The 55522-nt window shown below is 45.8% G+C and carries 63 protein-coding genes, 2 tRNA genes and 2 pseudogenes (2 of these 67 cut by a window edge); 50 read left to right on the top strand and 17 right to left on the bottom strand.

The features are described from left to right. The 4 genes and pseudogenes from FHW89_RS12285 to FHW89_RS12270 all read left to right on the top strand — a co-directional run. Positions 1 to 200: part of an RHS repeat domain-containing protein coding region (locus FHW89_RS12285; protein WP_172335319.1), annotated on the top strand (this coding region is incomplete at its 5' end). The annotated region extends 835 nt beyond the left edge of the window; the window shows 200 of its 1035 annotated nt. An 8-nt stretch (positions 201 to 208) separates the two neighbouring features. Then, positions 209 to 553: a hypothetical protein gene (locus tag FHW89_RS12280; protein ID WP_172335318.1), complete on the top strand. Its 345-nt coding sequence runs from the start codon at positions 209 to 211 to the stop codon at positions 551 to 553. 25 nt (positions 554 to 578) lie between these two features. Continuing rightward, positions 579 to 1400, top strand: a pseudogene (locus FHW89_RS12275) (RHS repeat-associated core domain-containing protein); the annotation flags it as partial. A gap of 4 nt (positions 1401 to 1404) precedes the next feature. Next, positions 1405 to 1884, top strand: coding sequence for a pentapeptide repeat-containing protein (locus FHW89_RS12270; protein ID WP_172335317.1), 480 nt, complete (start codon positions 1405 to 1407; stop codon positions 1882 to 1884). 520 nt (positions 1885 to 2404) lie between these two features. Here the strand turns inward: FHW89_RS12270 and FHW89_RS12265 are convergent. The 3 genes from FHW89_RS12265 to FHW89_RS12255 are packed head-to-tail and all read right to left on the bottom strand — an operon-like array spanning position 2405 to position 4706. Continuing rightward, positions 2405 to 2725, bottom strand: a complete 321-nt coding sequence (locus FHW89_RS12265) for a hypothetical protein (RefSeq protein ID WP_172335316.1) — start codon at positions 2723 to 2725, stop codon at positions 2405 to 2407. 23 nt (positions 2726 to 2748) lie between these two features. After that, on the bottom strand, positions 2749 to 4050 hold the full coding sequence (locus FHW89_RS12260) for a hypothetical protein (RefSeq protein WP_172335315.1): 1302 nt from the start codon (positions 4048 to 4050) through the stop codon (positions 2749 to 2751). A gap of 56 nt (positions 4051 to 4106) precedes the next feature. Then, positions 4107 to 4706 carry a Crp/Fnr family transcriptional regulator gene (locus FHW89_RS12255; protein WP_172335314.1) on the bottom strand — a complete coding sequence of 200 codons (600 nt, stop codon included), beginning with the start codon at positions 4704 to 4706 and terminating at the stop codon, positions 4107 to 4109. 207 nt (positions 4707 to 4913) lie between these two features. On the opposite strand from FHW89_RS12255, the gene FHW89_RS12250 reads away from it, so the two are divergent. From FHW89_RS12250 to FHW89_RS12180, 16 genes are all read left to right on the top strand, one after another. Further along, positions 4914 to 5834, top strand: a complete 921-nt coding sequence (locus FHW89_RS12250; protein WP_172335313.1) for an RteC domain-containing protein — start codon at positions 4914 to 4916, stop codon at positions 5832 to 5834. Continuing rightward, a complete protein-coding gene (locus tag FHW89_RS28975) occupies positions 5827 to 5955 on the top strand; it encodes a hypothetical protein (protein ID WP_256367785.1) in 129 nt (42 codons plus the stop codon). Before FHW89_RS12250 ends, FHW89_RS28975 begins: the two co-directional genes overlap by 8 nt. After that, on the top strand, positions 5940 to 6470 hold the full coding sequence (locus FHW89_RS12245; RefSeq protein ID WP_172335312.1) for a hypothetical protein: 531 nt from the start codon (positions 5940 to 5942) through the stop codon (positions 6468 to 6470). Before FHW89_RS28975 ends, FHW89_RS12245 begins: the two co-directional genes overlap by 16 nt. Positions 6471 to 6593: 123 nt before the next feature. Further along, a complete protein-coding gene (locus FHW89_RS12240; RefSeq protein ID WP_216650556.1) occupies positions 6594 to 6872 on the top strand; it encodes a DUF4134 domain-containing protein in 279 nt (92 codons plus the stop codon). Then, the gene (locus tag FHW89_RS12235) at positions 6869 to 7225 is read left to right on the top strand and encodes a DUF4133 domain-containing protein (protein ID WP_172335311.1); all 357 of its coding nucleotides are present in this window, start codon (positions 6869 to 6871) and stop codon (positions 7223 to 7225) included. Before FHW89_RS12240 ends, FHW89_RS12235 begins: the two co-directional genes overlap by 4 nt. Further along, positions 7188 to 9662, top strand: coding sequence for a TraG family conjugative transposon ATPase (locus FHW89_RS12230; protein WP_172335310.1), 2475 nt, complete (start codon positions 7188 to 7190; stop codon positions 9660 to 9662). Before FHW89_RS12235 ends, FHW89_RS12230 begins: the two co-directional genes overlap by 38 nt. Beyond that, entirely contained in the window at positions 9659 to 10039 is a 381-nt protein-coding gene (locus tag FHW89_RS12225) for a hypothetical protein (protein ID WP_172335309.1), read from the top strand. Before FHW89_RS12230 ends, FHW89_RS12225 begins: the two co-directional genes overlap by 4 nt. An 81-nt stretch (positions 10040 to 10120) precedes the next feature. Continuing rightward, positions 10121 to 10801, top strand: coding sequence for a conjugal transfer protein TraI (locus FHW89_RS12220; RefSeq protein ID WP_172335308.1), 681 nt, complete (start codon positions 10121 to 10123; stop codon positions 10799 to 10801). Further along, complete coding sequence (locus FHW89_RS12215) at positions 10788 to 11465, top strand: hypothetical protein (protein ID WP_172335307.1); 678 nt, start codon at positions 10788 to 10790, stop codon at positions 11463 to 11465. Before FHW89_RS12220 ends, FHW89_RS12215 begins: the two co-directional genes overlap by 14 nt. After that, positions 11452 to 12117 (top strand): TerB family tellurite resistance protein, encoded by a 666-nt coding sequence (locus FHW89_RS12210; protein ID WP_172335306.1) that lies wholly within the window; start codon positions 11452 to 11454, stop codon positions 12115 to 12117. The genes FHW89_RS12215 and FHW89_RS12210 overlap by 14 nt, the downstream gene beginning before the upstream one ends. After that, positions 12114 to 13328: a conjugative transposon protein TraJ gene (gene traJ, locus FHW89_RS12205; RefSeq protein ID WP_172335305.1), complete on the top strand. Its 1215-nt coding sequence runs from the start codon at positions 12114 to 12116 to the stop codon at positions 13326 to 13328. Before FHW89_RS12210 ends, traJ begins: the two co-directional genes overlap by 4 nt. A gap of 10 nt (positions 13329 to 13338) precedes the next feature. Next, positions 13339 to 13965: a conjugative transposon protein TraK gene (gene traK, locus FHW89_RS12200; protein ID WP_172335304.1), complete on the top strand. Its 627-nt coding sequence runs from the start codon at positions 13339 to 13341 to the stop codon at positions 13963 to 13965. Continuing rightward, positions 13962 to 14183: a hypothetical protein gene (locus tag FHW89_RS12195; RefSeq protein WP_216650557.1), complete on the top strand. Its 222-nt coding sequence runs from the start codon at positions 13962 to 13964 to the stop codon at positions 14181 to 14183. The genes traK and FHW89_RS12195 overlap by 4 nt, the downstream gene beginning before the upstream one ends. Positions 14184 to 14209: 26 nt before the next feature. Then, the gene (gene traM / locus FHW89_RS12190; protein WP_172335303.1) at positions 14210 to 15268 is read left to right on the top strand and encodes a conjugative transposon protein TraM; all 1059 of its coding nucleotides are present in this window, start codon (positions 14210 to 14212) and stop codon (positions 15266 to 15268) included. Between the two features lie 2 nt (positions 15269 to 15270). After that, a complete protein-coding gene (locus tag FHW89_RS12185) occupies positions 15271 to 16545 on the top strand; it encodes a hypothetical protein (protein ID WP_253952221.1) in 1275 nt (424 codons plus the stop codon). Between the two features lie 123 nt (positions 16546 to 16668). Then, on the top strand, positions 16669 to 16848 hold the full coding sequence (locus FHW89_RS12180) for a histone H1 (protein ID WP_172335302.1): 180 nt from the start codon (positions 16669 to 16671) through the stop codon (positions 16846 to 16848). 65 nt (positions 16849 to 16913) lie between these two features. Here the strand turns inward: FHW89_RS12180 and FHW89_RS12175 are convergent, their stop codons facing one another. Then, on the bottom strand, positions 16914 to 17363 hold the full coding sequence (locus tag FHW89_RS12175) for a hypothetical protein (protein ID WP_172335301.1): 450 nt from the start codon (positions 17361 to 17363) through the stop codon (positions 16914 to 16916). Between the two features lie 108 nt (positions 17364 to 17471). On the opposite strand from FHW89_RS12175, the gene FHW89_RS12170 reads away from it, so the two are divergent. The 9 genes and pseudogenes from FHW89_RS12170 to FHW89_RS28840 form a co-directional block, all read left to right on the top strand. Then, complete coding sequence (locus FHW89_RS12170; protein ID WP_172335300.1) at positions 17472 to 18065, top strand: UPF0758 domain-containing protein; 594 nt, start codon at positions 17472 to 17474, stop codon at positions 18063 to 18065. Further along, positions 18062 to 18517, top strand: coding sequence for a hypothetical protein (locus FHW89_RS12165; RefSeq protein WP_172335299.1), 456 nt, complete (start codon positions 18062 to 18064; stop codon positions 18515 to 18517). Before FHW89_RS12170 ends, FHW89_RS12165 begins: the two co-directional genes overlap by 4 nt. Positions 18518 to 18851: 334 nt before the next feature. After that, positions 18852 to 19376, top strand: a complete 525-nt coding sequence (locus FHW89_RS12160) for a hypothetical protein (RefSeq protein ID WP_172335298.1) — start codon at positions 18852 to 18854, stop codon at positions 19374 to 19376. Between the two features lie 73 nt (positions 19377 to 19449). Next, positions 19450 to 19575 (top strand): hypothetical protein, encoded by a 126-nt coding sequence (locus FHW89_RS28970; RefSeq protein ID WP_256367784.1) that lies wholly within the window; start codon positions 19450 to 19452, stop codon positions 19573 to 19575. Positions 19576 to 19578: 3 nt separating this feature from the next. Further along, positions 19579 to 19746: a hypothetical protein gene (locus tag FHW89_RS12155; protein WP_172335297.1), complete on the top strand. Its 168-nt coding sequence runs from the start codon at positions 19579 to 19581 to the stop codon at positions 19744 to 19746. Positions 19747 to 19750: 4 nt separating this feature from the next. Further along, complete coding sequence (locus tag FHW89_RS12150; RefSeq protein WP_172335296.1) at positions 19751 to 20530, top strand: DUF3560 domain-containing protein; 780 nt, start codon at positions 19751 to 19753, stop codon at positions 20528 to 20530. A gap of 309 nt (positions 20531 to 20839) precedes the next feature. Continuing rightward, positions 20840 to 21385 (top strand): hypothetical protein, encoded by a 546-nt coding sequence (locus FHW89_RS12145; protein WP_172335295.1) that lies wholly within the window; start codon positions 20840 to 20842, stop codon positions 21383 to 21385. Positions 21386 to 21581: 196 nt separating this feature from the next. Then, a complete protein-coding gene (locus FHW89_RS12140) occupies positions 21582 to 21734 on the top strand; it encodes a hypothetical protein (protein WP_172335294.1) in 153 nt (50 codons plus the stop codon). 3 nt (positions 21735 to 21737) lie between these two features. After that, positions 21738 to 22736: pseudogene (locus tag FHW89_RS28840) on the top strand (recombinase family protein); the annotation flags it as partial. A gap of 538 nt (positions 22737 to 23274) precedes the next feature. Here FHW89_RS28840 and FHW89_RS12130 read toward each other — a convergent pair. From FHW89_RS12130 to FHW89_RS12120, 3 genes are all read right to left on the bottom strand, one after another. After that, positions 23275 to 23359, bottom strand: a tRNA-Leu gene (locus FHW89_RS12130). A gap of 51 nt (positions 23360 to 23410) precedes the next feature. Further along, a tRNA-Gly gene (locus tag FHW89_RS12125) sits at positions 23411 to 23483 on the bottom strand. Between the two features lie 68 nt (positions 23484 to 23551). Beyond that, the gene (locus FHW89_RS12120) at positions 23552 to 24034 is read right to left on the bottom strand and encodes a regulatory protein RecX (protein ID WP_172335293.1); all 483 of its coding nucleotides are present in this window, start codon (positions 24032 to 24034) and stop codon (positions 23552 to 23554) included. Positions 24035 to 24093: 59 nt separating this feature from the next. Between FHW89_RS12120 and FHW89_RS12115 the strand changes: the two genes are divergently transcribed. After that, on the top strand, positions 24094 to 26556 hold the full coding sequence (locus FHW89_RS12115) for a bifunctional UDP-N-acetylmuramoyl-tripeptide:D-alanyl-D-alanine ligase/alanine racemase (protein WP_172335292.1): 2463 nt from the start codon (positions 24094 to 24096) through the stop codon (positions 26554 to 26556). 106 nt (positions 26557 to 26662) lie between these two features. Continuing rightward, positions 26663 to 27259: a DUF502 domain-containing protein gene (locus FHW89_RS12110; RefSeq protein WP_172335291.1), complete on the top strand. Its 597-nt coding sequence runs from the start codon at positions 26663 to 26665 to the stop codon at positions 27257 to 27259. 10 nt (positions 27260 to 27269) lie between these two features. Here the strand turns inward: FHW89_RS12110 and FHW89_RS12105 are convergent, their stop codons facing one another. Both FHW89_RS12105 and FHW89_RS12100 read right to left on the bottom strand, forming a co-directional pair. Continuing rightward, a complete protein-coding gene (locus FHW89_RS12105; protein ID WP_172335290.1) occupies positions 27270 to 28544 on the bottom strand; it encodes a TCR/Tet family MFS transporter in 1275 nt (424 codons plus the stop codon). 93 nt (positions 28545 to 28637) lie between these two features. Further along, entirely contained in the window at positions 28638 to 29900 is a 1263-nt protein-coding gene (locus tag FHW89_RS12100) for a TCR/Tet family MFS transporter (protein ID WP_172335289.1), read from the bottom strand. 389 nt (positions 29901 to 30289) lie between these two features. Here FHW89_RS12100 and FHW89_RS12095 point away from each other — a divergent pair, with 389 nt between their 5' ends. Beyond that, positions 30290 to 30499 (top strand): hypothetical protein, encoded by a 210-nt coding sequence (locus FHW89_RS12095; RefSeq protein ID WP_172335288.1) that lies wholly within the window; start codon positions 30290 to 30292, stop codon positions 30497 to 30499. Between the two features lie 43 nt (positions 30500 to 30542). On the opposite strand, the gene FHW89_RS12090 is transcribed toward FHW89_RS12095, so the two are convergent. Further along, entirely contained in the window at positions 30543 to 31250 is a 708-nt protein-coding gene (locus tag FHW89_RS12090; RefSeq protein WP_172335287.1) for a TIGR00730 family Rossman fold protein, read from the bottom strand. Between the two features lie 125 nt (positions 31251 to 31375). Continuing rightward, complete coding sequence (locus FHW89_RS12085; RefSeq protein WP_172335286.1) at positions 31376 to 32890, bottom strand: sodium:solute symporter; 1515 nt, start codon at positions 32888 to 32890, stop codon at positions 31376 to 31378. A 380-nt stretch (positions 32891 to 33270) separates the two neighbouring features. Here FHW89_RS12085 and FHW89_RS12080 point away from each other — a divergent pair, with 380 nt between their 5' ends. Next, positions 33271 to 34704 (top strand): glycoside hydrolase family 76 protein, encoded by a 1434-nt coding sequence (locus FHW89_RS12080; RefSeq protein WP_216650547.1) that lies wholly within the window; start codon positions 33271 to 33273, stop codon positions 34702 to 34704. Between the two features lie 340 nt (positions 34705 to 35044). Here the strand turns inward: FHW89_RS12080 and FHW89_RS12075 are convergent, their stop codons facing one another. Continuing rightward, positions 35045 to 35941, bottom strand: coding sequence for a DMT family transporter (locus FHW89_RS12075; RefSeq protein ID WP_172335285.1), 897 nt, complete (start codon positions 35939 to 35941; stop codon positions 35045 to 35047). Between the two features lie 101 nt (positions 35942 to 36042). Between FHW89_RS12075 and FHW89_RS12070 the strand changes: the two genes are divergently transcribed. The 3 genes from FHW89_RS12070 (at position 36043) to FHW89_RS12060 (ending at position 38288) form a co-directional block, all read left to right on the top strand. Further along, positions 36043 to 37455, top strand: a complete 1413-nt coding sequence (locus FHW89_RS12070; protein WP_172335284.1) for a PLP-dependent aminotransferase family protein — start codon at positions 36043 to 36045, stop codon at positions 37453 to 37455. A 77-nt stretch (positions 37456 to 37532) separates the two neighbouring features. After that, positions 37533 to 38078, top strand: coding sequence for a DUF2975 domain-containing protein (locus FHW89_RS12065; protein ID WP_172335283.1), 546 nt, complete (start codon positions 37533 to 37535; stop codon positions 38076 to 38078). A 3-nt stretch (positions 38079 to 38081) separates the two neighbouring features. Then, the gene (locus FHW89_RS12060; RefSeq protein ID WP_090464456.1) at positions 38082 to 38288 is read left to right on the top strand and encodes a helix-turn-helix transcriptional regulator; all 207 of its coding nucleotides are present in this window, start codon (positions 38082 to 38084) and stop codon (positions 38286 to 38288) included. A gap of 45 nt (positions 38289 to 38333) precedes the next feature. Here the strand turns inward: FHW89_RS12060 and FHW89_RS12055 are convergent, their stop codons facing one another. Beyond that, positions 38334 to 38537 carry a hypothetical protein gene (locus tag FHW89_RS12055; RefSeq protein WP_172335282.1) on the bottom strand — a complete coding sequence of 68 codons (204 nt, stop codon included), beginning with the start codon at positions 38535 to 38537 and terminating at the stop codon, positions 38334 to 38336. 257 nt (positions 38538 to 38794) lie between these two features. Between FHW89_RS12055 and FHW89_RS12050 the strand changes: the two genes are divergently transcribed. The 9 genes from FHW89_RS12050 (at position 38795) to FHW89_RS12010 (ending at position 45301) form a co-directional block, all read left to right on the top strand. After that, complete coding sequence (locus tag FHW89_RS12050) at positions 38795 to 39220, top strand: hypothetical protein (RefSeq protein WP_172335281.1); 426 nt, start codon at positions 38795 to 38797, stop codon at positions 39218 to 39220. A 137-nt stretch (positions 39221 to 39357) separates the two neighbouring features. After that, on the top strand, positions 39358 to 39984 hold the full coding sequence (locus tag FHW89_RS12045; protein WP_172335280.1) for a DJ-1/PfpI family protein: 627 nt from the start codon (positions 39358 to 39360) through the stop codon (positions 39982 to 39984). A gap of 207 nt (positions 39985 to 40191) precedes the next feature. Then, the gene (locus FHW89_RS12040; protein ID WP_172335279.1) at positions 40192 to 40719 is read left to right on the top strand and encodes a hypothetical protein; all 528 of its coding nucleotides are present in this window, start codon (positions 40192 to 40194) and stop codon (positions 40717 to 40719) included. A gap of 52 nt (positions 40720 to 40771) precedes the next feature. Then, positions 40772 to 41296 carry a hypothetical protein gene (locus FHW89_RS12035; protein WP_172335278.1) on the top strand — a complete coding sequence of 175 codons (525 nt, stop codon included), beginning with the start codon at positions 40772 to 40774 and terminating at the stop codon, positions 41294 to 41296. Beyond that, positions 41293 to 41451: a hypothetical protein gene (locus FHW89_RS12030; RefSeq protein WP_172335277.1), complete on the top strand. Its 159-nt coding sequence runs from the start codon at positions 41293 to 41295 to the stop codon at positions 41449 to 41451. The genes FHW89_RS12035 and FHW89_RS12030 overlap by 4 nt, the downstream gene beginning before the upstream one ends. Before the next feature lie 521 nt (positions 41452 to 41972). Beyond that, positions 41973 to 42995, top strand: a complete 1023-nt coding sequence (locus FHW89_RS12025) for a dienelactone hydrolase family protein (protein ID WP_172335276.1) — start codon at positions 41973 to 41975, stop codon at positions 42993 to 42995. Positions 42996 to 43044: 49 nt separating this feature from the next. Further along, positions 43045 to 43662 (top strand): recombination mediator RecR, encoded by a 618-nt coding sequence (recR, locus tag FHW89_RS12020; RefSeq protein WP_172335275.1) that lies wholly within the window; start codon positions 43045 to 43047, stop codon positions 43660 to 43662. 3 nt (positions 43663 to 43665) lie between these two features. After that, positions 43666 to 44499, top strand: coding sequence for a glycosyltransferase family 2 protein (locus FHW89_RS12015; RefSeq protein ID WP_172335274.1), 834 nt, complete (start codon positions 43666 to 43668; stop codon positions 44497 to 44499). Then, positions 44486 to 45301, top strand: a complete 816-nt coding sequence (locus FHW89_RS12010) for an SDR family oxidoreductase (protein WP_172335273.1) — start codon at positions 44486 to 44488, stop codon at positions 45299 to 45301. The genes FHW89_RS12015 and FHW89_RS12010 overlap by 14 nt, the downstream gene beginning before the upstream one ends. A 76-nt stretch (positions 45302 to 45377) precedes the next feature. Here the strand turns inward: FHW89_RS12010 and FHW89_RS12005 are convergent, their stop codons facing one another. Further along, entirely contained in the window at positions 45378 to 46325 is a 948-nt protein-coding gene (locus FHW89_RS12005; protein WP_172335272.1) for an ion channel, read from the bottom strand. A gap of 272 nt (positions 46326 to 46597) precedes the next feature. Between FHW89_RS12005 and trpD the strand changes: the two genes are divergently transcribed. From trpD to trpA, 3 genes are read left to right on the top strand one after another with little or no spacing between them, the layout of a single operon-like run. Next, positions 46598 to 47587, top strand: coding sequence for an anthranilate phosphoribosyltransferase (trpD, locus tag FHW89_RS12000; RefSeq protein ID WP_172335271.1), 990 nt, complete (start codon positions 46598 to 46600; stop codon positions 47585 to 47587). A 2-nt stretch (positions 47588 to 47589) separates the two neighbouring features. Then, positions 47590 to 49398, top strand: a complete 1809-nt coding sequence (trpB, locus tag FHW89_RS11995) for a tryptophan synthase subunit beta (protein WP_172335270.1) — start codon at positions 47590 to 47592, stop codon at positions 49396 to 49398. A 52-nt stretch (positions 49399 to 49450) separates the two neighbouring features. After that, positions 49451 to 50221, top strand: a complete 771-nt coding sequence (gene trpA / locus FHW89_RS11990; RefSeq protein WP_172335269.1) for a tryptophan synthase subunit alpha — start codon at positions 49451 to 49453, stop codon at positions 50219 to 50221. Positions 50222 to 50306: 85 nt separating this feature from the next. Here the strand turns inward: trpA and FHW89_RS11985 are convergent, their stop codons facing one another. Both FHW89_RS11985 and FHW89_RS11980 read right to left on the bottom strand, forming a co-directional pair. Next, a complete protein-coding gene (locus FHW89_RS11985; protein WP_172335268.1) occupies positions 50307 to 50927 on the bottom strand; it encodes an L-threonylcarbamoyladenylate synthase in 621 nt (206 codons plus the stop codon). 261 nt (positions 50928 to 51188) lie between these two features. Further along, positions 51189 to 51731, bottom strand: a complete 543-nt coding sequence (locus FHW89_RS11980) for a YceI family protein (RefSeq protein WP_172335267.1) — start codon at positions 51729 to 51731, stop codon at positions 51189 to 51191. A 164-nt stretch (positions 51732 to 51895) separates the two neighbouring features. On the opposite strand from FHW89_RS11980, the gene FHW89_RS11975 reads away from it, so the two are divergent. Further along, positions 51896 to 53536: an FMN-binding glutamate synthase family protein gene (locus tag FHW89_RS11975; RefSeq protein ID WP_172335266.1), complete on the top strand. Its 1641-nt coding sequence runs from the start codon at positions 51896 to 51898 to the stop codon at positions 53534 to 53536. A gap of 233 nt (positions 53537 to 53769) precedes the next feature. Here FHW89_RS11975 and mgtE read toward each other — a convergent pair whose 3' ends face one another. Then, on the bottom strand, positions 53770 to 55140 hold the full coding sequence (mgtE, locus tag FHW89_RS11970) for a magnesium transporter (protein WP_172335265.1): 1371 nt from the start codon (positions 55138 to 55140) through the stop codon (positions 53770 to 53772). A 201-nt stretch (positions 55141 to 55341) separates the two neighbouring features. On the opposite strand from mgtE, the gene ychF reads away from it, so the two are divergent. After that, a protein-coding gene (gene ychF, locus FHW89_RS11965; protein WP_172335264.1) for a redox-regulated ATPase YchF crosses the window boundary here: on the top strand, positions 55342 to 55522 show its 5' end (the start). It continues 923 nt past the right edge of the window; 181 of the gene's 1104 nt are visible here — the first part of the coding sequence; the start codon lies at positions 55342 to 55344; its stop codon lies off the right edge, out of view.

Genomic DNA, 55522 nt, shown 5'->3' with positions numbered 1-55522 from the left:
CACCATTAAATGATGGTGAGGGTTGGAAGTTTACTCAAGATGGGAAAGATGGATTCGTTTCTTTTACAGAAGGCAGTGGGAGGCATGGAAATACTCCATATTACAAGATTAACAGTGGCAGTGGAAAAATTAAAGTGGTTGATGATAGTTATAAACCTACAGCAAATGATAAATCGAAAATTGTAAATATAAATCAATAAAAACAGACATGAATTTGGCAAATGGTTATAATCTCTTGATCGATACATTGATTATGGTATCTCCGGATTTCGAAAAAATAACGAAAAAGGAAATAGAAGGTTACATTGAGGAATTGGAAGGCGATTACTATACATTTTTCGATCATATTAACCTTATACCCTTGCAGAATTTAGGTTTGTTAAATGATTTTCATATTGAACAAATAACGATTCTCAAACACATAATAAGTAACATACCTGCTCACTTGTGGAATAACGCCGATTTCAGGGATAATTCTATGTGGATGAAGGCAAGAGAGGTCGCTGATAATCTTTTGAGCTCATTAGGAGTTTCCAAAAGAATAATAGAATAATAGACCTTTCAGCCAATACGATTACGGTGCCAGGTTCTATGATCCGGTTATTGCAAGATGGACATCTATCGATCCCTTGGCGGAGAAAGGTAGAAGGTGGAGTCCTTATTCGTATGGCTTTGATGATCCAATTAGATTCATTGACCCCGATGGAATGTGGCCGGATTGGGGTGCTTGGGGAAGAGAGATTAAGCAAGGCTTTGTCAGCCACTACCAGGGAATAAAGAAAGTACTTACAACGAATCCGGTAACTACAATTAAAAATGCGGTTAACGGATATGTCAATAATGTTGCTGCTCACCCAGTAGAAGCATTAGCTAATGCTTCTACTGGCGGGCTTTACGGAAAAGCAAAGGAAAGCTACCAATTAATTAAAGCAATAGCTACGGACGACGCTAAAACAGGAGGCCCTATACTTGGTAATGCCGGAGCAAACGTTGTGGATCAGGCTGTTGGCATGGGTGTTGCAGGGGCTATTGGTAAAGGAGTAAGTGCGTTAAGAGGGGCTGCTCCTGCGGCAGAAGCTTTAAGTGTCGCTCCTAGAGCTCCCGTCACCGCTGAGGGAATTGCGAATGCTCTTGAAGGCTCAACAATGCAGACAACACAAGGGGTAGTGTCCTTACCTGTGGTACAAAGATATGTTAACATGCTAGATGCGGGAAGTGAAGCACCCGCAATAAAAGTTGCTGGTGATGTAATAGTTGAGGGTAATCATCGCTTCGTCGCAGGAAGAATTGTTGGTCAAGAGCCAGCGCAGGTACCCGGTAATCTTTCACCGAGCCAAGCACCTATGGTGAAACCAATTCAATCAACAAAAGTAGATCCGTTAGACTGGGGAAATAAATAAGACTATGAAAATACTATTTGCAACCGATGATGTGTTAGACGTACCCTACGATACACTAGTAGGAGCTAATTTGAATGGCCTAAACTTACATAGGGCCATATTTGAAGGTATGGACTTACATGATACCAGTTTTATAAGTAGTGATTTAAGAGGTGCTTTCATGGCTGGTGCTAATATGAATAATTGTGATTTTTCAAGGGCCAGCTTGATAACCGCTTACCTTATGAAGGCAAGTTTAAGAGGAGCCAATTTGCAGGGGGCCAAGGCTTTCTTTTGCAACTTTAACGACGCTGATCTAAGCGGAGCTAATCTGAATGATGTTGATATACATGATGCTGAATTTAGCGGTAGTAACTTACATGGGGCTATAATGACATGTCGACGCATTGAGTCAGCCAATCTCAAAGGAGCTACCTATAATCTCTCTACAATATGGCCGCTAGACTTCGATCCTATCAAAGCTGGATGCATTAAAGAGGAATAGAAATAGCAAAATACATTTACTAGGAGGATGCCACATGTAGTAAATGTGTTAAAGTAAGTAAGATCCCAACCACCGCGTTGGGCTTATACTTTTTATAAGCTATTTGTATCTTGACGTGTTGGATAAGGCCATCAATGGTATACATGATATGCTCTCTGTCTTTGTCAGCAAGCTGCTGGATAGATAGTACTTTATATAGGAGAGCTTGATCTATCTGCTTTGCCTGCAAGGTAACCTAATGACACACTCAGGTCATCAGCAATCTTACCAGCAACCTATGAACACCAGCTTTGATACCTAAATCGCTTTGTAATACCTTACGTTCTTTCCTGATCGAAGTTAAACGGCTGCCGAAAGTTATCATGATTGTAGCGTTTATGCCCCTAAAGGTAGCTTTGAGTAAACATACTGACTTAAATGATGGTATAAATATCCTATGGTTTGATATGGGTTGCCCTATTATTATCCTAAATGGCAATCAAAAAATTGAAAAGGTATTTCAAAATCTGCACGCTATTTTTTATCGGGGTCCTTGATAGGGTAACCAAAAGCGCTCGCTGTGAAAGACCATCTCCCGCCACTCCCAGAAACGCCAGGGTTTGACCGTAAAGGTGCGGTATAACCGGATGTCACCTGTGTTTTTTTCGGGGTGCTGGCAAAGGAAATAGCCGTATGAAATCATGCAGCTTTGGAATGACATTCCTTTGCCGCCCTCTTCGCTGTAAGTAAAACTGCCGTCTTTATTGCTGTAGCTATAGTTTTCTTCCAGGAAGAAACTGAAGAAAGGGAGGTTACTGCCGATGAGGATAAGGGCTAGGCTGATCAGGATGATTTTTTTCATGGGGATAGTATTAAGTGTCAGTGTTAATTACAGGGACCTTTGCTGAGCGGGGTGATACCGCCGTTTTTATTGAGGTTGGCCGCGTCTTGCAGGTTGTCCAGACCTTCGCCGAGACCGGCTGGTGTCATGGCATGTGGCTGAATGCCAGGCCCCAGGAGTCCTACAACCGTTGTCGGGTCGGGTAAGCTGATTTGCCCGGCCTGGCAGGCGTAAAACGCGAAACTGGTACAATTGAAGGTGACCAGGTCATAGGTAGGGGGAGGGTTGCTGACATAATTGACGATTTTGTTAAAGTTGTCCGCGGTTACGGTGTAGGTGATACTGACATTATAATCTAAGGCGTTGTTTAATGCGATTTTCGACGATGCATGTAATTTGTCCAGACCGGTTGCGTCAGGATAAAAACCAAAGACCTGGGTGACGCTGTTTTGGCCGTTGCTCTTGGTCATGCCGATGGCGGTATGGCCTACGCTGTTGGGGCCGATGTTGAAAGAGGTGCCGGGAAAGGGTTCCTGCACGTAAACGGTAATGGTCATGGTAGCGCCCTGGTCTGGGATGCTGCCGAAGCAAAGCATGAGGTTTTTGGGGTTGACGGCAGGGCCGCTCTCGCCCGGCAGGTTGGATACGACTGGGGCTGGGGGAAGGTTGGGGGCGCTGCCGCCGCCGATGCCCCCGGTGCTGGCGGGTACGCCGGCGCTGAAGCCGCCGGATGCGCCGCCGTCCAGTTCGTAGTTACAGACCTTTTCGGCGTAGACGGTAACCCCGCCATCGCCATCGGCATAAGCGTCCTGGTACCAGGTGCAATCTACGGCGAGCAGGTTGGTTTTGAGTTTGCCGGTGTCCTGCGGGGCCCTGGACCGGATGAGCCCGATAAGCTTACCGGCGGCGTAGACACCGCCATGGAGCAGTCGGTTATCCGGGCTATAGACAAAAATGCGCCCGGTGAATTGGTTGGCAGGCAGGTTGCCTTTCCGCTGGAGGGTCAGTCCATCGGGGATGATCTCCAGGATCTGCTCCCGGATTTGTTGGGTAGTGTCCCGGTAAAAGGCGGCTCTCCGGTATCCCTGCCGGATGCCCTGAAAGATGGGCTGCCCGCTGATGCCCGTCAGCCAGTAAGTTGTCCCGCCGTTTTCCCGGTATTCGGCGCCGTCCCAGTTTATAACTGTCAGGGAGCGATTTTGGGGCTGTCGCGCATACCATGCTTTGACGGCATCCAGGCTGAAATCTTTATTTACGGGATTAGGTATCGGTTGATCGGTTGTGGTCTTCCGGCAGGCGGTCAGGAGACTCAGCAGGATGGCGAGGAGGATGGCTTGCTGTTTCATGGCTGATGGTTTGATCCAAATCTCGGGAGCGTTGGTGCTTTATTTTTTGATTTGGATCAAATTCGTCTTCTCCCCCGGATCCGGCTGAGGGTCTCCTGGGTGATGCCCAGAAAGGAGGCAATTTGCCCCAGGGAGGCTTTTTCCAGGATACCCGGGTATTTCTCCAGCAGGAGCTGGTAACGTTCCGCGGGATCCTTCGTACGGAGCAGGATGGCGCGTTCTTCGGATTGGATATAATAGCGTTCGGTCACCAGGCGGCCATGGTAATTGTATTCCGGGAATTCGGCGTAGATCGTTTGCAGCTGGTCCCAGGTCATGGACAGGAGCACGCTGTCTTCCAGCAGTTCGATGTATTCGGCAGCAGGCCGCTGGGTATAAAAACTGTATACGGAGATCATCAGGTCGTGGGCGCCCATGAACCAGGTGGTATGTTCCCTGCCTTCCCGGTCAAGGAAAAAGGCCCGGGCGAATCCCTGACGGATAAAATAGATATGCCGGTTGATCTCCCCCTCCGCCAGCAGCCGGTGTTTTTTGGGGTAGGTCCTGCGGACAATGAAGTGCTCAAAACGCTGGCGTAAGGCGCCGGAGAGGGGGGCGATAAAGGTCAGGATCTGGAATAACAGCTCGGTATCTGAAAGCTCGTTCAATTCTTGCATACGATTTTGATTAGTGTCAAAACGTCTTTGGGTTACAGTAATTAACTTTGGATTAATGTTTTATATCTGCTAATTAATAATTTTTAATTCAGAATAGCAACTGTTCCGGGAATTATCTGATAAAGAGCCGGACCGGTTGATACGGTTAAACATCAAGCGGAGCCGGGATGACGATGGGTTTTCTGTGGGCTAAACGTGATGACCGGCATGGCAGCATTTACCTTTAACCAATATAAACCGATGATCAAATTTGCCGAAAACTTGTTGCGGAAGCTCCAGGAGGAGATCACGCGGATCAGCACGGCGGAAACCGCGGCGGCGCCAAAACTCAAACTGATTTTACAGGCGGTCCGTTCAGCTTTAAAACAGCTCCGGACTTATATCCAGGAACACCCTTTTCCGCGGGTGCAGGATGAGATCGATTTTTTTAAGCGGGTCAAACCACGATTTGACGCGCTACGAATCTATTACCTGGGAAAATACGATCTGGACATCCGTATGCCAGCCGGGGATACGGAAACTTTGAAGGCGTTTTACCGGGAAGAACTCCGGGTGGTACAGCGGTTTTTCCGGCATGTCGGTTTTTACCACCAGTATTATCGTTTGGGGACAACGGAACTGGATGGGCTTTATTTTGTCCGGGGCGCGGAAGCGCCCGGTGTGCTGCTGCCGGAATTGCCGGATCAGGATCCCGGGTTCTCCACGGCTTGCGATTACCTGTTTGCCAAGATCATCGCTTTTGAACGTTTACAGGAGGATCTGCTCCGGGCCCTCAGCACTTTGGATCCGGCACATTTGACAGGGATGGAAGCCGAGGCTGAATTGCCGGCCCTGAAATGGACAGGGGATAAAGTTAACCTCGTGGAGGTGATCTACGCGCTCTATTTTACCGGTCAGCTGAATCATGGTAATGCCGACCTGTCGCTGATCATCCGTTTTATGGAAAAGCATTTGGAAATCGACCTGTCCAGGGCCTACCGGGATTTTATCGATATCCGGAACCGGAAGGTCAGCAGCCCGAGCCGGTATATCGATCAGATGCGGGAATCCATTCACAAACGGGTAGATGATGATCTGGCCTTCAAAGTGCCCCGAAAGAATAATACAAAATCAGGTGGTTATGGATAAATCGTTCGCAAGTACCGGCTGGCTTGCGCATGCGGGCGCCGGGATCCGCCAATCTTTGCGCTACCAACCCGCGGTAATGGAACGGCGGGTGAAAAGCAAAATATTATGTTACACCAATTGACCTGGCAACCGTTTTTATGGGTTGCCCTGATCCTCGGCCTCACCTGGTATTTGCTGTTGCTGCCTTTCTGGTATAGGCGACAGCTTCGAACCTGGCTGGATCGTCATGAACAAAAGCCGCGCATCGAACCGCTCCGTAAGGATTGGGCAGAAGAACTGGAAGACGACCCGGAAGCGGATACCGGCTATAGCCTGATGGGCCGGCCGAAAATGCCGGAAGGGGTGTCCCGGCTGGGTATGAACGCCTTCAGTTTTGCCCGGCACCCGGATGTGGATAGCAGCCGGGAACAGCAGCAGAGCCTGATACCTGATGCCCTCGAGGAATTGAAAAGTATTTTTTTGACGCTGGAAAAAGAGCAGGGTACGAAAGATGATTTCATCTCCCTGTTTGGCCTGGTCAAAGCGAAATACGCCGCTATCCGCGATCCGGCTTCGAGACGGGCGCTCAGTGATTACATCCGCGAAAACGCCCTTTTTCCGATCTCGGATGAAGAATTAACCACCCTCTGGAATTAACCCTAATAATTTAACCCAATGAAGTTATTATGCAAAAGGCTATCTCTATGGTGGCGAAGCCGGATTAAGGCTTACCGGGAGCTACCTGCAGAAAAGAAACGTATAGCCTTTACCAAAGTATTAATGCTCATGGCCGGGCTGCTGACGATCAGTTACGGTTTTGCCCAGGATGGCAATGCCGGTATTACCTCAGCGACGACGCAGGTCAAAAGTTATTTTGACTCGGGCTGTAACCTGATGTACGCCATCGGGGCCGTGGTCGGTATCATCGGCGCGATCAGGGTCTTTAATAAATGGAATGCCGGTGAACCAGACACCAATAAAGTGGCGGCCGCCTGGTTTGGCTCCTGCGTGTTCCTGGTGGTCGTGGCTACGGTACTCAAATCTTTCTTTGGCTTATGAGTAGCTACCGGATCCACAAAGGGGTATCCAGGCCTATAGTTTTCCAGGGGCTGAAAGCGCAATACATCGCTTACCTGGCGGTCGGGCTGGTTCTTTTACTCATAGGTTTCGCCGCCGGATATATCTGTGGTCTGCGCTTGCGGGTCATCCTGCCGCTGATACTGGCTTTGGGTACCGCTTTGTTTGTCTGCGTATTCCGGCTCAGTCGCCGGTTCGGGGAACATGGGCTGTCCAAATACCTCGCGAAAAAGCGATTGCCCGGTTTTATTGCCTGCCGTTCGAGAAAACTATTCCTTCATCTAAAAACACGTCCTTATGAAAATCAACCTGGAGAAAATACTGCCGCTGACTAAAGTGGAAAGCGGGGCGATACTGTCAGCCCAGGGCGATATTACGATCGCCTATGAGGTCAGCCTGCCGGAAATTTTCACTTTATCCGACCGGGATTATGAAGCTTATCACCAGGCCTGGGTAAAAGCGATCCGCTTATTGCCGGCAGGGTGCGTATTGCATAAACAGGATTGGTGGCTGGAAAACGGGTTTAAAGCCGATTTTGAAAAAGCCGGAAAAGGTTTCCTGTCACGCGCCAGTGAACGTTTTTTTAACGAACGCGAATACCTGCAGCATCATTGCTATGTCTTTCTGACGCAAAAGCCCAAAGACCGTAAACTCAGTTCTTCGGCCTATAGCAATATGCTGCGTAAAAGTATCGTGCCGCGGCAAACGGTTGATCCGGTACTGTTCCCGGATTTTTTGGACCGTGCCGGGCAATTCGAGCGGGTATTGGCGGACAGCGGCTACCTGAAGTTGCTGCGTTTACCGGACGAGGAATTAGCCGGTACGCGGGAGCGGGCCGGGGTCATTGAACGTTATCTGATGCTGCAGGGCAGCGATGAACGGCCTTGCTTGCAGGATATCCATATCAGGGATGACATTCGGGTAGGCCGGAACCGCTGCGAACTGTATACCTTGTCCGATGTGGAGGACTTGCCGCCGCTGTGCGGAAGCCGTATTAATTATGATCAATATAGCACTGACCGCAGCAAATTCGGTATCGGCTTCGCTTCGCCCTTAGGGAGTTTATTACCTTGTAATCATATCCTCAACCAGTATATTTTCGTTGAAGACGGCCGGAAAACGATCAAACGCCTGGAGGCAAAAAAGTTGCGCCTGCAGTCCTTATCCGCTTATAGCCGTGAAAACGCCATAGCCCGGGACGCGGTCAATGATTTCCTGAACGAGGCCATTGCTGAACAGCGCTTACCCGTCAAGGCCCATGTCAATGTATTGGCCTGGTCGGATGATGAGGCCAAAGTACGCGATCTCAAAAATCGGATCGGTTCGGCCATGGCGCAGCTGGATGCAACGGTCAAACAGGAAACCGATGGCGCGGCACAGATCTGGTTTGCCGGTATGCCGGGTAACGAAGCGGATTTTCCGATGAATGATACTTTTGACACGTTTATCGAGCAGGCCGCCTGTTTCTTTAACCTCGAAACCAATTACCGGGACAGCCTTTCACCCTTTGGTATACGGCTGGGTGACCGTTTGACGGGTAAGCCGGTGCATGTGGATATTTCGGACGAGCCGATGAAGCTCGGTATAACCACGAACAGATCAAAGTTTATTTTGGGCCCCAGCGGCTCCGGAAAATCTTTTTTTACGAACCATTTGCTCCGTTCTTATCATGAACAGGGCGCCCATGTTGTGGTCATGGACATTGGCCACAGTTATCAGGGTTTATGCGAACTGGCGGGCGGTTTCTACTTTACCTATACGGAGAACGACCCGATCAGGTTTAATCCTTTTTATTTGGCCGAGGGTGATGTGCGCGATACCGAAAAAAAGGAAAGTATCAAAACCTTGCTGCTGGCGCTTTGGAAAAAGGATGATGAGCCTTATACACGCTCGGAATATGTCGCCATCTCCAATGCGCTGACGGGCTATGATGAACACCTTGACCGCTATCCGGATGTGTTTCCCTGTTTCAATACTTTTTATGAGTATCTGATGGAGCATTATTTGCAGGTACTGGAAGATGGTAAGGTGAAAGAAAAGGATTTTGATGTGGCGAATTTTCTGTATGTGCTGAACCCCTATTACCGCGGTGGTGAATTCGACTATTTGCTGAACGCCACCGAAAATCTGGATCTGCTGCACCAGCGCTTTATCGTTTTCGAGATAGACGCGGTAAAAGACCATCCCGTTCTTTTCCCGGTCGTCACCCTGGTCATCATGGAGATGATCATTTCCAAAATGCGCAAGTTGCCGGGTATGCGCAAGGTCGTGCTGATTGAAGAATGCTGGAAAGCTATCGCCAAGGAAGGCATGGCGGAATATATCCGGTATTTGTATAAAACGATGCGCAAGTTTTATGGGGAACCTATTACCGTAACACAGGAAGGAGAAGATATTATTTCTTCGCCTATTGTCAAGCAGGCGATCATCAATAACAGCGACTGCAAGATACTGCTCGACCAATCGAAGTACCAGAACAAGTTTGATGCGATACAGGAACTCCTGGGCCTCACCGAAAAGGAAAAGGTGCAGATCCTTTCCATGAACCGGGCCAATGATCCTACGCGCAGGTACAAGGAGGTATTTATCTCCCTGGGCGGCCAATACAGTAAAGTTTACCGCACGGAGGTCAGCCTGAGTGAATACCTGGCTTATACGACCGAGGAGAGCGAAAAAATAAAGGTCCGGGCTTACGCGAAAAAATACGGTAGCATTCAAAAAGGTATCGCGATGCTGGCCATGGAATTAACCCATAAAAACAAAGCAACATGAGGAGACACATCACCAGGTTTACCATGCTGTGCGGCATGTCTTTCCTGGCTGCCTGCCAAGGTGGAACCGCTGAAGCACAATCCTTTATTGACGGGATGTACCTGAACCACGCGCGAGGCATATATGCCATTGCCGATGATACGCTGATTTTTACCCATACCCTGGATAAGTACTATATCATTACCCGTCATACGGGCTATCAGCGCATCCGCGATGGCAAGCTGCTGCCGAAAATGCACAAGCTGGAACGGGTTGAAGGGGATTTTGACAGGCAAAGCAACCTGCTCCGGGAAACCACGGCGGGCCGCGTTTTTCGTTTTGATCCCGATAAAGGCATACTGATACTGAAACAGGCAGTTTACCGGAAACTTAACTAACAAAATTATTCACCACATACCAAAGTGTCGCATCCTGCGGCGCTAAAGGAGGCTATTGTGTTCAAACAAATTATCAAAATCATGAAAACCTATATGGTCATTTTGCCGCTATCGTCGGCTACTATACTGGTTTCCCTGCCCGAAGGAGCTGATGCGCAGTTTGTGGTCGGCTCGGTCATATCCTCGACGGTGGGCAGGGTGATCCGGGCCGTTGACCTGGAAGTGCAGCGGCTGCAGAACCAGACGATCTGGCTGCAAAATGCGCAAAAGGCGCTGGAAAACCAGCTTTCTAAATGGAAGCTAAACGAAATATCCGACTGGTCACAAAAACAGCAAGCGCTCTTTGACGGCTATTACCGGGAACTGTTGACGGTAAAGTCCGTCATCGCCTATTATGGACGGATCAGGGAGATGACGACGAAACAGGCGGCGCTGATCAGCGAATATGAACACGCCTGGGGCTTATTGAAAGCGGATCCGCATTTCTCAGCGGATGAACGGCAGTACATGCAAAAGGTGCATTCCGGGATTTTGCAGGAGAGTGTCAAAAACCTGGATGAGATCATGGTCGTCATCAATTCCTTTAAAACGCAGATGACCGACGCGAAACGCCTGGAACTGATCGATAAGGCGGCCGACCGGGTCGATACGAATTGCAGCGATCTGAAAGCTTTTAATAAACAGAACGCTTTGCTCAGCGTCCAGCGGGCCAAAGATGAAAACGAGGTGCTCACTTTAAAGACATATTATGGTTTGGAATGAGGGGAAAGGTGAAAGGCAAAAGCGGAAAGGTTTTTGGATTACTTGTTTGGGTGCCTGTTTCTTCACGCTTGGCGCGGTGTGCGCTCATGCGCAAACATTCGCTGAATGGTTTAGCCAAAAGAAAACACAGATCAGGTACCTGAAGCAGCAGATAGCCGCGCTGCAGCAATACGGTGGTATTGTTAAACAAGGTTACCGGATCGCGCAAGACGGCTGGGATGGTATTGGTCATGGGGTAAAAGGGGAGTTTGACCTGCATTCGGCATATTACAACTCCCTGAAAACGGTTAATCCGGCCATCAAAAACGATCCGAAAGCAGATAGTATTGTCACCCTTGCTGAGCTTATTCCGAGACAATTTGACCATCTGAACGGTTTATCGGGTTCGGATGCGGATACCAAAAGTTATATCGGTAGGGTCAAAACGGCGGTACTTACGGAAACCGACAAAGACCTGTCTGAATGGCAATTCGTAATGACCGATGGTCAAGCACAGTTAACCGATGATGAGCGCATCAAACGGTTGGATGGTATTGATGAGCGCATCCGGGAAAAACTGGTGTTCAGTACCTCATTCTGTAATGCCGTACGGATGTTCATCATTCAGCATCATAATTCATTAAACGATTTAGAAATAGTAAGGAGGCTTTATGGAATTAATTAAGTTTTTTATTCGCTCCCCCTTTAGGGGGCTGGGGGGCCTCTGCTTTTTGCTGTGCGCCTTCAGTTTTCCGCCTGCAAAAGCGCAAATCTCTACCGGGCAGGATATGCAGCAGTTGCTGTATGATATCGAAAAACTGACGCAGTTCAAAGCGATACTGTCGGACATGCAGCGGGGTTATACGATCCTGACGCAGGGCTATGAACAGGTCAAAACTATGGCGCAGGGTAATTTTAATTTGCACTCATTGTTTTTGAATGGCCTGATGCAGGTCAACCCTGAAGTGGCGAAATACGCGCGGGTGGCGGATATTATCGCGGATGAGGCGGACATCTTGTCGGAATATAAAAGCGCTTTCCGCGGGTTTCAGACCAGCGGCGGTTTTAATGCCGGTGAACTGGATTACCTGGCACGGGTGTATGCGCAACTGACCGGCGCGGCGCTCAACGATGTCAACGAACTGATCAATGTGATCACCGCCTCCAAATTACGGATGAGCGATGATGAGCGCCTGTCGGCGATCGACCGGATCTATGCTTCCGGTAATGATAAACGGAATTTCCTGCGGGACTTTAACCGGCGTACGCATATCCTGCTTTTGCAAAGGCAACGGGAACAGAACGAAGTCAATAACCTAAAATCCCTGTACCCATGAATAATCAATTCAAGAAAATAGGCAATAGCTCACCCTTTAGAGGGCTGGGGGGCTTCGTGTTGTTGTTACTGCCCTCTTTATGTTCTGCCCAGGATATGACTTCCAGCCTGAAAGGGATGCAGCCGGTATTGAATAAGGTCTATGACCAGATGATACCGCTTTGCAGCAATTTGATCGATGCAGGCAGGGGTATCGCGGGTTTCGCCGCGTTGTGGTATATCACATCCCGGGTGTGGCGGCATATCGCGCGGGCCGAGCCTGTTGATTTTTATCCGCTGTTGCGGCCCTTCGCGCTGGGCATGGCCATACTGCTGTTCCCGGCGGTCATCGCGCTGATGAATGGTGTGATGCAACCCGTCATTACAGCAACAAACGCGATGGTAGCCCATTCGGATAACAGCATTACGCTGCTGCTGAAGCAAAAGGAAGAGGCGATCAAACACAGTTCCACTTACCAGATGTATGTCGGCGATGAGGGCAGTGGGGACCGGGACAAATGGTACAAGTACACGCATCCTGATGATCCGAACGACCAGAACGAGGGGACTTTTTCATCCCTGGGGAATGACCTGAAATTTTGGATGGACAAACAAGCTTACAATTTTAAGAACAATATCAAGGAATGGATGAGCGAGGTATTGCAGGTGCTGTACGCGGCGGCGATCCTGTGTATCCAGGTGATCCGGACGTTCTACCTGATCGTACTGGCCATACTGGGGCCCCTGGTGTTCGGCTTCGCGGTGTTTGATGGTTTGCAGCATACGCTGACGCAATGGATCGCCCGCTATGTCAATATCTTTTTATGGCTGCCGATCGCGAATATTTTCGGCTCGATCATCGGGCAGGTGCAGCAGGAAATGATCAGGCTGGATATTTCGCAGATCCAAAGCAGCGGGGATACTTTTTTCAGCCAGACGGATTTGGCTTACCTGATCTTTTTGTGTATCGGGATCGTGGGTTATTTCTCGGTGCCGGGTGTGGCCAATTATGTGATCCATGCGCACGGCGGCAATGGGCTGCTGAACCAGGTAACGCGCATTACGCAGCGTGTGGTTAATACGACCATCAGCGCGGGGTATTCCGGTGCGGCGGTTTTGGGCGAACGTTCGGAGCAGGCACGCGGCAATATCCGTTATGCGCCTTCAGATTTTATGGAGGGTTACCGCGGTACGGGAAGTGATTATCAGCAAAAGAAATTGGAAGGGAAATAAAGGAGGGCTTATGTTCAAACATTTCAAAAATATAGACACTGCTTTTAAGCACATTAAGCGGTTCAGCTATTTGTTCCTGGCCGGCTGCGTGGTGCTGAGTGGGTTTATCGACTACCGCTGCTTCAAGCTGGCGGAACGGGCGCAGGACCGGGTGCATATCCTGTACAATGGGAAGGTGTTGCCGGCTTTCGCGTCGGATCGGAAGACGAATTTGCCGGTGGAGTTAAGGGATCATATCAAGACGTTTCATACGGACTTTTTTACGCTGGTGCCGGATGATAAGCAGATCACGGCGACGATCAATAAGGCTTTGTACCTGGCGGACGGAACGGCGAAAACAGCCTATGATAACTTGCGGGAGGCGGGTTATTACAATAACCTGGTCTCGGGGAATATCAACCAGCAGGTAATGGTGGATAGTATCGCGCTGGATATGGATAATTATCCTTATGGCTTTACCTGTTTCGCGACGGAGAAGCTGGTCAGGGCGACGAGTACGGCGGTAAGACGTTTGGTGACGAAGGGTAAGGTCAGCGACCTGCAAACGGAAACGGATAATAACCCGCACGGCTTTCTGATCCAGGGATGGCAGATCCTGCAAAATGAGGATGAAACGCGGAAAGGGAACCGGCCATGAGGTTGTTTAAGAAATGGCAGAAAGATCGAGGCGAACCAGTGGTTTGGTTGGTTGGGTTTTGTTCGGGCATTGAACGCAAAAAGCGTAAAGCAGCAGCTTTTTTAAGCCGCAATACGCAGTACTGGAACCGCACATCCTGGACCGTAGCGCTAGTATTGTTCATTTTGCTGTTCGGCGGTTGCTGCCTGTTGCTGATCTGGAAGGGATTTATTCATTGAGGACATATTAGTAAAGGAGGTTTTAAATGACAACACCAGAAAAAAGAAAATTAGTGATGCTCTTGGTTATGCCGGTATTCGTGCTTTTGTTTTCCGCTTTGGGCTTTTATGCTTTGGGCGGGGGAAGAGGGGTAGGGACGAGTAGCCACCAGGGTTTGAATACCCATTTGCCGGGTGCGCAATTGGGTAAAGCGGAGGCGGAGGATAAGCTGGGCTTGCTGGAAAAGGCCGCGAAGGACAGCGCTTCGGCGAGGTCACATTCCGCTGCGGGGGCTTTTGCTGCTTTAGGCTGGGATACGGCGAGGTTTAGTAAGGTTCAGTCAGGTTCAGCTGCGGCCAATGAGGTGAAGATCAGGGAAAGGCTGGCAGCCATTAATCAGGAGATCAATACACCAGCTGAACCTGCCGTTAAGTCGCCTTTGCGTGTTCCAGCCGACAACAGTCAAAGTGAGCAATTAGCCCATTTGGAAAAATTGCTGAAAGAGAAACAAAGTGAGGCGGCTGCGCCAGACCCGCAGATGAACCAATTGAGCACGATGCTGGATAAGATCAGGGAGATCCAGAACCCGGCTTTGGTACAGGAAAGGTTGAAGAAAGAAGGCGTTTATGTTCGGCCGGATAGTGCCTTTAAAGCGATACCGGCGGTGATCGATGGCAACCAGAAGGTACTGACGGGTGGCGTGGTGCGCTTGCGGTTGACGGATAGTGCATGGGTGGGGGGTATGTTGTTTGGCGCAGGGCAAGTGCTGGCGGGTTCCTGTACGGTGGTGAACCAGCGGCTCATGCTGGAAATCCGGAATATCCGTTTGGGGACTTCCATTGTGCCGGTGAACCTGACGGTGTTTTCACTGGACGGGATGCCGGGCATCGCGGCACCGGAGGCGGAAATCGGCGAAGCGGCAGGGCAGGGGACGACGGGCGCGGTGGACAATATGCAGTTCCTGTCGGCGGACTACTCGCTGGGCACCCAGGCAGCGACGGCGGGTATCTCGGCGGCGAAAAGCCTGCTGGGCAAAAAAGCGAAGCGTATCAAGGTAAAATTGCATGGCGGGCAGCAGGTGCTATTGCGCAGGAATAAGTCTTAGCTATGCAACTGGAAACGAGTCATGCCGGCGACATCATCGCGATGCTGGAGGAGGCACAGGATGTGGGTTATACTTATACGGTCTTTGTTTCCTGGCTGGATATGGTGGAACTGCAGCCGCAGCATTTTTTGTTTTTCGATACGCTGGGCTTTGCGCGGGAGCACCTGGAAGCGAAAGCCGCCAACTATCAGCCCCCGGGGCCGGGTCAGGGGTATAGCATCACGCTCCGGCCGGTCGAACAATTATTGGAAGAAATTAAACAAGCAAATTCATTTACAAACGAAAAAGCGATGAATTATAACAATCTGGAGAACTTAAAAGAGGAACTTTCCAAACTGGGTTTTGGAAAGAAGGTACAGGAAGACATGCAAAAGCAGATGGAAAAAGGCATGGCCGATTTTACCCTGCACGACCGGGTACAAGGCAATAAAGGACAGGTCGATCTTTTGCTGTATTTCCGGCAGTCAGGACAGTCCGAGAATTATTACCTGAATAAGTTTGATGTGCGCTTGCTGAACGGCAAGCCATTGGCGGAGGGCGAAAAGTATATGGTGGTTGATCCGGAAAAGAAACAGGAAGGCAAACCGGTGGTCAAATCCTTTGACCTGGCATCGGAGGCGATAAATTATTTCAAGACGGAGCATAACGATGCGCAACTGGCGGTGGGTAAAGATTGGGGGAATAAGACCGAACTGGCCCGGATGGAAAAAGGCAGTGTAAATTATATACACAAGGATTTTAACCGGACCTATAAGAACCCGGAGGTTAGCCAGACGTTTTTCGTAGAACGCGGTAAAGGCTTTACAGCGGAGCAGGCGGTCAACCTGATCCAGGGCCGCGCGGTGTTCCGTGACGACCTGATCAAGCTGGGTGGCGAACCCTATATGGCCTGGAACAAGCTGGATATGGATAGTCAGAAGGACAGATACCAGAACTTCCAGATGCTGCAATACCATGTGCCGACCTTTGGCTTTGATCTGAAAGAGACGCTGGGGAAATTTAACATCAAAGAGCTGGCTGATGAAAAGAAGATGGAGTCGTTAGTCAGGTCGTTTGAACAGGGTAACCGCCCGCTGGTAACGGTCATCAAAGATGGACAGGAGCGCCAATTGTTTGCGGAAATCCAGCCGCGTTACCGCCAGCTCAATTTCTTCCGCGAGGATGGCAGGCCGGAAAAACGCGAACAGTTCCTGAAGGAGCCGGAAAAAGAAAATAAACAGGAGGTCAGCAAGGATAAGGCGCAGGCCAAAGGCCAGGAGCAAGGTATGGCCATTTAGGTAGCTTTTTTATATTTGCCGGCTTATTTATTGAAATATCTATTAACTATATATCATTCATTAAATTTATGGTATGGAAACCGCCAAAGACGGCTTCTGTACCATAAAAAACAAATTAAAATCATGGAAAAATTAGCAGAATTGAAAGCCCTGGTGGAAACCGCTGAAAAAGAAGGCGCGGCTTTCTACGAAAAGAATAACAAAGCCGCGGGAACCCGTTTCCGCAATGTTTTGCAACAGATCAAGGTAGTAGCGACGGATATGCGTAAGGATGTGACCGAAAAGAAAAACGCGACGAAATAAATATCCATTCACGCTTAATTTGATTTGTGGAAAGCCCTGTCAGGCAACTGGCGGGGCTTTATCATTCAATATTCCCCGGGCTCGTTGCTGGGTGTATTAACCGGCCCGAAGCTATCTGGATCAAAAACTTCCAGCTTTTGCTTGTTCACGGTTACTTGCAAACGACCTTCGCTAATATCTTCCCAACCCAATTCGAAACAATAATAGCGCAGGCTATTCTCTGAGGGCTCGGCGCTTGTATAAAACATCCGGTTAAAGCCCTTTCGGTAAAGCGGTTCAAAATCAACGATCCATTGTTCCCGGTCACCTACGGCCTTTTTTAATAAAGCATAATTGCGTTTGATCGCCCTGATCACGGCTTTGTGCGCATCTTCATGCCCGGTTTCCGTTTCCTGCTTCAGCCGCTTGCGCGTGGCCCTTGCCCGGCAGATGTCATCACAGTATAGCTTATCGGTACGACCGTAGCTCATCACTTTACCGCAGTCCAGACAACGTTTTTGTTCTTGGTTTAACATGATTGTCAGATACTTAATGTTTATTAAACGAACGCCGTTCGGCTATAAATGATTGCATTCCGGCTAATTTTTTTTGTGTGGGTAGTTTTGGGTAAAGGAGAAACAACGATGGATATCGAAATTTTAGCGGAAGAAAAATTCTCATATAAGGACCGGCATTACAAAATTTCCATGAACCGGGCGGTCAACAAACGGCTGTACTTACGGCTGGCCTACACCGAGAACCGGACGGGAGAATGGACAACACATATCATGCAGGTTTTCCAGGGTAATATCGAAAACTTTATCCAGTGTCTGAATTCGGTCTTCCGTACGGCGGCTTTCCGGGCGGAACTGGAAGCCCAGGCCGGCCCGTTTGCACCGCCGGAAAACGTCAGGGGTATCAAAAGCTGGGTGCCGGAAGAACGGCCGCGGGAGAAGCTGATGGCGCAGGGCAGGGAGGCCATGAGTGACGGGGAACTGCTGGCGATGTTGATTGGCGCCGGACTGCCGGGCGTGACGGCGGTAGATCTGGCGAAAAAGGTATTGGGGATAGCGGGTAATGATCTGAAACGGTTGGCGGCCTTACAGGCGGAAGACCTGATGGCGATCCGGGGCATTGGACACGCGCGGACGCTATCGGTCATATCGGCGATGGAGCTAGCGGTCAGGCTGGCCGCGCGGGAGCAGCCGGTGCAATTCTTAAAACTGGTTAGTCCATGAATGTCTTCGATCAACTGCGATCCGGCCTCCTCACCTGGCGGCGGATAGGGCATGGTCTTTGGCCGATCCGCGACTGGCCGGACAGTGTGATCAAAAATTATGTTTCGATCTTGGGCGCACGGTGCGGGGATTGCCCTGCGCAACCAGCGATATTTCGTGTTGCTAACGGCCGTGATCTGTTGGTATTGATCCGCTATGTCCTTAACCTTTTGCGGCGCACTGATGAATGCGATGCTGATGATCCGGTTGTTTTAATGGAAACGATCCTCTTTGCGCTCATTGGCCTGGTTTACCCGGAGGAACCCGGCGAACGGACTATCGAAGGTCTATTAATGGATTTCCAGGCCAGCGGTTCCAGCCGCTCCGTTCCACTGCACCGCTTCACCGCTTTTTGGGAAACAGCGCTGCCGCGCTTATTTCCGCTATTGGTCAGGCTTTTTCAGCTTCCCTGATTTTCCCCCACTGGCTTTTTCGCATGCAAATTTCTGAACGGCGTTCAGCCCGGACAAGACCGGACCCTCCGGGTTTGCGAAAAAAAATCTTCCCTGGCCGCGGGGCGGCCGAGGTATTTTTTTCCGCAAAGTCTTGCCGGCTCTGCCCGCCGTGTTCAGGTCAGGGCGCTTACAAAAAGCCAGCGAGGCGTATGCCGAGCGGTTAATGGATAAGCAAAACAGTTATGGACATGCGGAAAAAAAGAGGACCTCCGGGTTGGACGGACGATAGAGACCGACGCCCCTCGCAAGGGTTTGAAATGGAATGAAGTAGTAAACATTTAAAAATTAAGTCATGGAAACTAAAGAAGTAAAAAACGGAGCTGAAACAGTTAACGTAAATACCAACACAGGTGTGGATAAGATGCGCCCAAGCATACCTGCAAAAGACGGCAAAAATGAACCCGCTAAAAATCAACCCACAGCCCAAGACCAACAACTGGCCTCTCCCGCGCAAGCGGTAGCATCAAGTGCCGGGCCGGGCAAAAAGGAACTTAAGGACGAACGTAAAGCCCAAAACGTACGTGGTTTGGATGATACCGTGAAACTGGTAGAAACGTTGGGCAAGAAGATTAGCCAAAAGAACAAGTTGACCAATACCATCAGCAATTTGGACAGCTTTATCGTTGCGCAAAATGATGATAAGGAAGACGTGGCAGGGGATAGCAAATTCCCACGATGCGAACTGGTAATTTCGGATGATGGCGGGGAAGAGTTTGTGACCAAGAACCCTTTTATCATCGCCCGTGTGGTGGATGTGGTGAAACAGCTTTGTATTGAAAAGCTGGCCGAGGTAGAAGCAACTATTGTTATTCCTTAATAAATGGCAATGCCCTGCGTATGAAGATACACAGGGCATTATTCAAATGGATGAACCATCAAAAACGATGACTATGTTAGAATTATTTATCGAATTAACCAACCAACTATTTTGGCATGGTTATGCACAGGAGCTGGCAAAAAATGACCCTGCAACATTTCAATTGGAACTGGCGGAATTTGTTAACCAATATCAATAAGCCATGGAAGACACCATTTTTTTGTTGGTTAAGGTGAAGATCAAACACGAGCATGTCAAGGTGCACAATGCCATCGCCGAATTGAACGAAAAGTCCCGTTGCACAATAAGGGATACCGAAAAGGTTAAGGTGATGGAAACGCAGATCATGGACTATAAACTAAAAAAGTAAAGCGATGAAACACGATTTTGAAGAACGCCGCCAAAGGCGGCTGGATAACGCACGTAACCGTGCCGCAAAAAGCCAGGCCGAATCGACACGGCTGTTTGAACGATCTGATCAAATGGCAAGCGCCATACCCATGGGGCAGCCGATTTTGGTCGGACATCATGCTGAAGGGCGCGACCGCCGCTACCGTCAAAGCATTCATGACACCATGGGTAAAAGTGTGGCCATGCAAAAAAAAGCGGAATACTATAACGATAAGGCGTACGGTATCGAAAACGATAACGCCATTTCGTCTGATGATCCGCAGGCCTTGCAAAAGTTACGGGAGAAGCTGAATAGTTTACAAGCTTTGCAAACTTTTATGAAAGCCGCCAATAAGTTGATCAGGAAAGGCGATAAGGAGGGATTTTTGAAGCTCGGGTTTGGCACGGAAAAGTTATGGGCGGAAGTAACTGCGGAAGGTCAATTTGGCGGTAAGGGGTTTCCTTCGTTTAGGATGACGAATAATGGTGCTAACATTCGCAGGATCGCTGAACGTATCAAAGGTTTAGAAAGGCAGGAGTCGAAGCCGGCAGTGGATAAAACGATCAATGGCATACGAATATTTGAGAACCGCGAGGCCAATCGTTTGCAGATCATTTTTGAAGGCAAGCCCGATGCCGAGATCAGGAAGCAGCTAAAAGGCTTTGGTTTCCGCTGGTCACCTTCGGAAAGTGCTTGGCAAAGGCATATCAGCGACCACGCTGCCTATACCGCCGAATGGATTGCAAACAAAATGCAGGGCTGATGGAAAAGCTAATCATTGGTTATGCGTTTGTATTTACGCTGAGCATCCGCAAACTGAACGGCAAAATTGATAAAGGGCATCGCATTACCGGTTTGGGCTAGGACTTTAAATTGGCTTTGTGGGACGTTTACCACACACTGAAAAAACGAAAGTCCGAAATATTGGAGATACGGGAAGTTAGGCCTTCCCGCATCGCTTTTGCATTCGATCAGGATCAGGTGTCCTTGAAACTTCGTTTAGCCGATCATCCGCCCGTTATGCCCGATAACCCCAATAAAGAATTAGAGCGATTACCAAAAAGAAATGAAGATGAAAACGATAGATCAGTTAACTAACGTCGAAAAAGCAAAGATCATTTTCGACCTGTTTAGAGACGAGATTCCTCCATTGTTAGACTATTTTGCACACATGGCGGGGAAAGTAGCCAGCGATAAAGAGGAACTAATTGAAAATTGGAACAATCCATTTATAAACTATCAGCAATGGCTAAGCCTTGCTGAGCAGGTAAGTGCAGGGATCAAACGTTACGGTAAGGGCCTGACAAAGAGCGGGAACGTATTTTCAGAGCAACTTTTTGGTGGTTACCCGGCCATTTTTAGTAACCATTGCGTGGAGCAGTACGGTTTGCGCTGTTCCAAATCTGAACGTTTCAGGCAAGCGGTGGCCTTGTTTTACCAACCGTTACAGACGGAATTAGCAAGCCAAAATCAATACTTGGTTTTGGAAGCGCATGGCGGTTTAGTTTACGCGGCCATTTGTACAGATGCAGATGGCAATAACCTCGTGTTCGATGACCGCAAGACGGCAGAAAAAGAAGCTGCAAACTGTCAGGCTGGTTTTGTCGTGGCAATCTAATCATGGACAAATAAGCCGCCCGAAACCCCGGGCGGCCTTGCGGGGCGCAAAGTGCCCTGTAGGAGTCCTTTTACGACAGACCTGTTTCCATCCTTAGTTTTTGCAATGGGTTTAACGCGCGCATCTTGCGTGCGCCCTGCGAACGGTTATGGTATTGTATCTGCAGTTTTGCGCTTTAGCGAAGGATGGAACTTATATGAAAGTTGAGAAAAGAGGAGTGACCCCGGAAATGGCGGTTAGAATTTTGGAAAAGCACGGCACAATTGTAACCTTAGAAGAAGCCAGAATAATTTTAGAATTTATGTATAAAATTGGTAAATTATCTGTAAATCAATACGTTAAAATTTAGGAAATGATGCGGATAGCGGATTTGTATATTAGGGTAAGTACCGAAGAACAAGCCGATAAAGGGTATTCACAACGAGATCAGGACGAGCGTTTGCACAAGTATTGTGAGATCAATGGAATTACGGTAAGGAAGGTAATCTACGAGGATCATTCGGCCAAAACGTTTAATCGGCCGCAATGGAACAAATATCTTACAGAAATCCGCAGGCAAAAAGGCACGGGTGTTAATCTGGTGCTCTTTACAAAATGGGACCGGTTTAGCCGTAATGCCGGGGATGCCTATCAAATGATCTCTACCCTGCTCAAATTAAGCATTGAACCACAGGCTGTTGAACAGCCGCTTGACCTCGAAATTCCTGAAAATAAAATTATGCTGGCCTTTTACCTGGCTGCCCCGGAGGTTGAAAATGATCGGCGGGCTTTGAATGTTAAACACGGCATGCGCCGGGCGAAGAAGGAGGGCAGGTATATGGGTGTTGCACCTGTTGGCTATGATAATAAGATGCGCGAAGATGGTTCGAAATATATTGCGCCTAATCCCGTTGAAGCGCCTTTTATGCAATGGATTTTTCAAACAATAGGTGATGGCGTATTTGCGCCTGATCAAATCCGCAAAATGGCCAATGCCCAGGGTTTTCCCATCAGTCGGATGAATTTCTATCGGGAGGTAAGAAACCCGGTGTACTGCGGGAAAATTGTCGTAAGCCAATTTAAAGACGAGGATGAACAATGGGTGCAAGGGTTGCATGAACCGCTCATTTCGGAAAGCTTGTTTTATAAAGTTCAAGATATACTTAATGGACGTAAGAGGGTGTTAAGGGTGCAAGCTGTGAAGGTTCACGAGGGCTTGCCCCTACAAGGCTTCCTGGAGTGTGCAACCTGTGAGCGTCAGCTAACCGGTAGCGCGTCTAAAGGTAGGAACGGCTTTTATTATTACTACCATGCACAACACGCCTATGGTTGCGGGTGCAGGTACAAAGCTGATGTACTTAACGAAGCTTTAGAGAAGGAATTAAAAAAGTTTATACCAATCGATGGCATGGCAGAGCTGTATCAGCTGGTCATAATAGATATTTATAAGGCACATAAGGGCAGCACGCGCGACGAACGCAAGGAGATTAATGAACAGATCGTTAAACTTCAAAGTAAATTAGCCAAAGCAAGGGAGATGGTTTTCGATGAAAAACTGGATGCGGAGGACTATGGAATAATGAAGAAAGATTGTGATGAAAAGATTAAAAGGCTGGAAATACAATTGATGGAGGCGAAGGTACAAAAATCGAACACTATCAGTATTGATAGAATGGTTTTAAAGGCCGTAGAGGTACTTTCTAAGCTGGAAATGCTCTATAAAGATGGCGATGTCTTGAAGAAAAGGGAGATAATTGGTTCGATATATCGAGAAAAACTGTGTTTTGACGGAACGGAATATCGAACCGGTAGATTGAATGATGTTGTTAGGCTTATCTTTCAGATTAACAAAAAGTTATGTGTAAATAAAAACGGGAAAGATCGATTGCCAAATCGTCTTTCCCGTCAAGTACTCAGAGCGGGAATCGAACCCGCACTCCGTTTACGGGAACAGGATTTTAAGTCCTGCGTGTCTACCAGTTCCACCATCTGAGCAGGTGTTAACCTTTTAAAAATAAAGCCCATCTTTTTGAAGGAAGGGCTTTGAGCGAAAGACGAGATTCGAACTCGCGACCCCGACCTTGGCAAGGTCGTGCTCTACCAACTGAGCTACTTTCGCGTTGGGAGTGCAAATATAGACAGAAAACCATATTCTGCAAATAGAAAAATTTATTTTTTTAAAGTTTTTTATAAGTCGTTGTTTTTCAAAACTTCAACTATAAGGTCGGCTTCATATCCGCGGCCCATAGCGTATTGTTGTAGTTTGTAACGGCGTTTAAACTCATTTTTTTCGGTTACCGATGTCGCTTTCTTTTCCAGCAAACGAGTCAACGAAGCCATATAATCGTCAAGATCAATAGTTAAGAGTGCCTTTTTGATAAGTACATCCGGAACACGTTTCAGTTTCAGGCCTTGTTTTATTTTGATTTTGCCCCAGGCTTTCTGGCTGAATTTACCTTTTACATAAGCTTTAGCAAAGCGGTCTTCATTCAAAAAGTTTCCTTCTATTAACCGGCTGATGGTTTGTTCAACAGCATCGGGCCAAAGGCCCCATTCATACAGCTTATCACGTACTTCCTGTTGCGAACGTTCCTGGTAGGCGCAAAAATGTTCGGCCTTGGCCAATGCTACTTCCGGGTTGCTTATCTTGATCTTTTTGGGCTCGTCCATTAATGTCAAAATTCGTTAAAAATTCTGCTATTGTTAGATAATATACTCAAATTCGTGGCATGCATAATAATCAATACACCATCACTGAGGTAAAGGTCATCATTAACGCCGAAGGTAATATTGTAAATGACAGTGTTATAAGTACCCTGCTTACCGATAGCCGCAGGATCAATAACGCGGCCGAAGGATTGTTTTTTGCATTGAGTGCCCGCCGCAACGGTCATGAATTTGTGGCCGAAGCTTATGCCGCTGGTGTGCGTAATTTTGTGGTTAAACATGGGCCCGAATTTAACCTGCCCGGGGCCAATTTTTTACGGGTTGATGATCCGCTGACTGCTTTACAGGCGCTGGCTGCTGCTCATAGGTGTCAGTTTAAGTTACAGGTAATAGGCATAACCGGGAGTAATGGCAAAACCATTGTAAAAGAGTGGCTGTACCAATTACTTACCGCCGATAAAAATATTGTACGTAATCCTAAAAGTTACAACTCACAAATTGGCGTGCCACTATCGGTATGGCAAATCAACGGTCGTAACGATCTGGGGATTTTTGAGGCGGGTATTTCCACGGTAAACGAGATGGAAAAACTCTGGGCCATGATCAGGCCACAGATAGGTGTGTTGACACATATTGGTTCGGCCCATGACGAGGGGTTTACCAACAGGCGCCAAAAAGTACTGGAGAAGCTGTTGCTGTTTAAAAAGAGCAAGCAGTTGATCTATCATTACGATGATCTGCTGGATTATCAGAAGGATATCCCGGTAAAAAATACTTTTACCTGGAGCCGCAAGTTCAAGGTGGCCGATCTGTATGTTTTCAGCGAAACCGTGATCTCCAAAAAGTATTACCTGAGGGCCTATTATCAAAAAAAAGAAATTGAATGCCTCATCCCGTTTTCAGATCAGGCTTCGGTAGAAAATGCCATTACCTGCTGGGCCGTTATGCTGGCCATGGGCTATAGTCCGGCCGAGGCTGATAGGCGCATTGAACGCCTTAACCCGGTAAGTATGCGCCTGGAGCTGAAAAACGGCATCAATAATTGTTCGGTTATTGACGATACCTATAACTCCGATCTGCAATCGCTGGAGATAGCGCTCAATTTCCTGGGGCAGCAAAACCAGCATCAGAAAAAAACACTTATCCTGTCGGATATTTTGCAATCGGGCTTGCAGCAGGATGTGCTGTACTGCCAGGTGGCCACGCTCATCGGTACCCAAAAAATAGATAGGTTTATTGGCGTTGGCCCGGCGCTAATGAACAACCAAACCTGCTTTGCACTGCCCGAACAGCATTTTTTTGCTGATACTACTGCATTGGTACAACAGCTCAAGGCGCTTAATTTTAAAGAAGAGACTATCCTTATCAAAGGTTCGCGTAGCTTTGAGTTTGAGCGTATCAGCAGTGCCCTTACGCAAAAGGCGCATGAAACCATCATGGAGATCAACCTGAATACGCTGTTGGGTAACCTCAATTTTTACCGCTCCAAATTAAAGCCGGGTGTAAAAGTGATGGCCATGGTCAAAGCGTTTTCGTACGGCAGCGGCACTTTTGAGGTGGCCAATATGCTGCAATACAACAAAGCCGACTACCTGGCCGTGGCTTATATTGACGAAGGCGTGGCCCTGCGTCAGGCAGGTATTAATCTGCCGTTGGTGGTACTTAATCCGGAGGCATCTGCATTTGATAAACTGGCCGAGCATAAACTGCAGCCCGTGATTTATAGTTTTGGTCTGCTGGATGATTTTGTATCCTATAGCCGTGATCACGGTCTGTCTGGCTATCCGGTACACCTGAAGATCGATACGGGCATGCACCGCCTGGGTTTTGAGGGCTTTGAGATAGATATGCTGTGCGATATGTTGGAGCAAAACCGGTATATCCGGGTCGAATCGGTATTTTCGCACCTGGTAGCCAGTGAGGCGCCGCAACATGATGAATTTAGCAAAACGCAGATCAAACGTTTTGAAAAGGCTTTTAAAGAGATCGAGAAAACATTGGGTTATAAGGTGATCAAACATATCTGCAATACCTCGGGCATTATCCGTTTCCCAGGTGCACACTATGATATGGTGCGATTGGGCATAGGCTTGTACGGTATAGATTCGTCGGTACAGGCTTCGGAGCAGGCTCTGCAGCCTGTTGCCCGCTTAAAAACCAGTGTGGCCCAGGTGAAAAAAATACCAGCAGGAGATACGATTAGTTATGGTCGCAGTGGAAGCTTGCCAAAAGATGGCAAAATAGCCACTGTACGTATTGGCTATGCCGATGGTTACTTACGCGCTTTTGGTAATGGCATTGGTAAAATGCTGGTAAAAGGTACGCTGGTGCCTACTGTTGGTAACATTACCATGGATATGTGTATGCTGGATGTAAGCGGCCTGGATGTAAGCGAAGGCGATGAGGTGATCATTTTTGATGATAAGCACCGCATTGAAGAACTGGCCAAACAAATAGGCACTATTCCGTACGAAATATTAACTAATGTTTCACAACGGGTAAAAAGAGTGTATTTTTATGAATAGAGTATCAAGTAGATAGTATCAAGTATCAAGATATCTTGCTTCTTCAATGTCAAAAGGAAAAAGTCGTGATACTTGATACTATCTACTTGATACTAAAAAAATAGATATGAACAGATTAGCGGGTGCGTTATTAAGGTATTTTGTAAAAGGGTTATTGGTAGTAGTACCTATAGGCGCCGCATTCTTTTTGATTTACTGGGCGGTGTCAACCATTGATAAAGCGCTGAATCTGAGTGATGTGTTGTGGGTTGATAAGGAGGGTAAGCACGTGTACATTCCCGGTTTGGGTATCCTGAACGTGGTGGTAGTGATCCTGATAGCAGGCATATTGGTAACCAATGTGATCACCGATCCTATAAAGCGATGGTTTAACCGCTGGCTTAACCGGTTGCCGCTTATCAAATTCCTGTATTCATCTATTAAAGATCTGACCGAAGCCATTGTAGGGGAGGAGAAGAAGTTTAACGAACCTGTTATTGTGGAGGTGAATGAATTTGGGTTAAAAAAAATAGGCTTCATTGTGCAAAAGGACCTGGAGACACTTGGTTTACCTGGCGAAGTTGCCGTTTACTTTCCATATTCTTACTCCTTTGCCGGGCAGGTGGTGATCATATCGGCCTCCAAAGTAAAACACCTCGACAAAAACGCTGCCGACATGATGAAATTCGTTATCTCAGGCGGAGTAAGCGGTTTGGATCATTAAGCTGAAAACCTTAGGCATTCGACTCTAAACTTTTTTCAAGGTTTTCTGCTTTCGGCTTTAAGCCTTGGGCTCTTTTAAAGCTTCTGATGGCTAAAAATGTGCTGATCAGCATTAGTAAAGCGCCCAGGATATAAGGCGCCCCCGGAAAATAGGTGGCTGTATTGCGATGGGTGAACAGGTGGAAAACCGAGCTCATTAATAAGGGGCCAATGATAACAGCCACACTGGTTAAACTGGTTAAGGAGCCCTGCAATTCGCCCTGTTCTTTGGGCGATACGGTACCGGTGATCAATCCCTGCAATGCCGGGCCGGATATGCCACCCAGGCAATAAGGTATCATATACAAATACATGAGCCAACCATGATTGGCAAAAGCTATCAGTGTTAAACCAAGCGTATAAAAAAGCAGGCCTGCCACAATGTTTTTTTCCTGCCCGAATTTAGGGATGGTATAGCGAATCAATCCGCCTTGTATGGCCACCAGCACTACGCCTATAAAAATACCCAGCGTTCCGATATTGGGCAGTGTCCAGTTAAATTTTTCGATCAGGAAAAAGGATAACACATATTCAACAGCTTTTTGGGCTACATATACCAGTGAAAATGATGCCACCAGACCAATAAGTGCCGGATATTTACCAAGGTTGCGTAAAGAACTGATAGGGTTTGATTTTTTCCACTCAAATCTTCTTCGATTTTTGACGGCCAATGACTCGGGCAGCACAAAATAGCCGTAAGCCGCGTTGATAAGCGCGAAAGCGGCTGCTGCCATAAAAGGGAATTTTACATTGAGCTCTCCCAGGTAAGCACCAAGCCCTATCCCGATGATAAAGCCCAGGCCTGATGCCGCACCCACCAGCCCGAAGTTGGCCGCCCGGTTTTTGCCGGTACTGATGTCGGCTATATAAGCGGTTGCGGTGGAGTTGCTGGCACCCGTGATACCCGCGATGGTACGCCCCACAAAAAGCCAGCCTATGGTAGGTGCAAAAGCCATAAAAATATAATCGATGCCAAAACCAAGTAGCGAGCTTAGCAGCACTGGTCGCCGGCCATACCTGTCGCTCAGGTTACCCAGTACCGATGAAAACAGGAATTGCATGGAAGCGTAGGTGAACGTTAAATAGCCATTGTACTGGGTAGCGGTACTTACGTCAATATGGCCCAATGTTTCCAGTAATTTGGGCATTACCGGTATAATGATCCCCAGACCAAGCACGTCTACAAATAAGGTAACAAATATAAATCCCAGCGCGGCCGAGTGCTTTTTTTTAGGTTTGTCGGTCATTAAAAGTATAAAGCATTAAAAGGGGGTAAAAGTTTTTGCACTGCGCATTTTACACTTTTACCCCGGGTATCTTATTTTAAAAATAGACAAATTTTATGGTATCGATTCTACTTTTAATTCCTCTTCCTCCACTGGTGTGGTTTTAACGTTCCTGAAGCTTCGTATTACCAGTACTGTGCTTAGCAGCATCAACACAGCCCCTGCCATAAAAGGTGCCCCGGCAAATTGTACGGGCGCGTTCTTGCTGGTGAAATAAGCAAACAGGGTGGTCATCATCGGTGGTCCAATGATGGTTGTAGCACTCATTAAACTGGTTAAGCCACCCTGCAGCTCTCCCTGTTCGTTGGGAGGCACTTCCTGGCTGATAATGCCCTGTAAAGCCGGACCTGCTATACCACCCAGGCAGTAAGGAACCAATATGGCAAACATCATCCAGCCTTTGGTGGCAAAGGCAAACAGGAACAAGCCGAGGCTATAAAGCAACAGGCCCATCCATATACTTTTTTGCTGACCAAACTTAGGAATGATGATCCGGATAAGCCAGCCCTGTACCAGTGCCGACATCACCCCAACAAAACCCAGTGAATAACCTACCCAAGCCTCGTTCCAGCTGAATTTCTCCATGGTGAAAAACGTCCATGTACTTTGTACAGCCTGGGCTGCAATGTATATCAATATCAACGATACTACCAGCCCGCTAATAGTTGGATATTTTCGTAATTGTATCAGTGAGCCCATAGGGTTGGCTCTTTTCCACTCAAATTCACGGCGATGATCCATTGACAGCGACTCCGGTAGAATGAAAAAGCCGTATAAGGCATTGATCAAAGCCAATACCGCAGCTGCTATAAAAGGCAGCTTGGTGCTGTATTGTCCCAGTATACCACCTAATACCGGACCTATGATAAAGCCCAGGCCAAAGGCTGCGCCAATGAGCCCGAAATTTTGCGCCCGCTTTTCAGGTGTGCTGATATCGGCAATATAAGCCGAGGCGGTAGTAAAACTGGCTCCGGTAATACCGGCAATGAGCCTGCCTACAAAGAGCCAGCCTATAGATGGTGCAAAAGCCAGGAAAGTATAATCGATACTAAAACCCAGTAATGATGCCAGCAACACCGGCCTGCGACCGTATTTGTCACTTAAATTACCCAGCAGCGGGGCACAGATAAATTGCATAATGGCATAAGCAAATGCCAGCCAGCCTCCATAACGCGAAGCATCGCTCAAATTACCGTGAATGAGATGCTGTATCAATTTAGGCAGTACAGGTATGATGATGCCAAAACCAATAATATCTATCAGCAGGGTAACAAAAATAAATCCTAAGGCGGCCTGGGGTTTAACTTTAGTGCTCATGAGTATATGTTTTTGCAAATTGTTTACAGGTCAAATTTACCACCGCATACCCAAAGCTGAAAGGGGCTATTACGACACATTGAGGGGTACATCGTGACATAATGTGATCTTCCGGATAATAAAATCAGTATAGGGGGAGCGGCTTAAAGATAGAAAAGACTCATTAAGGTACTATTTGTTACAAATGATTTTAAAAATAAATGTATTAGCCCCCTTTCCTGGTTAGGTAAATGTGTGCACAGTGATAAATAAATAGCTAATAAATAAAAAGCAGTATTAATTGTTGGATAATATTTGGAAATATTGTTCCTGAATCTTTAAACTAGGATAGTTTACTTATTTCCTGTTACATTTTTAATCACATAATATTTATTAAAAACTTCACAACTATGAAAAAATATGATACAAACAAACTTTCAAGAAAACAAATGAAAGGGGTTATGGGAGGGGTACTTCAGATGGATTGTTACTGTTTAACCAGTCACGGTGAACTGACTTCGACAGGATATGGCTGTGTAACTGTTGATGGTTGTACAGCAACGGCTGCTGAGGTGTGCTCATCTGGGCAAGCTAAGTGCTTTTCTGTAAACCCATCATAAATAAAAAGCCCCGGTTAACCGGGGCTTTTTATGTGCTTGAATATTAAAAGTTCGGTTTCAATACGTACTTGTTGTAGAAACGGGTAATGTGTTCTACGGCTTCTTCGGCGGTATCAACTACGCGGTACAGGTTCAGATCGTCGGGGTTGATGTTGTGCTGTTCGGCAAGCATTTTTTCTTCTACCCAGTTAAACAGGCCTTTCCAGTATTCCACCCCAACAAAAATGATGGGGAAACGGGCAATTTTACCGGTTTGTATCAGGGTGATGGCCTCAAATGATTCGTCCATAGTACCAAAACCGCCGGGCAAAATGATAAAGCCCTGCGAGTATTTCATGAACATCACCTTGCGGATAAAGAAATAATCAAACTCCAGAATCTTATCCCTGTCGATATATTTGTTATGAAACTGCTCAAACGGCAGTTCGATATTTAAACCTACCGATTTGCCACCCGCTTCATAAGCGCCTTTATTAGCAGCTTCCATAATACCTGGCCCGCCACCTGATATTACGCCGTAACCATGCTCGGTAAGCAGGCGGGCGGTATCCTCGGCCAGTTGATAATACCGGTTATCATTATGGGTGCGTGCCGATCCGAATATGGATACGCAAGGACCTATCTTAGCTAGTTTTTCAAAGCCGTCAACAAATTCGGCCATTATTTTAAATATCTGCCAGGAATCGGTAACCTTTATTTCCTGCCAGTTCTTGTTCTCAAACGCTTGTCTTATCTTTTCTTCGCCTGTCATTGTTTTTTATTATTAGTCCGGAAGATTGTTTCTTCTATTAGTCCAGAAGATTAATAACGTAAAAATATAATTATGTTTCGCTTTGCAGGATAAATTATTGTTCAAATTGTAGTGCGGTCACTCATTCACGCAGCTATTGGGCTTTTGGGTTTTCTCGGCTTTTTTTTCCTTTGCGGTTTTTCTACCGATGTGATCCAGAGTCCCACAAAAGTAATGAATCCGTTTACAATGATCAGTTCGTTACTGAAAACATAACCCTCTAAAAATTTGGCCGATTCGGTGCTTAAAAAATAGCATATCGCTGGTGATATCAAACAAATAAAAGGCACCAGCTTGTCGCGTACCTGCATATTGCTCATAAACAGGCCAAAGGAATATAAACCCAGCAGTGGCCCGTAGGTATAAGAAGCTACCGCGAATATGGCACTTACCACGGCATCATTATTAATAGCATTAAATATGATAATGGTCAAAAACATGAGCCCCGAAAAGGCGATGTGAACCCCATGCCTGATGCCCACCATTTTTTTGCTGTTAAGGTCGCCCTTTTTATTAAAGTTGAGGAAATCGACACAGAATGAGGTTGTTAATGCGGTGAGAGCCGAATCGGTAGTGGCAAAGGTGGCGGCAGTTAGGCCCAGCATAAACACCATGGCCGGTACTATACCCAGGTATTTGAGGGCGATAGTAGGGTACAGGTAGTCAGTTTTATCTACATGGATACCGTATTTGTTGGCATACAGCCATAGTAAAGCACCCACACTTAAAAAGAAAATATTGATCACTACAAATACCCCCGTAAAGCTGAACATGTTTTTCTGCGCCTCTTTGATGTTTTTAAGGCTCAGGTTCTTTTGCATCAAATCCTGGTCAAGTCCCGTCATACCTACGGTAATAAACAAACCACCCAGGAAAGCTTTGGTAAAATGGAGCTTGCTGCTCAGAAAATCATTAAAGAAAAATATCTTGGAATAGCTGCTGTCTTTAATAGCATTAGCAGCTTCAAAAATATTCATGTGCAGGCTCTGGCAAATAAAATAGATCGACAGAAATACCGAGAGCACCAGGAAAAAAGTTTGCAAACTATCGGTAATGATAATGGTTTTTAAGCCACCCTTAAACGTGTACGACCAAATAAGCAGCAAACAAATAAGCACTGTGACAGCAAAAGGGATATGATAACTATCAAAAATGAATTTTTGCAGAACGATAACTACCAGGTAAAGCCTGAATGCCGAGCCAATAACCCTGCTGATGAGGAATATGCCTGCCGCGGTTTTATAGCTCCAGGTACCCAGGGCGCCCTCAATATAACTGTAAATAGAGGTGAGTTTGAGCCGGTAATACAACGGCAGCAGCACGGTGGCAATAATGATAAAGCCAGCTGCATTACCCAATACAAACTGAAAGTAAGAGAACTGATCGCCGGATGGGGCACCAACTTTGCCCGGTACCGAAATAAAAGTAACACCACTCAAGGCTGTGCCGATCATCCCGAAAGCCACCAGGTACCACTTGGAATTGCGGTTGGCTACAAAAAAAGTATCGTTATCTGATGATTTTTTGGACGTGAGCCATGATATGATCAGCAATACCAAAAAATAACCAATAATGAATGAAAGTAGAATTCCGGGCGACATATGTTTGTTTTAAGTCTGTAAGACCGAAAGCCGGGGAAGTCCGTGTCTCGGTTTATTCCGAAAGTCGGAAACTTTTTTTACAAAAGATAATTTTGAATTCGGAATTCGGATGTTTGAATTCGGTTATTTTTGTTTGAACCGGGTTAAAACCTCCCTTGCCTCCCGTTCACTCGTTGCAAACGAGCGCAAGTAGATTGCAAACCGGCTCAGTCAGAAAAACATTCACTAAATCAATAATACACTAATTAAACAAAGGTTAACGTCGCGGTTAATAAACGGGTTAACGATTTTTTTATGAGGCTTAACCTCAGTTTAAGTATTGGTTCGCCTTATTATTGTTATCAATAATAACCAATTATTAAACCTTAATACCGAAATCTATGAATGTACAAAAAACTTTCTTTTTTGTGGTTTGGGGCGCGTGCGCCACTTTGCTAAGCTGTAGCAAAGCCAGGGTTATCCCTCCTGGTACAGCTAATACCGACGCGATCGGCAAGCAGCAACATGTCAACGTACTCAGCCTCGCCAACTCCAATGAATCTATTGCCGATCTGGCTTATTCGGCCTTTGACGCGGCCTGTTTTAACCCCAATACTAACCTGTATTACAGCACCACTAATAAGGATGGTATAGCTGCGATATGGACGCAGGCTATCTATTGGGATATGGCCATGGATGTGTATAACCGCACCCGGAAGCCTGCTCAGCTGGCCCGGGTAAACGCCATGTATCAGGGCGGCTTTAACCAGTACGATGGTTATAACTGGAACAATACCACCACCTGGTTTATCTACGATGATATGATGTGGTGGGTAATGGCTCTGGCCCGTGCTCATCAGCTTACCGGTAACCCTGCTTACCTGCAAAATGCCAAGGCTGGTTTCGATCGGGTTTGGGCTGGCTCTTATGATCCGGTTGATGGCGGCATGTTTTGGGATTTTAATCATAGCGGTAAAAATTCCTGCATCAATTTCCCAACCGTTATAGGGGCCATGCGCCTGTACAATATCACGCATGATAAAGCCTATTTAACCAAAGCGCAATCCATTTATACCTGGGCTAAAACCAACCTTACGGATGCCGGCACCGGCCAGGTTTATGATAATAAGATAGGCAGTAACCCTCCGGGTGGACAGGCTTATACTTATAATGCGGGCACTGCCATTGGCGCTGCTTATTTGCTGTACAAACAATCGCATAATGCCGCCTACCTGGCCGATGCCAAAAGATATGCCGATTACGTAAAAAATAACCTGTGTACCGATGGTATACTGCCTGCCGAAGGCGATTTTAACGAGCAGGGTGTCATGAAAGCCATATTTGCCGATTATATGATGCAATTGGTTAACGAAGGAGGTCAAACCCAATACCTGGACTGGATAAAACAAAACTTAACTACCGGCTGGCTCAACCGCGACAGGGCACGCAATCTTACTTACCGCAATTATGCGGTGACCTGTCCAACAGGTTATATCCAATCGTACGAGGCCAGCAGCCTGGTTACCTTTTTGCAGCTGTTCCCTAAAAACGTTTGCCTGTTTCCACCGGGAGTAACATTTTATGCCAATACCATGTATGGTGGCACCGCCACCAAGCCTATCCCGAAGGGCAGTTATACGTTAGCGCAATTGCAACAGTATGGTTTTGTAGATAACTGGGCATCATCTGCAAGCATACCTGATGGCTGGACGGTGACCATGTACAGCGATGATAATTTCCAGGGTACTTCCTGGCAGCTCAATGCCGATACCCCGCATTTTCCGAATCTTTCGCCCACGGCTAATGATGTAGTATCGTCGGTTAAAATACAATAACCTTTACTTATTAATCACAAGGCCCCCGTTGCAAAGCGGGGGCTTTTGTTTGATGATGGTTTTCAACCCGCGGTTGGTGCTATCATTGCACCATTAAGGCCTCATTTGTATTGTGGGGAGCGATGATAACACTGATCACGGCTGAATAGTGTAAAGAAAGAGAAATACCCCCTATGCGCGAAGCGGAGATAGGGGGCGAGCATAGTGATGTCGGGGTAAGTCGAATTATTATATTTACATACAACGGTATTTCATATCCAGCACATAGCCAAACTCATGTTTATCAGTAGCGGTAGATATATTTGGTTTTTTATAAATAATGCTTTTGTAGATTAATGAGTTACCTGGCAAATTTTTTTGAACCGGCGACACAAAGGATTACCCCAATGGTAACGCCCACCATACCCAGGCTCACCTTTTCGTGTAGCAAAGTGGCCGCCAGGGCTAAACCAAAAAATGGCTGTAATAGCTGTAGCTGTCCCACGGCGGCTATACCTCCCTGCGCCAGTCCGCGGTACCAGAACACGAAACCAATAAGCATGCTGAACAGGGAAACGTAAGCCAGCCCGGTCCATGCCGCTGTATCAACTCCGGCGAATGATTTGGGCAATAAAAAGAACATCGTAGGTATCACAAAAGGTAACGATAGCACCAGGGCCCAGCAGATCACCTGCCAGCCACCCAATATTTTGGAAAGTTTTGCCCCTTCGGCATAACCAAGTCCGCATAAGATGATGGATAACAGCATCAGGATATCGCCAACGGGCGATGCAGAAAGCCCCTGGATAACCGCGAAGCCTACCACAAACAAACTCCCCAATACCGAGAAGATCCAGAATACCGGCTGAGGTCGCTCACCGCCACGCAATACGCCAAATATGGCTGTAGTGAGCGGTAAAATCCCCAGGAATACGATGGAATGGGCCGAAGTGATATGCTGCAGGGCCAGGGCACTTAATAAAGGGAAGCCGATAACGCAGCCTATGGCTACAATAACCAACGAAAAAATATGCCCCCTCGCCGGGCGCTTCTCTTTAAAGATCAGTAGTACACAAAGAGCAAGCAGCCCCGCGATGGTGGCACGGGCAACTGTTAAAAATAAAGGATTAAAACCCAGTACAGCCACCCGTGTTGCAGGCATCGAACCGCTGAATATGAGTATACCGATGAATCCGTTGATCCAACCGCTGTTACTGTTTGCTGCTAATTTGTCGGGTAATGCTTTACTGCTGATCATGATATGATGGTTAATTATTATGGTTACAAAAATAAATAGCACATAATAAAGGTTACAGACTCAGTTTTGTGTATTTTGATGGATACAGTTATATTTACAGCATGAGCAAGGATTTTCTTTACAGTGAAATTGCAAACGGAATTGCGGCCCAGATCAGCAGTGGGGTTTTGCAGGCGGGCGACAAACTGCCTTCTGTACGCCTATTATGTAAGGAGCATGGCATCAGCATGAACACCGCCAAGCGGGTTTTTCTGGAGCTGGAAGCACAATCGCTGGTCGATTCCAAACCGCAATCGGGTTATTTTGTGAGCAGCTTGCCATATCTCAAGCTTCCGCTGCCCGAAGTAAGCCGTCCATCGGCCTTAGCTACTAATAGCGAACCTGACGAATTGATCAGCAAGGTATATGGCAATATGGGGAATAGCGGGCTCACGCTTTTTTCCATCAGCGCGCCATCTGGTGATCTGCTGCCGCTGGCCAAGCTGAAAAAGGAAATTGTACATGCCACGCGGGAGCTTAGGGAAGGTGGTACGGCCTACGAGCCCTTACAGGGTAATATAAAACTGCGCAGGATGATAGCCGTCCGTTCCCTGGCCTGGGGAGGGAACTTGCATGAAAATGACCTGGTTACTACCAGTGGCGCCATGAACGCGGTTTCCCTTTGCTTGATGGCCCTCACAAAACCGGGCGATACGGTTGCCGTGGAAAGTCCTTGTTATCCGGGCATTTTGCAACTGGCCATAAGCCTGGGCTGTAAAATACTGGAATTGCCAACACACCCGGTTACTGGCCTGGAGATTGAGGCCTTAAAACAGGCTATCCCCAAAATTGATATCTGTTTGCTGGTGCCCAACTTTAATACACCGCTGGGCAGCTGCATGCCCGATGAACATAAAAAAGAAGTTGTTGAGCTGTTGGCCAAACATCACATCCCGCTGATTGAGGACGACATCTATGGCGATCTATATTTCGGTACGCAGCGACCGAAATGTTGCAAAGCTTTTGACCAGGGAGGCAATGTTTTGTGGTGCGGCTCCGTATCCAAAACCCTTGCGCCGGGTTACCGGGTAGGCTGGGTAGCCCCGGGCAAATACAAGGAAAAATTACTCAAGCTAAAACTCATCCATTCCATATCCTCCTCATCTATTGTACAGGAAGCCGTAGGTAATTTTGTGACCACGGGCAAGTACGAAAATCACCTGCGCCAGCTTCGCCGCGTGATACAGGATAATTATCAGCGTTATATACCGGCCATAGCCCAGTACTTCCCGGAAGGCACCAAAACCAGCCGGCCACAGGGCGGGCTTTCGCTTTGGGTAGAATTCCCCAAAGGAATTGATACTGCCAAACTGTACGATCTGGCTATTAAACAAGGCATCAGCATTGCCCCCGGACGGATGTTTACCCTGCAGGATCAGTTTGAAAACTGTATGCGGCTCTGCATCGGCCTGCGTTGGACGAACGAGCTCCAATTTAAGCTAAAACAGCTGGGCAATTTGGCCAGGATGATTTGATATTTCAATAAAAAATTATTGATTATCAATAAATATTTATTTATAATTGTATTGCTGTTTTTAAAAATGAAACCGTTATGGAAATTACTACCAAACGAACGCTGACGGTATTGCTCGTACTGGCGTGGATAATATTTGTTGGTATATGTATTGAAGCCGGTGGCTTTATAGTAAACGCTTCTTTTGCACTGGTGAATCCGTCTGTGGTGAAACATCTTTGGCATGAGGCTGATCTATCGGCGCTCCTGGCGTATAATACCTGGTATTTTTTTGCTGCGATGCTGCTGATGAGCGTTGTTGCCATACTGAAAGCCTGGTTGTTTTACCTCATCATCAAAATACTGCACGATAAAAATTTCAATCTGGCGCGGCCTTTTAACGGGGTGCTGAGGCGCTTTATTTTTAATATAGCCTGTATCACCTTTATGATAGGCCTGTTCTCCTGGTGGGGCGTTAAATATACCAGTTGGCTAACCGGGCAGGGGGTAGCCATACCCGATATACAGGATTTGCGCCTGGGTGGGGCCGATGTGTGGCTGTTTATGAGTGTTACCCTTTTTGTGATAGGGCAGATATTTAAAAGAGGGGTAGAGATGCAGGCCGAAAACGAATTAACTATATAAGCCATGCCGATCATTGTAAATTTAGATGTGATGATGGCCAAACGGAAAATGTCGTTAAATGAGCTATCAGAAAAAGTTGATCTCACGTTGGCCAATCTTTCTATCCTCAAAACCGGCAAAGCCAAAGCCATCCGTTTCAGTACGCTCGAGGCCATTTGCCAGGCGCTCGACTGTCAGCCGGGAGATTTACTGGAGTATTCGAAAGAATGATTTCGCTCAATTGCCGGTGCACGCGTGCGCCAGGCAGGGAAATGTTTATTTATTTACTCCCCTCAAAATAGAATGATATTCTTCCTCAGGTTTAAGAATATGAGGTAATTCTTTACCTTGTTCCTCTGGTGCATTTTCAGCGTTCTGTGGAGATGATCCACTGTTATTGGTATCCTGGGGAGCATCTTGATTTAGTTTATCCTCTCCATCGTTAGGTGTAGGAACAGCATCTTGGTTTGTTGTGTTCATGAGTAAAAATTTAGTGGTTATATAACTGATTATTAAGTAATAAAGTTACTATGCCAACTGGAAACAAATCGCAATAACTAAGTATTTTTTTCATTCATTTTTGTGCGAATTAATTATGAAACCATCCGCATTTCCCACCCTTGCAGTAGCGGGATATTCAAAAGAATGAATTCAAGCATTTGCGATTTGGCATAATCTGATAACTTTGTTTTAACCTTTAGTATTCAGTATAAACAAGAACCATTATCACCATAAGCATGGAAAACATTATCAGTATAAAAACATTAAAAAACGCGGAATTGCTGCTGCGCATTACCATGAGCATCACCCTGCTGGTTGCCGGTATCAGTAAATTTTGCAGCCATGGTAATTTTCATAAATATTACCTCAAGCAGTTTACCAACCCCGGCCTGCGCATCAACCTGCCATCGTCCCTGTTTGATGTTTACCTGAGCCTGATCCCTTTTTTAGAAGTTGGCATAGGCATAGCGCTGATCGCATCCATCAAACGCCGCTTTTTTATTGTGGTATGGATCATCTATTTTATTTCCTTAGAAGTAGGCCACTACGTTTTAGAAGAATTCACCTCCGTCGACCTGCTTATCCCCATCATCCTGTTCGGCGTAGCGGCGTATATACTGCCAGGGTATGAGTTTGCTGGTGGGAAGGATAAGGTTGGGTAATTAGAGTTTCCTGAGGGGGGCATGTGTGTGATACCAGCGAAAGTAAACCCGACTGTGTCCATTAAATTTCACCAAACTGATGCTGAATTAAGTGTGTGCAGGTGTATATATTTACTTTAACAATAGAAGATTAATATATGCATATCGCTATTCTTACATTCGACGGATACAATGAGTTGGATTCATTTATCGCATTAGGTATTCTCAACCGTGTTAAGAAGCCAGGTTGGCGGGTTTCCATTGCCTGTCCAACGGCCAAAGTCCGCTCTATGAACGGGGTTCTAGTTGAATCGCAAGCCACACTGGAAGAAGCATGCCAGGCTGATGCCGTTATTTTTGGCAGCGGAAAGCAAACCCGCGAAATTGTTGAAGATCAGGAAGTCATGGCCCGCCTGAAATTTGATCCAACACGGCAATTATTAGCCGCTCAGTGCTCGGGAACGCTTATTTTGGCCAGGCTGGGCTTATTAAATGGTACACCTGCCTGTACCGATTTGAAAACCAAGCCATGGGTTGTGGCCGCTGGCATAGATGTTTTAAACCAGCCCTTTTTTGCCAATGGTAATATAGCCACCGTTGGTGGTTGCCTGGCCTCGCATTATCTCGCTGCATGGATCATCGCGCGATTAGCAGGCATCGAGGAAGCCAAAAATGCACTAAGCTATGTGCTGCCGGTTGGCGAAAAGGAAGAATACACGGAACGTGCCCTGCGTAATATAAGACCCTACTTACCGGAATTGGTAGCTGCCGAAGAATTAGATTAGGCAATCATCGGGTTTATCCTCCGAGCGCTGCCGCAAGCGTCCCCCCTTATGGCTATCATGCTAAGTTTATACTGTGCGTACGCACCACAAGCAGGACGCTTGTGGTAGCGGGGAGTGTGCCTATAACAAATTGAAATACAATCAAATGAAATTTGTTATTGATAATAAATAAAATTAGCTTTGATTAAACCTAATCCTTAAACTATTATGGCACTAACCTACGCCTCATTAGACGAAACCACCAGGCAGTATATGTTAACGGAGTTTCAATCTGACATTGATAACAACAATTGCTTTTTAAGTAAACGATTTAATGATTTCGGTAATACTTTTTATGTGGAAAAAATGCCGGATCACATTTTGAATGGTAATGATGATTCTTTGGCAGAAGAATTGAAAAATAACGATTGTTTTAAAAGTCACGAAGAAAGAAAAGCCGGAGCTGGCGTAACAATGGTTAAAGTGCCGATAACTGCATCTGTGACATTTGCAGAAGGTGAATTTAATAGATTTTATATTAGAGGCTTGTGTTTAAGAGCCTTAGAAGAGAACATGCGATTAGAAGTCTACAGGGCAAGAATTTCATCCAATCCCAGACCCGAATCAGAAGAGTTAATTGGCTCTCATGTTGATCCTAATGCTCTGCTACAAGATTTAAGGGATAATAAAGGTATTGATACAGCATTAGGACTACCCAGCGGACCAAATAGTGGTTTAAGCGTTAAATTAATATAATTTAATAGGTCTAATAATTAAAATTTCCTAATTGTTTGTTCTATAACTGGATATGGACAGCTATTCATTTTATAAAAGTTTATACGATAGAGAATTAACTAGACGAATTAATTTAGATAATGCTATTAGTTTACCTATAACGGTTTTGACGATTATAGTTGCCTCAAATTCATATGCCCTAAAAGACCAAAGCATTATCTATAATGTTACTGATTTTAAACCGAGGCACTTAATATTGGTAGTATTACTTATTGTTCTTTTTATGGCAATATTTTATATAATGAGATCATTCAATAATCTATTTAAAGGATTTGCTTATAAAAACTTTGCTTATGTATCCGATATCGTTAAATATGAAAAACAGATTGAAGAATATAACAATACTGTAACTAATGAAAGAAAGATTGATTTTAGTCAAATAATAATTCTAAAATTAGCAGGACTAACCGATGACCATATTATTTTCAACGATAAAAGGAGTAAAGACCTACAGAAAGCAAGGACATATTTAATTGTATCTTTAATTTTGACAGCATTAAATTTTATACCATTAATAATTAATTACATAAGATTATGAGTTATCCAGATGAAAACGAGGCTCCAGACCCTCAACCAACAATACCTCAATTTCCCACCGATAGGATTGAGTTAACAACACCCCCACCAGAAATCCCACAATTTCCAACCGACCGAATTGAGAAGGGTGAAAGCTCTGATCAAGTTAAAGAATAATAAGGGTTGAAAAAGCTTACTTTATAAATTGATTAGGAAGTTATTATTAATCAACTATAAAGTAGGCTTATTTTGATAAAAATACCCCACGCTACCGGAAGTGTCTTGCTTGTGGCTAAATCTACTTCATTTCCCCATCTCACAAAAATTTCGTATCTTTATACAAACACCAGCCCGGTTACCCTTCAAAAAGGATAACCGGGCTGTTTGGTTAAGAACAAAACAAGACCAAAAACCGACCGTTCGGTATGTGGTTATTTGACATCCAATATTTTAATACTTTTTAAAGTTTTCAAAACGCATCAAAAATTTGTTAAAAAGTGTTAAAATGGCGTTAAAATTTAGTTAAAATGGCCAAAAAGCAAACGTTTTTACCCCTGTTTTAACTAAAAAAGTGTTAAAATCCAGGGTTTAAAAAGTCCCCGGGCACCAATTTTAACGATTTTGATTTATTGACTTTTGTCAAACTCAACACTGCTCCGCCACCAGATATTTGCGACAAGTGATAGATTGAAAATTCAATGAAAAATATAGTACTTGTTTTATGCCTGCTGGTAGGCGCCCAAATAGCCCTTGCGCAAACCGTCAAAGTTGGCACTACCACCCGTGATTTTGCCGATAACAGCCGGAGCAATTGGCTGGGTACGGGTCCGCGGCCGTTGCATACGGTGATCTGGTACCCGGCGGGTAGTGGGGGTGTAGCGGAGCAAGTTGATGATCCACAGCAGTTTGCATCGCCAGTAGGCGTATACCGTAATGCTGGTATCGCGGGTAAACGTAAATATCCGCTCATCATGATCTCGCATGGTGCGCAGGGCAACCCGGTGCAGATGCGTTGGTTGGGCTATTACCTGGCTGCCAGGGGTTTTATAGCGGTCGTGGTGGCCCATAACGGTACCAACCTGGAAGAGCGCCGCACAACAGAAAACGACCGCACCCTGTCTGACTTTTGCATGTGGGAGCGTCCCCGGGATATCTCGGTAGTGCTGGATAAGATCCTTGTAGACAGTGAGTTCAAAACACGGATAGATACCAGTAGAATAGCTGTAGCCGGCTTTTCGCTGGGCGGGGCCACGGCCATCTGGCTGGCAGGGCCAATATTCAATATGGACAGCCTGGTAAAAAGCGAACCCCAACCGCCTGCCCAGATCCGTGCAGCCATTGATAGGCTCATCGCCTTGTCTAAAACCGATCCGGTGATGATCCAATCGGCTAAACACCAGGGCGATTCCTTCCGTGACGGGCGTATCAAGGCTGTTTTCGCGCTGGGGCCAGCGATCGGGCATGCGTTTAGCCGGGAGAGTCTGCAAAGTATAACCGTGCCTGTACAAATTGTAGTAGGGGTTGCCGACCTGATAGCTCCCAAAGAGTTGAATGCGGAATACTATACAGAAAATATTCCCACAGCCAAAAAACTCATCGTTTTGCCCGGCGAGCGTGGGCATTACACCAAACCACAGCTGGCCCATGAACGCCCGGCCGAATTACAGGAGGTTAGCGAGATAGCCTATCAATTTTTTATGAGCACTTTAAAGCTAAATTGAGGGTGTGCCTGGTTTTTCTGAATTGCGGGTTATTCCTTAACTTCGTGCTATGAATTTTTCGTCCAAATTGCTGGAGAATGCCGTAGCGGAGTTTGCCAAACTGCCGGGAGTAGGACAAAAAACCGCCCTGCGCCTAGTGCTGCATTTGTTGAATCAGGATAAGCAAGAGGTAGAGCAGTTTAGCAAGGCTATCAGTAAATTACGCAACGAGATACAGTTTTGCAGTGTGTGCCATAATATTTCCGATCAATCGGTATGTGAGATCTGCTCATCACACAAGCGCGACCATAGCCTGATATGCGTGGTAGAAGATACCCGCGATGTGATGGCTATTGAAAACACCAACCAGTACAATGGCGTATACCATGTGCTGGGCGGTTTGATATCGCCTATGGACGGCATCGGGCCATCTGATCTGCAAGTGGATACTTTAGTGGAACGGTTGAAGGCAAATGAGACCAAAGAGATCATTTTTGCCCTTAGTGCAACCATGGAAGGCGACACAACTTTGTTCTATCTTCATAAAAGAGTAAAAAGTTTCAATATTACTATCTCGACCATTGCCCGTGGCATAGCTTTTGGAGGTGAGTTGGAGTACGTTGATGAGATTACCTTAGGGCGATCCATTGCTACACGTGTTCCGTATGAAAACTCACTGACAAAGTAAAAAATGAAACTATCGGTTATCATTGTTAATTATAATACCTGCAACATGCTTCGCCTGGCGCTTAACTCTGTTGTTAGAGCTGCTCAAGATGTTACGAATGAGGTTTTTGTGGTTGACAATGGTTCGACAGACCGGTCGTTAGCTATGATTCAGGAAGAGTTTCCGGAGGTAAGGGTTATTGCGAATGCCAAAAATGAGGGTATAGCCAGAGCTTATAATCATGCCTTGAAACTGGTTTCGGGAGAGTATGTTTTAATGGTCAATGCGGATACTATTGCAGGCAAAAAGACCATTGAGAAAGCCTTGGAATTTATGGATATGCATGCCGATTCAGGCGGACTTGGCGTACGCATGATTACGCCCGAAGGCCGTTTCCTGAAAGAGTCAAAGCATGGTTTTACCAGGCCCTGGGGCATATTTTTTAAAGTGACCGGGCTGGCCAAATATTTTTCAAAATCGCGCCTTACCGATGTGCAGCGTAAAGATTGGGTAGAAGAGTTTCAAACCTCCGAAACTGATGTGCTGAATGGTGCTTTTATGCTGTACCGCAAAGAAGCCCTTGACCTGGTTGGCTTACTTGATGAGCGTTTCCATCTGTACGGATATGATATCGATCTGTCATACAGGGTAAGGCTTACCGGGTTTAAAAATTACTATTTTCCAAAAACATATATCATCAACTTTAATACAAGGGCTAATGCAAAATTAAGCTTTGCTTACATCAGGGAATTTTATGGTGCTATGATTATATTCGCCACAAAATACTTGTTTAAGGTGCCCGAAATAAAAGTGGAGGGCTTACCGCGGCTTTACCCTCCATCATATGAAGTTGAATAATAAAATCGTTATCATCACCGGCGCCTCATCGGGCATTGGTAAATCATTGGCTATTGAATGTGCTAAACGCGGTGCAAATGTAGTATTGGCCGCTCGTCAATACGTTACCCTTTGCGAAATAGCACAGGATCTGGAAAAACAATATAACATTAAAGCCCTTGCCGTGCAATGTGATGTAGCTATCGAGCAAGATTGCGAGCACCTGGTAAGGCAAACAGTAACCACTTTTGGTAAAATTGATGTGCTGATCAACAACGCGGGTATCTCCATGCGGGCGTTGTTCCAGGATGCCGACGTTGAGGTATTAAAGACTGTAATGGACGTTAATTTCTGGGGAACAGTATATTGTACCAAATACGCCTTACCTGAGATTTTGAAAACCCAAGGCAGTGTGGTTGGGGTATCGTCCATAGCAGGTTATAAGGGTTTGCCTGGCCGCACGGGCTATTCGGCTTCTAAATTCGCTATGAATGGTTTCCTGGACTCCATCAGGGTAGAAAATTTAAAAACTGGCGTACATGTGCTAACCGCTTGTCCGGGCTTTACTACATCAAACATCCGTAACACCGCCCTTGCGAAAGATGGCAGTCAGCAGGGCGAAAGCTCTATGGACGAAAATAAAATGATGCCCAGCGAAGAAGTAGCCCGGATCATAGCCGATGGTATCGAAAACCGCTCACGCACGCTCATCATGACAGGGCAGGGGAAACTTACCGTATTGCTCAGTAAGTTTGTACCATCATTTTTAGATAAAATGGCGTATAAAGTATTTTCGAAGGAGAAAAATCCGTTGCTGAGATAGATTATTGGTTCATTAGCTCATTTGTTCATTGGTCTGGATTTACTCATTTATATCAATGAACTAATAAACAAATGAACTAATGAACCACCTTCTCAAAATCATTGATCTTATCCAAATGCAATACAACCCGCCCATCCTCATCACGGTCAAAGGTTGGTCTGAATTTGGCATCCCATACCATATCTTTATAGGTATAGGTAGTACGGGAGTGAACGGTTTGTGAAAAGGTATCATCAAATATTCTTAGTAGTACCGAAAAAACTACCTGGGCTTTCTCAAAATCTTCCCGTGAAAAATCCTTCAGTGGGCTATCCTCATCAATAGGATGTACTACCGTCCAGTTAATAGATAATATGCTTACTGCTTTACGTTCCAGTATCAGGGGATAAAATTTGCGCTCTGTTTTGCCATTTACTTCTTCATTATAGGAGAAATTTACTTCTATATGGAGATCGATCAGTACGTTATGCCTGGAGTTGGCCAGCCTGAACATAAGGCCGGTTTTATCGCCCTTATAGGGCGCCACAAGTATGTTTTCGCTGTATTTGATCTTGGCGGTAGGTTTTGAAAAACGCCCATAAAGTAAGCCTGTAGCCAAAGCGAATGCCAGTAAACCCATCATGGATTCAAGAGCAGCTACACAATTGGCTGCCATCCCTTGCGGACTAATATGTCCGTAACCAACAGTTGATATGGTTTGTGCCGAAAAAAAGAAGGCATCCATAAAATGATCAAAAAAAGTGCTGCCGCTTTTGCCGTCAAGACTATCTGGCCCAAGGGCAACATATATGCTGGCAAAGGTGAGGTTGGCCACCATGTAACCGCTTAAAACAACCAGCCAGAATTTTGTCCAGCTCATGTTGATGAGGGTTTGATAGCTGTTGAGCCGGTTAAAAAAGGGGAGGCCGGTTCGTTTTACATTGATGGATCCATCTTTATTAATTACCGGCTGACTTTTTATAACTGGCTGTGTGCCAAAGCCAAGATCATCTTCCGGGTTTACTTTTCGATTATTGTGGTTCATTTTTGAGTGTAAGCTTTTCGGCTTTTGCGTAAATTTATCATTCTGTTTGCTTTTAGTAAAAACAATTTCCATATTTGTGGCACAAATGAAAATGATAGTATTAAACAATAACTGGTGGTGGCTTAACGATTAATCGTAAGGCAATTCCGTTTTTTGTTTTTTAACATAATATTCAGAAGGGTTGCCATAAGGTAACCCTTTTTTGTTGCCCTCATTTTTGAGGGATGAATAGAAAAAATTAATCATAAAAATCCCTGTAGGGAATAGGGCTTATGAAACAGATATTAAATCATCTTTTTGAACACAAAACCTTTACCAGGGAAGCATCAAAGAATATTTTGATGAACATTGCCCAGGGGCAATACAATAACTCGCAAATGGCCGCATTTATGACGGCGTATTGCATGCGCAGCATTACCGTTGAGGAGTTGGAAGGCTTCCGTGATGCGATGCTGGAACTTTGTTTGCCTATCGATCTGGAAACCGGTCAGCTGATAGATCTTTGCGGTACCGGAGGCGATGGTAAGGATACGTTCAATATATCAACCCTGGCATCATTTGTAGTAGCTGGTGCAGGGTATAAAGTGGCCAAACATGGTAATTATGGTGTATCATCGGGCTGCGGCTCATCCAACGTAATCGAGTACCTGGGTTATCAATTTACCAATGATGCCGATAAGCTGAAAACTAGCATCGATAAAGCTAATATTTGTTTTTTACATGCGCCGCTGTTTCACCCGGCTATGAAAACAGTAGCCCCTATACGCAGGGAATTGGGCGTAAAAACGTTTTTCAATATGTTGGGGCCGCTGGTTAACCCGGCCAAGCCCGATAACCAGTTGGTTGGCGTATTCAACCTGGAACTGGCCCGGGTTTATGCCTATCTGTATCAAAAATCTACAACCCAATATACGATAGTGAACGCGCTGGAAGGCTATGATGAGGTATCACTTACCTGTGATTTCAAGACCTTTTCGGCCGAAGGCGAAAAGATCAATACGGTTGAAAGCCTGGGTTTTGAAAAGTTAGATCCTAAGGAGATAACCGGTGGCGACACGGTGGCTGCTTCGGCAAAAATATTTACTGATGTGCTTAGCGGTCAGGGTACATTTGCTCAAAATAACGTGGTGCTATCAAACGCTGCGCTGGCCATTAAAACCATCGGCCCTGAAAAAAGCTTTGCCGATTGTTATTATGAAGCGGAAGAGGCCCTGGTTGGTGGCAAGGCTCTGAACAGTTTTAACGCTTTATTACAGAATTAACGATGAAGATTAAAGTTTGTGGACTGAAGTATCCTGATAACATTGAAGCAGTAGCCGCTTTAAAGCCAGACTATATGGGTTTTATTTGCTACGATCGTACGCCCCGTTATATTGATACTTTATCTGCCGATGCGCTGGCAACAATCCCTGCATCCATCCACAAAACCGGGGTTTTTGTAAACGAAACCGCCGAAGTTATTAGCCAACTGATTGATCAATATGGATTTGACACCATACAACTGCACGGTGATGAAAATGCGGAGTTTGCAGCAGCTTTTAAAGGTAGGGTAACTGTTATAAAAGCCTTTGGCGTTGATAACGACTTTGATTTTGACAAACTGAATGCTTATGCCAGTTATGTAGATTATTTCCTGTTCGACACCAAAACCTCCATCTATGGCGGATCAGGTAAGACCTTTAATTGGCGTATCCTGGATAAATATACCCTGAATATCCCTTTCTTTTTATCGGGTGGGATAAGCCTTGATAATATAGGGGAATTGAAAAATATAACACATCCGCAATTTTACGCGGTTGATTTGAACAGCCAGTTTGAAGACGAGCCTGGCTTGAAAAATATCCCGAAGTTGGAAAAAGCATTTGATATCATCAAAAACAGAACATTACAAATGAAATACGGAGTTAACGAACATGGCTACTATGGTGATTTTGGAGGTGCATACATTCCCGAAATGCTGTATCCGAATGTTGAAGAACTAAGACAGCAATACCTCAACATCATTAATGATCCGGATTTTAAAGCGGAATTTAATGATCTGCTGAAAAATTATGTGGGCAGGCCCTCACCGTTGTACCATGCGAAACGGTATTCGGAAAAATATGGCGCTAACATATTTTTTAAACGAGAGGACCTGAACCATACCGGTTCACATAAGATCAATAACGCCATAGGGCAAATACTACTGGCCAAACGCCTGGGGAAAAAACGTATTATAGCCGAAACCGGCGCGGGCCAGCATGGTGTGGCAACCGCTACCGTTTGCGCCCTCATGGGTATTGAATGTGTGGTGTATATGGGTGAAATTGATATGGCCCGCCAGGCTCCCAACGTATCCCGTATGAAAATGCTGGGCGCTACCGTAAGGCCCGCATCATCGGGTAGCAAAACACTCAAAGATGCCACCAACGAGGCCCTGCGCGACTGGATAGCCAACCCCGTTGATACTCATTATATCATTGGTTCGGTAGTTGGTCCCTATCCATATCCCGACATGGTAGCCCGTTTTCAATCGATCATATCCGAAGAAACTAAAAAACAGCTGGTAGAACATACCGGTAAGGAATTACCCGAATACGTACTGGCCTGCGTCGGTGGCGGCAGTAATGCTATGGGTATGTTCTATCACTTTTTAGATGATGAGCAGGTTAAACTGGTAGCAGTAGAAGCTGCTGGTAAAGGTGTTGATAGCGGCCATTCGGCGGCTACTACTTTCCTGGGTAATGAAGGCGTGCTGCATGGCAGCCGTACCATATTGATGCAAACCCCCGACGGACAGGTGGTTGAACCATACTCCATTTCGGCAGGACTGGATTATCCGGGAATTGGCCCGCAGCACGCGCATCTGTATAAGATTAACCGTGCTCAATATGTGAGCGTTACCGATGACGAGGCTATGAAAGCCGGTTTGCTTTGCTCACAAATGGAGGGCATTATCCCGGCCATCGAGTCGTCACACGCCCTGGCACAGCTGGAAAAAATGAAGTTTAACCCAACAGACAATGTTGTGATCTGCCTTTCGGGTCGTGGCGATAAGGATCTCGATACATTTATTAAATATTTCGGTTATTAATTAGTTCATGGTTAATACCATGAACAGTGAACCATTAACTATAAGCTATACAATGAACCGATTAAACCAACTTTTTGCAGCTAAGAAAGAAAATCTGTTATCAATATATTATACCGCGGGTTACCCCGCTTTGAACACTACGGTTGATATTGCCGAAGCCTTGGAAAAGGCCGGGGCCGATTTCCTGGAAGTAGGTTTTCCGTACTCCGATCCGGTAGCTGACGGGCCGACTATTCAGCATAGTTCAGAGCAGGCGCTGATCAACGGTATGACACTCGATCATCTGTTTGAAGAGTTAACTGAGCTGCGTAAAAGAGTTACCATACCTATACTGCTCATGGGTTACTTTAACCCGATAGTACAATATGGCATCGAGCGTTTTTGCAAAAAAGCAGCCGAATTGGGGGTAGATGGCGTTATTGTACCCGATTTGCCCATGTACGAATACGAAGCTCTGTATTCGACACATTTTATCAATAATAACCTGAGCAATATATTCCTGGTTACACCCCAAACATCACCAGATAGAATCCGGAAAATTGATGAGTTGAGTAATAGCTTTATTTACCTGCTGTCGTCATCGTCTATAACTGGTGGTAGCCTGCAGCTTACCAATAGCATTGAGGATTATTACAAGCGCATTAAGGCCATGGAACTTAAAAATCCAACTATTATTGGTTTTGGTATATCAGACAATGCAACCTTCAAAAAAGCCTGCGAATACGCCAATGGCGCCATTGTAGGCAGTAAGTTTGTAAAGCTACTGGCCGAAGATGACTATATGAAAAAGATACCAGCATTTATACAGAATATAAGACCATAGAGTGATCAAGGATTTTTGGATAAAATAGTAAGGATTTTCTTTTCATGCTTTTATCCTTGATCTAAGAATCCTTGTTCCCCAAAAACTACAAATATAATTCCAGATCCCCTTTACCTTCACGGATGATCTCGAAATCGCCTTCGGTACAGTCAACTACGGTTGATGCGATGTTATCCCCGTAACCGCCATCGATCACGATATCAACAAGGTCCTCATATTTTTCATGAATCAGTTCCGGGTCGGTGGAGTATTCTATAATATCGTCATCATCCCTGATAGAGGTAGAGAGAATAGGGTTACCCAAAACCCTCACAATTTCGCGTGCAATCTCATTATCTGGCACCCTGATACCCACCGTTTTTTTGTTGGAACTCAATAGCTTGGGCACCATGTGGCTGGCATTGAATATAAAAGTAAATGGCCCGGGCAAAGCTTTTTTCAGCACCCTGAAGGTGGTATTATCAATAGGTTTGATATAATCTGATATATGGCTCAAATCATAGCATATAAACGAGAAATTAGCCTTTTCGGGTTTGATGTTCCTGATTTTGCAAATAGCCTCAATGGCTTTGTGATTGGTGATATCACAACCCAAACCGTAAACTGTATCTGTTGGGTAAATAATGAGGCCGCCCTTGCGTAATACTTCAGCCACCTGTTCAATGGCTTTAGGGTTTGGATTTTCGGGATATATTTTAATAAGCATGATATACAGACAAATATACCTATAAGTTAGTTTTAATGCGCATGGAAAAGCGCCTGTTACCCAGAGCCTATTGAAGGATTGTACGTAGAGACTTTTTTCAACGATATAAACAAATAAAAAAAGTCACTTGCCTTTGGCAAGTGACTTTCTCATCATCATTAGTATATTTTAATCTGCCAGCGTGTTTCAATAAACCGGGTTGCCGCCTGGGCAACAACACCGGCTTTTAAATGTTAAAACACAGCAACAGCATTAAAACAATTAAGCCTGTTTGGTTAACTGTAAGTTGATCAGTAATTTAATGTCTTCACCAACCACAACCGAACCTGCTTCGGTTACGCCATCCCAGGTTAAACCAAATTCTTTACGGTTTATTTTACCGGTGATTTCGAAACCAGCTTTGGTGTTGCCATAAAAATCGGCAGCTGAGCCACCAAATTCAGCGCTAAGTGTTACTGGCTTGGTTACGTTTTTTATGGTCAAATCCCCTTTTAATTCGTACTCATCATCGTCGGTTTTAGTTAATGAGGTTGATTTGAAGCTGATTTTTGGATATTTTTCAGCGTCAAAAAATTCGCCGCCTTTTAAGTGCTCGTCACGTTGAGTTTGGTTGGTATCAATACTGTCAATGTCAAGCGTAAAATCCACTTCGGCATTGTCAAAATCATCTCCTTCGGTAATTACTTCACCGCCAAAGCTTTTGAAAAAACCGCTTACGGTTGATATAACTAAGTGTTTTACTTTAAATTGTACTTCTGAATGCATAGGGTCGATAACCCATTTTGTTGCTGTTTCTGTTGCCATGATTTTTTTTATTTGTTTTGTTGAGTCAAAGATAATAATAAAATACATGTTTAAACATGTATTTTTATTTCATTACAATTCACCGACAATCAAGTACAAGTTTAACCATACAATTGCGCTAATGTTTAACTTTAACAGTTATTTTTATATTAAATAATCTATCTATGAAGAAGCTTTTCATTACCTCGTTCATTATCATATTCGCCGCGCTCATCGGGTGGACAATCCTTTGGAAACCCGCAGCATGGTCATTTGTAATCATGGTACCTATATATGCTATAGGCTTTTATGACCTGGCCCAAAAAAAGCACAGCATCGTACGCAACTACCCGGTGTTTGGTCACCTGCGTTTCCTGATGGAAGATCTGCGCCCTAAAATATATCAATACTTTATTGAGAGCGATACCAATGGCACACCCTTTAACCGTCAAAACCGCAGCGTGATATACCAGCGCGCCAAAAAGGTTGATGATACCCGTCCCTTTGGTACCGAACTGGATGTGTATGAAGATGGCTACGAGTGGCTTAATCACAGTATAGCGGCGATTGATCATCACAAGCTTGATCTGTCGCCAAGGGTAAAGGTAGGTGGGCCCGATTGTAAGCAGCCTTATATGGCCAGTGTTTATAATATATCGGCCATGAGTTTTGGTTCGTTGAGCGAGAACGCAATCCTGGCCCTGAACGGTGGCGCCAAGTTGGGCAACTTTGCCCATAATACAGGCGAGGGTGGTTTGAGCGATTATCACCTTAAACCCGGCGGTGATATTATCTGGCAAATTGGTACCGGCTATTTCAGCTGTCGCCATCCGGATGGTACTATTGATTATGATGCCTTTGCCCAGCGCGCTGTGTTGCCGCAGGTAAAAATGATCGAGATCAAACTGTCGCAGGGAGCCAAACCCGGTCATGGCGGGATACTGCCTGCAGCTAAAGTTACCCCCGAAATTGCCAGGATCAGGCTGGTGGAAATGGGGCAGGATGTAGTATCGCCGCCTTACCATACTGCTTTTAATGACCCTATTGGCTTAACCCAGTTTGTCAAAAAACTACGTGAGCTATCGGGTGGTAAACCTATCGGCTTTAAATTGTGCGTGGGGCATAAGAGTGAGTTCCTGGCGATATGTAAAGCCATGGTGAAAACAGGCATCTATCCCGATTTTATTACCGTGGATGGGGGCGAAGGCGGCACAGGCGCCGCTCCGCTGGAATTCTCTAACTCCGTTGGTATGCCCCTGCGCGAGGCCCTGGCCTTTATTTACGATGCGCTGACCGGTTTCGACATAAAAAAATATATCAAGATCATTGCTTCAGGTAAGGTGGCTACCGGGTTCGATCTGGTGAAGAATTTTGCCCTTGGTGCCGATATGTGTAACAGTGCCCGCGGAATGATGTTTGCCCTGGGCTGCATACAAGCGCTGGAATGTAATATGAACACTTGCCCAACCGGTGTAGCCACGCAGGATAAAAGCCTGATGCGCGGTTTGGTGGTTGACGATAAAAAGGTGCGTGTGGCCAATTTTCATAACCAAACGGTTAGTAGTGCAATACAAATGATAGGTGCGGCAGGCCTGGTAAAACCTTGCGACCTGCACCGCATGTTCATTTATCGCCGCATCAACCATAGCCAAATACAAACGTACGGCGAATTGTTCCCTTACATCCCTAAAGGCAGCCTGCTCAATACACCTTATCCATCAAGCTTTGAACTGGATATGGCTATCAGCAACGAGGATAGCTTTGTGCCCGATTATAGTAATGTAACCAATATTGATTATAGCAATGTGAACTCGTATATGAATTAAACCGCTGATTTGGTGAGGGGGATTACGTTGATTGCGCTGATAAATTTTGTTGATTTGTCATCCTGAGAAACGAAGGGGCTATTCTAAACTATGCAAAGTTCAATAATAGATTTTTCACTACGTTCAAGAAACAGTTCCTCGTTCCTCAGGATGACAGCCTTTTGATATAAATATAAAATTCACGCAGTCGCTCGGCTCCAGCCGAGCGACTGCGGAGAATAATTAATCAGCTATTATAGCATCACACCCTTCATGATCATCACGGCGATGGTAAAGTAAATGATGAGGCCGGTAACGTCAACCAGGGTGGCTACAAATGGGGCAGAGGATGTGGCAGGGTCAGCGCCCAATCTTTTCAGAACCAACGGCAGCATGGAGCCGGCCAGTGATCCCCACAGTACCACACCAACCAGTGCGCAGCCTACAGTTAGGCCTACCAATATCCAATGCGGACCGTAAATGGGCGAAAACATCGTCCAGATGTAAATACGCATAAAGCCTATAATACCCAGTGTAGCGCCCAGCATAAGGCCCGATACCAGTTCCCGGCGCATTACGCGCCACCAATCGGCAACGGTAACTTCGCCCAGAGCCATGGCTTGTATAATTAAGGTAGATGCCTGCGAACCGCTGTTACCACCGCTTGATATAATGAGCGGGATAAACAGGGCCAGTACAACAGCTTTTTCAATTGATTTTTCAAAAAATCCCATGGCGGTTGCAGTCAGCATTTCGCCCAGGAATAAAATTATCAGCCAGCCAACCCGCTTTTTTACCAGCAGGAACAGGTTAATGTCCAGGTAAGGTTCATCTAATGCTTCGGTACCACCAATTTTCTGGATATCCTCGGTATACTCTTCGTTGGCTATCCACAAAATATCGTCGACAGTTACAATACCCAATAATATATTTTCATTGTCAACCACAGGCAGCGCCACGCGGTTATTCATCCTGAATATATTGATGGCTTCTTCCTGCGGATCACTGGCGCTGAGGGATATCAGGCGCCCGTCCATCAGGTCGCTTACCTTGGTTTCGGGTTTAACCAATAATATTTCCCGTATCCTGATGTCGTCGAGCAGTACCCCGTTTTCATCTATCACATAAATCACATCAATAGTTTCGGAGTTTTTACCGTAACGGCGTATGTGTGATAGTACCCGGGTAACATCCCAGTTTTTCTTAACGGCAATATAATCGGGGGTCATCAAACGCCCAACGCTTTCTTCTTCGTAACCTAATAAGGATAAAGCTTCTTTGCGGTCATCAGGCGAGAGGTGCAGGATGAGTGTTTTAACGGCATCGCCATGCAATTCGCTAAAAAGGGCGGTACGGTCATCAGGAGGCAGGGCATTGATCAGATCAGCAACTTTTTGTCCGGATAGTTTTTTGATGATACGCTCCTGCGTAGGTGAGTCCAATATCCGGAAAACGTTAACTGCGCGGTTAAGCGAAAGGGTTTCAATAAACCTGGGGCCATGCTCGGGTAGTTCACCTATGAGTTCCTCGACGTCCGATATATTTAGGTTGTTCAAATATTCCTTCAATTGTTTATTGTTTTCCTGCTCCAGCAACAATTCTATTTGTTCAACCATTTCGTTCATAAGTGTCCCCCTGTTGTTTACATGTTGTTATTAATCTGTTTCGCCTTATTTTGACGTTGGCAAAAGTCGTTTATTTTTTCAAATTATAGGCAAATTTTTGTGTTATCTTTGCGCGAATTTTATCGGTAGATAATAGTCGATGGTCGATAGTCCATTGACCATGGTCTATCGACCATCGACAAAAGAATTAATATCTAAAAAATGGGTTTACAATGTGGAATAGTGGGTTTACCAAATGTGGGTAAATCAACACTTTTTAATTGCTTATCAAACGCCAAAGCGCAGGCGGCTAACTTTCCGTTCTGTACTATTGAGCCAAACGTAGGCGTAATTACGGTACCGGATGAGCGTTTAACCAAACTTGTTGATATAGTACAACCCA

Source organism: Mucilaginibacter sp. SG564, assembly GCF_013149275.1.
Classification (GTDB): Bacteria; Bacteroidota; Bacteroidia; order Sphingobacteriales; family Sphingobacteriaceae; genus Mucilaginibacter.
This window is presented reverse-complemented; position numbering and strand designations above follow the sequence as displayed.

Excerpts from the sequence above, each read along its gene's own strand:
- FHW89_RS12175 (WP_172335301.1), bottom strand. The coding sequence starts at position 17,363 with ATGTTAAACCAAGAACAAAAACGTTGTCTGGACTGCGGTAAAGTGATG.
- FHW89_RS12240 (WP_216650556.1), top strand. The coding sequence starts at position 6,594 with ATGCTCATGGCCGGGCTGCTGACGATCAGTTACGGTTTTGCCCAGGAT.
- FHW89_RS12005 (WP_172335272.1), bottom strand. The coding sequence starts at position 46,325 with ATGAACCACAATAATCGAAAAGTAAACCCGGAAGATGATCTTGGCTTT.
- traM (WP_172335303.1), top strand. The coding sequence starts at position 14,210 with ATGACAACACCAGAAAAAAGAAAATTAGTGATGCTCTTGGTTATGCCG.
- FHW89_RS12210 (WP_172335306.1), top strand. The coding sequence starts at position 11,452 with ATGGAATTAATTAAGTTTTTTATTCGCTCCCCCTTTAGGGGGCTGGGG.
- FHW89_RS12035 (WP_172335278.1), top strand. The coding sequence starts at position 40,772 with ATGGACAGCTATTCATTTTATAAAAGTTTATACGATAGAGAATTAACT.
- FHW89_RS12080 (WP_216650547.1), top strand. The coding sequence starts at position 33,271 with ATGAATGTACAAAAAACTTTCTTTTTTGTGGTTTGGGGCGCGTGCGCC.
- FHW89_RS12225 (WP_172335309.1), top strand. The coding sequence starts at position 9,659 with ATGAGGAGACACATCACCAGGTTTACCATGCTGTGCGGCATGTCTTTC.
- FHW89_RS12075 (WP_172335285.1), bottom strand. The coding sequence starts at position 35,941 with ATGATCAGCAGTAAAGCATTACCCGACAAATTAGCAGCAAACAGTAAC.
- FHW89_RS12180 (WP_172335302.1), top strand. The coding sequence starts at position 16,669 with ATGGAAAAATTAGCAGAATTGAAAGCCCTGGTGGAAACCGCTGAAAAA.
- FHW89_RS12025 (WP_172335276.1), top strand. The coding sequence starts at position 41,973 with ATGAAAAATATAGTACTTGTTTTATGCCTGCTGGTAGGCGCCCAAATA.
- FHW89_RS12230 (WP_172335310.1), top strand. The coding sequence starts at position 7,188 with ATGAAAATCAACCTGGAGAAAATACTGCCGCTGACTAAAGTGGAAAGC.
- FHW89_RS11985 (WP_172335268.1), bottom strand. The coding sequence starts at position 50,927 with ATGCTTATTAAAATATATCCCGAAAATCCAAACCCTAAAGCCATTGAA.
- mgtE (WP_172335265.1), bottom strand. The coding sequence starts at position 55,140 with ATGAACGAAATGGTTGAACAAATAGAATTGTTGCTGGAGCAGGAAAAC.
- FHW89_RS12115 (WP_172335292.1), top strand. The coding sequence starts at position 24,094 with ATGCATAATAATCAATACACCATCACTGAGGTAAAGGTCATCATTAAC.
- FHW89_RS28970 (WP_256367784.1), top strand. The coding sequence starts at position 19,450 with ATGTTAGAATTATTTATCGAATTAACCAACCAACTATTTTGGCATGGT.
- FHW89_RS12010 (WP_172335273.1), top strand. The coding sequence starts at position 44,486 with ATGAAGTTGAATAATAAAATCGTTATCATCACCGGCGCCTCATCGGGC.
- FHW89_RS12265 (WP_172335316.1), bottom strand. The coding sequence starts at position 2,725 with ATGAAAAAAATCATCCTGATCAGCCTAGCCCTTATCCTCATCGGCAGT.
- FHW89_RS12105 (WP_172335290.1), bottom strand. The coding sequence starts at position 28,544 with ATGACCGACAAACCTAAAAAAAAGCACTCGGCCGCGCTGGGATTTATA.
- FHW89_RS12110 (WP_172335291.1), top strand. The coding sequence starts at position 26,663 with ATGAACAGATTAGCGGGTGCGTTATTAAGGTATTTTGTAAAAGGGTTA.
- FHW89_RS12150 (WP_172335296.1), top strand. The coding sequence starts at position 19,751 with ATGAAACACGATTTTGAAGAACGCCGCCAAAGGCGGCTGGATAACGCA.
- FHW89_RS12155 (WP_172335297.1), top strand. The coding sequence starts at position 19,579 with ATGGAAGACACCATTTTTTTGTTGGTTAAGGTGAAGATCAAACACGAG.
- FHW89_RS12160 (WP_172335298.1), top strand. The coding sequence starts at position 18,852 with ATGGAAACTAAAGAAGTAAAAAACGGAGCTGAAACAGTTAACGTAAAT.
- FHW89_RS12095 (WP_172335288.1), top strand. The coding sequence starts at position 30,290 with ATGAAAAAATATGATACAAACAAACTTTCAAGAAAACAAATGAAAGGG.
- FHW89_RS12055 (WP_172335282.1), bottom strand. The coding sequence starts at position 38,537 with ATGAACACAACAAACCAAGATGCTGTTCCTACACCTAACGATGGAGAG.
- FHW89_RS12165 (WP_172335299.1), top strand. The coding sequence starts at position 18,062 with ATGAATGTCTTCGATCAACTGCGATCCGGCCTCCTCACCTGGCGGCGG.
- FHW89_RS11980 (WP_172335267.1), bottom strand. The coding sequence starts at position 51,731 with ATGGCAACAGAAACAGCAACAAAATGGGTTATCGACCCTATGCATTCA.
- trpB (WP_172335270.1), top strand. The coding sequence starts at position 47,590 with ATGAAGATTAAAGTTTGTGGACTGAAGTATCCTGATAACATTGAAGCA.
- FHW89_RS12255 (WP_172335314.1), bottom strand. The coding sequence starts at position 4,706 with ATGCAAGAATTGAACGAGCTTTCAGATACCGAGCTGTTATTCCAGATC.
- FHW89_RS12090 (WP_172335287.1), bottom strand. The coding sequence starts at position 31,250 with ATGACAGGCGAAGAAAAGATAAGACAAGCGTTTGAGAACAAGAACTGG.
- FHW89_RS12050 (WP_172335281.1), top strand. The coding sequence starts at position 38,795 with ATGGAAAACATTATCAGTATAAAAACATTAAAAAACGCGGAATTGCTG.
- FHW89_RS12120 (WP_172335293.1), bottom strand. The coding sequence starts at position 24,034 with ATGGACGAGCCCAAAAAGATCAAGATAAGCAACCCGGAAGTAGCATTG.
- FHW89_RS12140 (WP_172335294.1), top strand. The coding sequence starts at position 21,582 with ATGAAAGTTGAGAAAAGAGGAGTGACCCCGGAAATGGCGGTTAGAATT.
- recR (WP_172335275.1), top strand. The coding sequence starts at position 43,045 with ATGAATTTTTCGTCCAAATTGCTGGAGAATGCCGTAGCGGAGTTTGCC.
- FHW89_RS11975 (WP_172335266.1), top strand. The coding sequence starts at position 51,896 with ATGAAGAAGCTTTTCATTACCTCGTTCATTATCATATTCGCCGCGCTC.
- FHW89_RS12235 (WP_172335311.1), top strand. The coding sequence starts at position 6,869 with ATGAGTAGCTACCGGATCCACAAAGGGGTATCCAGGCCTATAGTTTTC.
- FHW89_RS12215 (WP_172335307.1), top strand. The coding sequence starts at position 10,788 with ATGGTTTGGAATGAGGGGAAAGGTGAAAGGCAAAAGCGGAAAGGTTTT.
- trpD (WP_172335271.1), top strand. The coding sequence starts at position 46,598 with ATGAAACAGATATTAAATCATCTTTTTGAACACAAAACCTTTACCAGG.
- FHW89_RS12220 (WP_172335308.1), top strand. The coding sequence starts at position 10,121 with ATGAAAACCTATATGGTCATTTTGCCGCTATCGTCGGCTACTATACTG.
- FHW89_RS12085 (WP_172335286.1), bottom strand. The coding sequence starts at position 32,890 with ATGTCGCCCGGAATTCTACTTTCATTCATTATTGGTTATTTTTTGGTA.
- FHW89_RS12045 (WP_172335280.1), top strand. The coding sequence starts at position 39,358 with ATGCATATCGCTATTCTTACATTCGACGGATACAATGAGTTGGATTCA.
- FHW89_RS12100 (WP_172335289.1), bottom strand. The coding sequence starts at position 29,900 with ATGAGCACTAAAGTTAAACCCCAGGCCGCCTTAGGATTTATTTTTGTT.
- FHW89_RS12015 (WP_172335274.1), top strand. The coding sequence starts at position 43,666 with ATGAAACTATCGGTTATCATTGTTAATTATAATACCTGCAACATGCTT.
- FHW89_RS28975 (WP_256367785.1), top strand. The coding sequence starts at position 5,827 with ATGGATAAATCGTTCGCAAGTACCGGCTGGCTTGCGCATGCGGGCGCC.
- FHW89_RS12170 (WP_172335300.1), top strand. The coding sequence starts at position 17,472 with ATGGATATCGAAATTTTAGCGGAAGAAAAATTCTCATATAAGGACCGG.
- FHW89_RS12195 (WP_216650557.1), top strand. The coding sequence starts at position 13,962 with ATGAGGTTGTTTAAGAAATGGCAGAAAGATCGAGGCGAACCAGTGGTT.
- FHW89_RS12065 (WP_172335283.1), top strand. The coding sequence starts at position 37,533 with ATGGAAATTACTACCAAACGAACGCTGACGGTATTGCTCGTACTGGCG.
- FHW89_RS12185 (WP_253952221.1), top strand. The coding sequence starts at position 15,271 with ATGCAACTGGAAACGAGTCATGCCGGCGACATCATCGCGATGCTGGAG.
- FHW89_RS12280 (WP_172335318.1), top strand. The coding sequence starts at position 209 with ATGAATTTGGCAAATGGTTATAATCTCTTGATCGATACATTGATTATG.
- FHW89_RS12245 (WP_172335312.1), top strand. The coding sequence starts at position 5,940 with ATGTTACACCAATTGACCTGGCAACCGTTTTTATGGGTTGCCCTGATC.
- traK (WP_172335304.1), top strand. The coding sequence starts at position 13,339 with ATGTTCAAACATTTCAAAAATATAGACACTGCTTTTAAGCACATTAAG.
- FHW89_RS12030 (WP_172335277.1), top strand. The coding sequence starts at position 41,293 with ATGAGTTATCCAGATGAAAACGAGGCTCCAGACCCTCAACCAACAATA.
- FHW89_RS12070 (WP_172335284.1), top strand. The coding sequence starts at position 36,043 with ATGAGCAAGGATTTTCTTTACAGTGAAATTGCAAACGGAATTGCGGCC.
- trpA (WP_172335269.1), top strand. The coding sequence starts at position 49,451 with ATGAACCGATTAAACCAACTTTTTGCAGCTAAGAAAGAAAATCTGTTA.
- FHW89_RS12060 (WP_090464456.1), top strand. The coding sequence starts at position 38,082 with ATGCCGATCATTGTAAATTTAGATGTGATGATGGCCAAACGGAAAATG.
- FHW89_RS12250 (WP_172335313.1), top strand. The coding sequence starts at position 4,914 with ATGGCAGCATTTACCTTTAACCAATATAAACCGATGATCAAATTTGCC.
- FHW89_RS12145 (WP_172335295.1), top strand. The coding sequence starts at position 20,840 with ATGAAAACGATAGATCAGTTAACTAACGTCGAAAAAGCAAAGATCATT.
- FHW89_RS12040 (WP_172335279.1), top strand. The coding sequence starts at position 40,192 with ATGGCACTAACCTACGCCTCATTAGACGAAACCACCAGGCAGTATATG.
- FHW89_RS12260 (WP_172335315.1), bottom strand. The coding sequence starts at position 4,050 with ATGAAACAGCAAGCCATCCTCCTCGCCATCCTGCTGAGTCTCCTGACC.
- traJ (WP_172335305.1), top strand. The coding sequence starts at position 12,114 with ATGAATAATCAATTCAAGAAAATAGGCAATAGCTCACCCTTTAGAGGG.
- FHW89_RS12270 (WP_172335317.1), top strand. The coding sequence starts at position 1,405 with ATGAAAATACTATTTGCAACCGATGATGTGTTAGACGTACCCTACGAT.